At 69.8% G+C, this 56,152-nt stretch carries 54 protein-coding genes and 2 tRNA genes (1 of these 56 only partly in view); 17 read left to right on the top strand and 39 right to left on the bottom strand.

Features of this window, described 5'->3' with window-relative positions; all coding sequences use genetic code 11:
* Positions 1-177 precede the first annotated feature (177 nt).
* Positions 178-2,007: a S8 family serine peptidase gene (locus ASD84_RS19920; protein ID WP_056714246.1), complete on the top strand. Its 1,830-nt coding sequence runs from the start codon at positions 178-180 to the stop codon at positions 2,005-2,007.
* Between the two features lie 62 nt (positions 2,008-2,069).
* On the opposite strand, the gene ftsY is transcribed toward ASD84_RS19920, so the two are convergent.
* The 15 genes from ftsY to ASD84_RS19845 form a co-directional block, all read right to left on the bottom strand.
* On the bottom strand, positions 2,070-3,194 hold the full coding sequence (gene ftsY, locus ASD84_RS19915) for a signal recognition particle-docking protein FtsY (RefSeq protein WP_056714243.1): 1,125 nt from the start codon (positions 3,192-3,194) through the stop codon (positions 2,070-2,072).
* A 34-nt stretch (positions 3,195-3,228) separates the two neighbouring features.
* Positions 3,229-3,417, bottom strand: a complete 189-nt coding sequence (locus ASD84_RS19910) for a hypothetical protein (protein WP_056714239.1) — start codon at positions 3,415-3,417, stop codon at positions 3,229-3,231.
* Between the two features lie 114 nt (positions 3,418-3,531).
* Positions 3,532-3,990, bottom strand: a complete 459-nt coding sequence (locus ASD84_RS19905; protein ID WP_056714236.1) for an acyl-CoA thioesterase — start codon at positions 3,988-3,990, stop codon at positions 3,532-3,534.
* Positions 3,987-4,370, bottom strand: a complete 384-nt coding sequence (locus tag ASD84_RS19900) for a hypothetical protein (RefSeq protein WP_056714235.1) — start codon at positions 4,368-4,370, stop codon at positions 3,987-3,989. The genes ASD84_RS19905 and ASD84_RS19900 overlap by 4 nt, the downstream gene beginning before the upstream one ends.
* The gene (gene smc, locus ASD84_RS19895; protein WP_056714231.1) at positions 4,367-7,972 is read right to left on the bottom strand and encodes a chromosome segregation protein SMC; all 3,606 of its coding nucleotides are present in this window, start codon (positions 7,970-7,972) and stop codon (positions 4,367-4,369) included. The genes ASD84_RS19900 and smc overlap by 4 nt, the downstream gene beginning before the upstream one ends.
* Positions 7,973-8,086: 114 nt before the next feature.
* Positions 8,087-9,367 (bottom strand): MFS transporter, encoded by a 1,281-nt coding sequence (locus ASD84_RS19890; RefSeq protein WP_056714227.1) that lies wholly within the window; start codon positions 9,365-9,367, stop codon positions 8,087-8,089.
* A gap of 149 nt (positions 9,368-9,516) precedes the next feature.
* Complete coding sequence (locus tag ASD84_RS19885) at positions 9,517-9,705, bottom strand: hypothetical protein (protein ID WP_056714224.1); 189 nt, start codon at positions 9,703-9,705, stop codon at positions 9,517-9,519.
* 83 nt (positions 9,706-9,788) lie between these two features.
* Positions 9,789-10,673: a bifunctional DNA-formamidopyrimidine glycosylase/DNA-(apurinic or apyrimidinic site) lyase gene (gene mutM, locus ASD84_RS19880; protein WP_056714222.1), complete on the bottom strand. Its 885-nt coding sequence runs from the start codon at positions 10,671-10,673 to the stop codon at positions 9,789-9,791.
* Between the two features lie 16 nt (positions 10,674-10,689).
* The gene (rnc, locus tag ASD84_RS19875) at positions 10,690-11,418 is read right to left on the bottom strand and encodes a ribonuclease III (RefSeq protein ID WP_056714991.1); all 729 of its coding nucleotides are present in this window, start codon (positions 11,416-11,418) and stop codon (positions 10,690-10,692) included.
* Between the two features lie 10 nt (positions 11,419-11,428).
* Positions 11,429-11,614, bottom strand: coding sequence for a 50S ribosomal protein L32 (rpmF, locus tag ASD84_RS19870; RefSeq protein WP_056714219.1), 186 nt, complete (start codon positions 11,612-11,614; stop codon positions 11,429-11,431).
* A 43-nt stretch (positions 11,615-11,657) separates the two neighbouring features.
* On the bottom strand, positions 11,658-12,224 hold the full coding sequence (locus tag ASD84_RS19865; protein WP_082574134.1) for a YceD family protein: 567 nt from the start codon (positions 12,222-12,224) through the stop codon (positions 11,658-11,660).
* Between the two features lie 82 nt (positions 12,225-12,306).
* On the bottom strand, positions 12,307-12,798 hold the full coding sequence (coaD, locus tag ASD84_RS19860) for a pantetheine-phosphate adenylyltransferase (protein WP_056714210.1): 492 nt from the start codon (positions 12,796-12,798) through the stop codon (positions 12,307-12,309).
* On the bottom strand, positions 12,795-13,388 hold the full coding sequence (gene rsmD / locus ASD84_RS19855; protein WP_056714206.1) for a 16S rRNA (guanine(966)-N(2))-methyltransferase RsmD: 594 nt from the start codon (positions 13,386-13,388) through the stop codon (positions 12,795-12,797). Before rsmD ends, coaD begins: the two co-directional genes overlap by 4 nt.
* Positions 13,389-13,398: 10 nt before the next feature.
* On the bottom strand, positions 13,399-15,660 hold the full coding sequence (locus tag ASD84_RS19850) for an ATP-dependent DNA helicase RecG (RefSeq protein WP_056714203.1): 2,262 nt from the start codon (positions 15,658-15,660) through the stop codon (positions 13,399-13,401).
* 12 nt (positions 15,661-15,672) lie between these two features.
* Positions 15,673-17,364: a DAK2 domain-containing protein gene (locus tag ASD84_RS19845; RefSeq protein ID WP_056714199.1), complete on the bottom strand. Its 1,692-nt coding sequence runs from the start codon at positions 17,362-17,364 to the stop codon at positions 15,673-15,675.
* 143 nt (positions 17,365-17,507) lie between these two features.
* On the opposite strand from ASD84_RS19845, the gene rpmB reads away from it, so the two are divergent.
* Positions 17,508-17,693, top strand: a complete 186-nt coding sequence (gene rpmB, locus ASD84_RS19840) for a 50S ribosomal protein L28 (protein ID WP_056714197.1) — start codon at positions 17,508-17,510, stop codon at positions 17,691-17,693.
* Positions 17,694-17,951: 258 nt separating this feature from the next.
* Here the strand turns inward: rpmB and ASD84_RS19835 are convergent, their stop codons facing one another.
* Entirely contained in the window at positions 17,952-18,944 is a 993-nt protein-coding gene (locus ASD84_RS19835) for a thiamine-phosphate kinase (RefSeq protein WP_056714193.1), read from the bottom strand.
* Positions 18,945-19,055: 111 nt separating this feature from the next.
* Between ASD84_RS19835 and ASD84_RS19830 the strand changes: the two genes are divergently transcribed.
* Both ASD84_RS19830 and ASD84_RS19825 read left to right on the top strand, forming a co-directional pair.
* On the top strand, positions 19,056-19,289 hold the full coding sequence (locus ASD84_RS19830) for an Lrp/AsnC family transcriptional regulator (RefSeq protein WP_200954689.1): 234 nt from the start codon (positions 19,056-19,058) through the stop codon (positions 19,287-19,289).
* A gap of 3 nt (positions 19,290-19,292) precedes the next feature.
* A complete protein-coding gene (locus ASD84_RS19825) occupies positions 19,293-19,778 on the top strand; it encodes a DUF3515 domain-containing protein (protein ID WP_056714187.1) in 486 nt (161 codons plus the stop codon).
* Positions 19,779-19,866: 88 nt separating this feature from the next.
* Here the strand turns inward: ASD84_RS19825 and ASD84_RS19820 are convergent, their stop codons facing one another.
* The gene (locus ASD84_RS19820) at positions 19,867-20,991 is read right to left on the bottom strand and encodes a D-alanine--D-alanine ligase family protein (RefSeq protein WP_056714185.1); all 1,125 of its coding nucleotides are present in this window, start codon (positions 20,989-20,991) and stop codon (positions 19,867-19,869) included.
* A 24-nt stretch (positions 20,992-21,015) separates the two neighbouring features.
* Here ASD84_RS19820 and ASD84_RS19815 point away from each other — a divergent pair, with 24 nt between their 5' ends.
* Positions 21,016-22,098: a trans-sulfuration enzyme family protein gene (locus ASD84_RS19815; RefSeq protein ID WP_056714182.1), complete on the top strand. Its 1,083-nt coding sequence runs from the start codon at positions 21,016-21,018 to the stop codon at positions 22,096-22,098.
* 39 nt (positions 22,099-22,137) lie between these two features.
* Here ASD84_RS19815 and ASD84_RS19810 read toward each other — a convergent pair whose 3' ends face one another.
* Together ASD84_RS19810 and ASD84_RS19805 are read right to left on the bottom strand one after the other, a co-directional pair.
* On the bottom strand, positions 22,138-23,166 hold the full coding sequence (locus tag ASD84_RS19810; protein ID WP_235531217.1) for an NAD(P)H-dependent glycerol-3-phosphate dehydrogenase: 1,029 nt from the start codon (positions 23,164-23,166) through the stop codon (positions 22,138-22,140).
* Positions 23,163-23,912: a lysophospholipid acyltransferase family protein gene (locus ASD84_RS19805; RefSeq protein ID WP_082574135.1), complete on the bottom strand. Its 750-nt coding sequence runs from the start codon at positions 23,910-23,912 to the stop codon at positions 23,163-23,165. The genes ASD84_RS19810 and ASD84_RS19805 overlap by 4 nt, the downstream gene beginning before the upstream one ends.
* A 61-nt stretch (positions 23,913-23,973) precedes the next feature.
* Between ASD84_RS19805 and cofC the strand changes: the two genes are divergently transcribed.
* On the top strand, positions 23,974-24,633 hold the full coding sequence (gene cofC / locus ASD84_RS19800; RefSeq protein ID WP_235531218.1) for a 2-phospho-L-lactate guanylyltransferase: 660 nt from the start codon (positions 23,974-23,976) through the stop codon (positions 24,631-24,633).
* A gap of 76 nt (positions 24,634-24,709) precedes the next feature.
* Here cofC and ASD84_RS19795 read toward each other — a convergent pair whose 3' ends face one another.
* The 4 genes from ASD84_RS19795 to leuC form a co-directional block, all read right to left on the bottom strand.
* Positions 24,710-25,396 (bottom strand): HU family DNA-binding protein, encoded by a 687-nt coding sequence (locus ASD84_RS19795; protein WP_056714179.1) that lies wholly within the window; start codon positions 25,394-25,396, stop codon positions 24,710-24,712.
* Positions 25,397-25,572: 176 nt separating this feature from the next.
* On the bottom strand, positions 25,573-27,513 hold the full coding sequence (locus ASD84_RS19790; protein ID WP_156392235.1) for an LTA synthase family protein: 1,941 nt from the start codon (positions 27,511-27,513) through the stop codon (positions 25,573-25,575).
* Between the two features lie 62 nt (positions 27,514-27,575).
* Positions 27,576-28,175: a 3-isopropylmalate dehydratase small subunit gene (gene leuD / locus ASD84_RS19785; RefSeq protein ID WP_056714171.1), complete on the bottom strand. Its 600-nt coding sequence runs from the start codon at positions 28,173-28,175 to the stop codon at positions 27,576-27,578.
* Between the two features lie 3 nt (positions 28,176-28,178).
* Positions 28,179-29,591: a 3-isopropylmalate dehydratase large subunit gene (gene leuC, locus ASD84_RS19780; protein WP_056714167.1), complete on the bottom strand. Its 1,413-nt coding sequence runs from the start codon at positions 29,589-29,591 to the stop codon at positions 28,179-28,181.
* A gap of 51 nt (positions 29,592-29,642) precedes the next feature.
* Here leuC and ASD84_RS19775 point away from each other — a divergent pair, with 51 nt between their 5' ends.
* Entirely contained in the window at positions 29,643-30,365 is a 723-nt protein-coding gene (locus ASD84_RS19775) for an IclR family transcriptional regulator (RefSeq protein WP_056714163.1), read from the top strand.
* A gap of 91 nt (positions 30,366-30,456) precedes the next feature.
* On the opposite strand, the gene ASD84_RS19770 is transcribed toward ASD84_RS19775, so the two are convergent.
* Positions 30,457-30,936 (bottom strand): methylated-DNA--[protein]-cysteine S-methyltransferase, encoded by a 480-nt coding sequence (locus ASD84_RS19770; RefSeq protein ID WP_056714977.1) that lies wholly within the window; start codon positions 30,934-30,936, stop codon positions 30,457-30,459.
* 23 nt (positions 30,937-30,959) lie between these two features.
* Entirely contained in the window at positions 30,960-32,456 is a 1,497-nt protein-coding gene (locus ASD84_RS19765) for an AlkA N-terminal domain-containing protein (protein ID WP_056714160.1), read from the bottom strand.
* Between the two features lie 127 nt (positions 32,457-32,583).
* Here ASD84_RS19765 and ASD84_RS19760 point away from each other — a divergent pair, with 127 nt between their 5' ends.
* Entirely contained in the window at positions 32,584-33,057 is a 474-nt protein-coding gene (locus ASD84_RS19760) for a hypothetical protein (protein ID WP_156392236.1), read from the top strand.
* 66 nt (positions 33,058-33,123) lie between these two features.
* Here ASD84_RS19760 and ASD84_RS19755 read toward each other — a convergent pair whose 3' ends face one another.
* From ASD84_RS19755 to ASD84_RS19730, 6 genes are all read right to left on the bottom strand, one after another.
* Entirely contained in the window at positions 33,124-35,493 is a 2,370-nt protein-coding gene (locus ASD84_RS19755; RefSeq protein WP_235531219.1) for a M4 family metallopeptidase, read from the bottom strand.
* Between the two features lie 254 nt (positions 35,494-35,747).
* Positions 35,748-35,820, bottom strand: a tRNA-Glu gene (locus ASD84_RS19750).
* A 114-nt stretch (positions 35,821-35,934) separates the two neighbouring features.
* A tRNA-Gln gene (locus ASD84_RS19745) sits at positions 35,935-36,006 on the bottom strand.
* 55 nt (positions 36,007-36,061) lie between these two features.
* Positions 36,062-37,060: a CPBP family intramembrane glutamic endopeptidase gene (locus ASD84_RS19740; RefSeq protein ID WP_056714153.1), complete on the bottom strand. Its 999-nt coding sequence runs from the start codon at positions 37,058-37,060 to the stop codon at positions 36,062-36,064.
* Positions 37,047-38,528 (bottom strand): glutamate--tRNA ligase, encoded by a 1,482-nt coding sequence (gene gltX / locus ASD84_RS19735; RefSeq protein WP_056714150.1) that lies wholly within the window; start codon positions 38,526-38,528, stop codon positions 37,047-37,049. The genes ASD84_RS19740 and gltX overlap by 14 nt, the downstream gene beginning before the upstream one ends.
* The gene (locus ASD84_RS19730) at positions 38,525-39,337 is read right to left on the bottom strand and encodes a fumarylacetoacetate hydrolase family protein (RefSeq protein ID WP_056714146.1); all 813 of its coding nucleotides are present in this window, start codon (positions 39,335-39,337) and stop codon (positions 38,525-38,527) included. Before ASD84_RS19730 ends, gltX begins: the two co-directional genes overlap by 4 nt.
* 32 nt (positions 39,338-39,369) lie before the next feature.
* On the opposite strand from ASD84_RS19730, the gene ASD84_RS19725 reads away from it, so the two are divergent.
* Positions 39,370-40,239, top strand: a complete 870-nt coding sequence (locus tag ASD84_RS19725; protein ID WP_235531220.1) for a 3-methyladenine DNA glycosylase — start codon at positions 39,370-39,372, stop codon at positions 40,237-40,239.
* Positions 40,240-40,311: 72 nt separating this feature from the next.
* Here ASD84_RS19725 and ASD84_RS19720 read toward each other — a convergent pair whose 3' ends face one another.
* The 4 genes from ASD84_RS19720 to ASD84_RS19705 all read right to left on the bottom strand — a co-directional run bounded on the left by ASD84_RS19720 (position 40,312) and on the right by ASD84_RS19705 (position 43,795).
* Positions 40,312-41,244 (bottom strand): MetQ/NlpA family ABC transporter substrate-binding protein, encoded by a 933-nt coding sequence (locus tag ASD84_RS19720; protein WP_056714140.1) that lies wholly within the window; start codon positions 41,242-41,244, stop codon positions 40,312-40,314.
* An 11-nt stretch (positions 41,245-41,255) separates the two neighbouring features.
* Positions 41,256-41,927, bottom strand: coding sequence for a methionine ABC transporter permease (locus ASD84_RS19715; protein WP_056714138.1), 672 nt, complete (start codon positions 41,925-41,927; stop codon positions 41,256-41,258).
* Positions 41,924-42,943, bottom strand: a complete 1,020-nt coding sequence (locus tag ASD84_RS19710; RefSeq protein WP_082574085.1) for a methionine ABC transporter ATP-binding protein — start codon at positions 42,941-42,943, stop codon at positions 41,924-41,926. The genes ASD84_RS19715 and ASD84_RS19710 overlap by 4 nt, the downstream gene beginning before the upstream one ends.
* Before the next feature lie 186 nt (positions 42,944-43,129).
* The gene (locus ASD84_RS19705; RefSeq protein WP_056714135.1) at positions 43,130-43,795 is read right to left on the bottom strand and encodes a TetR/AcrR family transcriptional regulator; all 666 of its coding nucleotides are present in this window, start codon (positions 43,793-43,795) and stop codon (positions 43,130-43,132) included.
* An 84-nt stretch (positions 43,796-43,879) separates the two neighbouring features.
* On the opposite strand from ASD84_RS19705, the gene ASD84_RS19700 reads away from it, so the two are divergent.
* The 3 genes from ASD84_RS19700 to ASD84_RS19690 are packed head-to-tail and all read left to right on the top strand — an operon-like array spanning position 43,880 to position 47,168.
* Complete coding sequence (locus tag ASD84_RS19700) at positions 43,880-44,815, top strand: patatin-like phospholipase family protein (protein WP_056714131.1); 936 nt, start codon at positions 43,880-43,882, stop codon at positions 44,813-44,815.
* A complete protein-coding gene (locus tag ASD84_RS19695; protein WP_056714128.1) occupies positions 44,812-45,669 on the top strand; it encodes an SDR family oxidoreductase in 858 nt (285 codons plus the stop codon). Before ASD84_RS19700 ends, ASD84_RS19695 begins: the two co-directional genes overlap by 4 nt.
* Complete coding sequence (locus ASD84_RS19690) at positions 45,666-47,168, top strand: flavin-containing monooxygenase (protein ID WP_056714125.1); 1,503 nt, start codon at positions 45,666-45,668, stop codon at positions 47,166-47,168. The genes ASD84_RS19695 and ASD84_RS19690 overlap by 4 nt, the downstream gene beginning before the upstream one ends.
* Before the next feature lie 15 nt (positions 47,169-47,183).
* On the opposite strand, the gene zwf is transcribed toward ASD84_RS19690, so the two are convergent.
* Both zwf and ASD84_RS19680 read right to left on the bottom strand, forming a co-directional pair.
* The gene (gene zwf / locus ASD84_RS19685) at positions 47,184-48,623 is read right to left on the bottom strand and encodes a glucose-6-phosphate dehydrogenase (protein WP_235531221.1); all 1,440 of its coding nucleotides are present in this window, start codon (positions 48,621-48,623) and stop codon (positions 47,184-47,186) included.
* Between the two features lie 214 nt (positions 48,624-48,837).
* The gene (locus tag ASD84_RS19680) at positions 48,838-49,362 is read right to left on the bottom strand and encodes a TetR family transcriptional regulator (protein ID WP_056714123.1); all 525 of its coding nucleotides are present in this window, start codon (positions 49,360-49,362) and stop codon (positions 48,838-48,840) included.
* Between the two features lie 72 nt (positions 49,363-49,434).
* Between ASD84_RS19680 and bioB the strand changes: the two genes are divergently transcribed.
* The 4 genes from bioB to bioD are packed head-to-tail and all read left to right on the top strand — an operon-like array spanning position 49,435 to position 53,773.
* The gene (gene bioB, locus ASD84_RS19675; protein ID WP_056714120.1) at positions 49,435-50,643 is read left to right on the top strand and encodes a biotin synthase BioB; all 1,209 of its coding nucleotides are present in this window, start codon (positions 49,435-49,437) and stop codon (positions 50,641-50,643) included.
* Between the two features lie 9 nt (positions 50,644-50,652).
* A complete protein-coding gene (locus ASD84_RS19670; protein WP_056714118.1) occupies positions 50,653-51,936 on the top strand; it encodes an adenosylmethionine--8-amino-7-oxononanoate transaminase in 1,284 nt (427 codons plus the stop codon).
* Positions 51,933-53,060, top strand: coding sequence for an 8-amino-7-oxononanoate synthase (locus ASD84_RS19665; RefSeq protein WP_056714115.1), 1,128 nt, complete (start codon positions 51,933-51,935; stop codon positions 53,058-53,060). The genes ASD84_RS19670 and ASD84_RS19665 overlap by 4 nt, the downstream gene beginning before the upstream one ends.
* Positions 53,057-53,773: a dethiobiotin synthase gene (gene bioD, locus ASD84_RS19660; protein ID WP_056714111.1), complete on the top strand. Its 717-nt coding sequence runs from the start codon at positions 53,057-53,059 to the stop codon at positions 53,771-53,773. Before ASD84_RS19665 ends, bioD begins: the two co-directional genes overlap by 4 nt.
* A 103-nt stretch (positions 53,774-53,876) precedes the next feature.
* On the opposite strand, the gene ASD84_RS19655 is transcribed toward bioD, so the two are convergent.
* Entirely contained in the window at positions 53,877-55,301 is a 1,425-nt protein-coding gene (locus ASD84_RS19655) for an amidase (protein ID WP_056714110.1), read from the bottom strand.
* A 27-nt stretch (positions 55,302-55,328) separates the two neighbouring features.
* Positions 55,329-55,889: an NADPH-dependent FMN reductase gene (locus tag ASD84_RS19650; RefSeq protein ID WP_056714107.1), complete on the bottom strand. Its 561-nt coding sequence runs from the start codon at positions 55,887-55,889 to the stop codon at positions 55,329-55,331.
* A 74-nt stretch (positions 55,890-55,963) separates the two neighbouring features.
* On the opposite strand from ASD84_RS19650, the gene ASD84_RS19645 reads away from it, so the two are divergent.
* A protein-coding gene (locus ASD84_RS19645) for a TetR/AcrR family transcriptional regulator (protein ID WP_056714104.1) crosses the window boundary here: on the top strand, positions 55,964-56,152 show its beginning. 399 nt of this gene lie beyond the right edge of the window; only the first 189 of its 588 coding nucleotides appear in the window; its start codon is at positions 55,964-55,966; the stop codon falls past the right edge of the window.

Genomic DNA, 56,152 nt, shown 5'->3' with positions numbered 1-56,152 from the left:
ACGTTACGGCCGTGTAACGAGTTCTCCGGAGCGGTGACGAGCGGAGACGAGCGATGGCGTACCCGTGCTGGCACGTAGTGAAGACGTGCCATTGCACCGTGCCGGGCCCCAGTCCTACCGTCGCGAAAGGGAGGGAGCAGGGAGGGAACCTCACCCCCCATGACAGGCGGTTTGTCCATGCACGTCTCAGTTCGGGCTGCGCAACGCGCGGCCGCACCTCCACCGTCGCGCACCCGGGCCTCCGCGGTCGCGCTGCTGTTCTTCGCCGTCGTCATCGCCGCCTTCGGCGCGGACCCCGCTTCGGCGGCTCCGAAGCCCGACGACCCCACGCGCCCGGGTCCGGCCGACGGTCCGCGTGGCAAGCGCGTCCCGGGTGCCGATCACCCCGGCGACCTGCCCGACTACGACACCGAGTCCGCGCGCATCAGCAACCCGAACGCCGGCCAACCCGTGCCGAACCAGTACATCGTCGTGTTCAAGCCGGGGCTCGCCTCCGCGAAGGACACCGAGAAGGAGATGGTGGCGAAGAACAACGCCACCATGAAGTTCAGCTACGGCCACGCGTTGGAGGGCTTCGCCGCGGTCATCCCGCCGGACCGCATCGACAACGTCCGCAACCATCCGAACGTCGCATACGTCGAACAGGACTACTACGTCGGTCCGCAGGACATCGTCACGCCAGCGCCCACCTGGGGCCTGGACCGCATCGACCAGCGCGACCTCCCGCTGAACAACTCCTACAACGACATCAACGAGGGCGCCGGCGTCCACGCGTACATCGTCGACACGGGCATCCGCCGGACTCACACCGAGTTCGCCGGTCGCGTGGGCAACGGGTTCGACGCCGTCACGTCGGGCGGGACGGCCAATGACTGCAACGGTCACGGCACCCACGTCGCCAGCACCGTCGCCGGAGCGACGTACGGCGTCGCCGACAAGGCGATCGTCCACCCGGTGCGGGTCCTGGACTGCAACGGCAGCGGCAGCAACGCCGGCGTCATCGCCGGCATCGACTGGGTGCGAGCGAACGCGGTCAAGCCCGCCGTGGCGAACATGAGCCTCGGCGGCGGGGTGAGCTCGTCGCTCGACACGGCCGTCACCAACGCGATCAACAGCGGCATCAGCTTCGTCGTCGCGGGTGGCAACGAGAACCAGAGCGCTTGCAACGTCTCGCCCGCACGGACGCCCGCAGCGATCACGGTCGGGGCGACCACCAACACTGACGCACGCGCCTCGTTCTCCAACTACGGCACCTGCCTGGACATCTTCGCCCCCGGTCAGAACATCCTCGGTGCCTGGTCCACGGGAGACACGGCCACCAACACCATCAGCGGTACGTCGATGGCCTCACCCCACGTCGCCGGCGCGGTGGCGCTCTATCTCAAGGCCTACCCCACCGCGACACCCGCTGCGGTCCGGGACGCACTCGTCAACCAGAGCACGCAGGGCAAGGTGACGGCTGCCGGCACGGGTTCACCGAACCGGTTGCTCTACACCGCGTTCATCACCGGCGGCGGGACGCCGCCGCCCCCGCCCCCTCCGCCGCCTCCGCCGCCCCCGCCCAGCGGTCTGGTCAACGGCGGCTTCGAGTCCGGCACCACCGGCTGGACCCAGTACTCCGCCGCCGGGTACCCCCTCATCGGCACCTCGAAGCCGCACACGGGCAGCTATTCCGTCTGGGCGCTCGGCTACAACAGTGGCACCGAGCGGATCTCGCAGCCGGTCGTGGTCAGCGGCACCGGCACGCTGACGTACTGGTGGTGGATGAACTCGAGCGAGGGCACGACCACCGCGTTCGACTACATGTACGTCCGCGTCCGCAACACTGCCGGCACCCTGCTGGCGACGGTGCGGACCCGTTCGAACACGGCCAGCCGGAACGCATGGGTCTCGGACTCCATCAACCTGGCGGCCTACGCGGGCCAGCAGGTCGTGATCAGCTTCGAGTTCAGCAGCGACTCGTCGTTGGTCACGAGCTTCTACGTCGACGACGTGGGGCTCAGCTGACACCCGCGTGACTCAGTGGTGGCCGCGCGGCTCATGACCAGCCGCGCGGTCACCCGCGGTTCCTAGCTCAGCAACGCGTCGACGAACGCAGCGGCGTCGAACGGGGCCAGGTCATCGGGGCCCTCGCCCAGACCGACCAGCTTGACCGGGACCCCCAGCTGGCGCTGGACGGCGATCACGATGCCGCCCTTGGCGGAGCCGTCGAGCTTGGTGAGCACGATGCCGGTGACGTCGACGACCTCGGAGAACACCTTGGCCTGGATCAGGCCGTTCTGGCCGGTCGTCGCGTCGAGCACGAGGAGCACCTCGGTGACGGGCGCCTGCTTCTCGATGACGCGCTTGACCTTGCCGAGCTCGTCCATCAAGCCCTGCTTGTTCTGCAGGCGGCCGGCGGTGTCGACGACCACGGTGTCGACGCCACGGTCCATGCCCTGCTTGACCGCGTCGAACGCGACGCTGGCCGGGTCGCCGCCCTCAGGACCGCGCACGACCTCGACGCCCACCCGGTCGCCCCAGGTGGCCAGCTGCTCGGTGGCGGCGGCGCGGAAGGTGTCGGCGGCCGCGAGGAGCGCGGTGCGGTCGTCAGCGACCAGGATCCGGGCGATCTTGCCGACGGTGGTGGTCTTGCCGGTGCCGTTCACGCCCACGACGAGCACGACGCCGGGGGCGCCGTCCGCGCCGGTGACCTGCAGGGCGCGCTCCATCGTCGGGTCGACCAGGTTGATCAGCTCCTCACGCAGCACGGCGCGGGCGTCAGGCACCTGGCCGCCCTCGACGCGCAGGCGAGTGCGCAGCTTCTCCACCAGCTCCTGGGTGGGCGCGACACCGATGTCGGCGCCGATCAGGAGGTCCTCGATGGCCTCCCAGGTGTCCTCGTCGAGCTTCCCGCGGCTCAGCAGCCCGAGCAGGCCGCGCCCCAGTGCGTTGGACCCGGCGAGCCGCTGGCGCAGGCGCACCAGGCGCGAGGAGGGCTTCTCGGGGCGTTCGAGGGTGGGGGCCTCGACACTCTCGACCACCGGAGGGGTGTCGACGTCGACGGTCGGTACGTCCCGTGGCGGCGCGAGGACGTCCGTCGGCGCCTTGTCGGGCAGCTTCCCGGTACCACGGACACGGGTGCCGACGAAGCCGACGACGGCCAGCACGCCGATGACGGCGATGCCGATGATGAGGTAGAGCAGCTCGGGCATGGGCCCATCCAATCAGGCGGCCAGCCGCGGTCAGCTACTGCATGCGCAGCAGGTCACGCTCGTCGTCCGCGATCACGGGTGCGGCGTCGACGGCCTTGCCCAGGGCGTCACCGAGCCACGGGGCATAGGGAACCGGCTCGCCACGGTGCGGATACGCCACGTAGAGGACCACGACGCCCGAGATGGCCAGACTGAGCAGGATTGCCAGCACGACGAACAGCACTTTCGACTCCTCCGAGTAGGGATCGCTTCCACCCCCATCGTGCACGCAGCGATCAAGGAATCCGGCATCGGCAACGCCTGTTTTCGGCCCGGGAGGCGATCGTCACACCGCCCGTCAGACCAGCAAGGGCGCAACGGCCTCGCGGACGATGTCCGGGATCGGCGTCACGGGACGTGCGGGATCGGTGTTGTCGACGTACACGTGGACGAAACGGCCCTCGGCGCAGGCCAGTGCGCCCTCGCCGTCCGGATCGCCCTGGAACAGGCCCACGCGGTAGATCACCGACGAGGATCCGAGCCGCTCCACGGCGAGACCCATCTCGATCGGCCGCGGATAGCCCATCTCGGCGAAGTAGCGGCACGACACCTCGGCCACCACGCCGATCGCCGGCAGGTCACGGATGTCGATGCCCGTGGCGTCCGCGAGGTGCGCGTTGACCGCGGTGTCGATCAGGTCGAAGTACCGGGCGTTGTTGAGGTGCCCGTAGACGTCGTCGTCGGACCAGCGCGTGGTCGCCGTCCGCCAGGCCTTGTACGACGCCCGGTCGGGCCGGCTGCGGTCGGGCTCGCTCATGCTGTTCCTCCTGCTGCGGCGATGGCCTCGCGCAGCGTCTCGACGTCACTTGTGCGCGCGGCAACCCCGCTGAGGCTGGTGATCCGGAGATCGTCGCTGGCTCGGAGCAACGCGAGCCCGTCGATCTTCAGGTCCGCGAGCCCCTCGATCGGCACGCGCCGGGCGGTGGTCCGCAGGGCGCTCTTCACCTGGACCTCGTTGACGCCGACGATGATCGCCACTCCTGTGTACTGCAGGCCGCCGAGCACCAGGAACATCGCGCCCAGGACCGCGTTGGGGATCCGGTCGTTGAGCAGGCCCCAGACGAGGAGCAGCAGGCCGAGCGCCAGGAAGCCGATCGCGAGCCCCAGGGAGAACCGGATCCGGAGTGGCAGGGTCACGCGCTCTCGGCCTCGCGCAGGCGCTGGCTGATCACGGCCGAGACGCCGTCGCCCCGCATCGTGACGCCGTAGAGCGCATCGCCGACCTCCATGGTCCGCTTCTGGTGGGTGATCACGAGGAGCTGGGAGTTCTCACGCAGCTCTTCGTAGATCTCCAGCAGGCGACCGAGGTTGGTGTCGTCGAGCGCGGCCTCGACCTCGTCGAGGATGTAGAAGGGCGAGGGACGGGCCTTGAACAGGGCGACCAGGAACGCGACCGCGACGAGGGAACGCTCGCCACCGGAGAGCAGCGAGAGCCGCTTGACCTTCTTGCCCGGCGGGCGGGCCTCCACCTCGATGCCAGTGGTGAGCATGTTGGACGGATCGGTCAGGACCAGCTTGCCCTCGCCGCCCGGGAACAGGCGGGCGAAGGTCTGGTCGAAGGCCTTGGTGACGTCGGCGAAGGCCTCGGTGAAGACCTGCTCCACGCGCACGTCGACGTCCTTGACGATGTCGAGGAGGTCCTTGCGCGTGGCGCGCAGGTCCTCCAGCTGCTCGGAGAGGAACTGGTGGCGCTCCTCCATCGCGGTGAACTCCTCCAGCGCGAGCGGGTTCACCCGGCCGAGCATGTTCAGCGCGCGCTCGGCCGAACGCAGTCGCTTGACCTGCTCCTCGCGCACGTAGGGAACCGTCGGCGGGTCCGCGTCCGCGTCCTCGTCGGAATCGGGATCGGGAGCGGTCGCCGACGCAGCCGCAGCCTCGTCGTCCGCCACGTAGAGCACCGGCACGGGCAGGTCGGGGCCGTACTCAGCCACCAGCCCGTCGGCCTCCAGGCCGAGCTCCTCGAGCGCCTTGACCTCGATCTGCTCGATCCGCATCCGCTGCTGGGTGCGGGCCATCTCGTCGCGGTGCACGGAGCTGACGAGCTCCTCGTGCTCACGACCGAGGTCGCGCAGCGCCTGGCGGACGGTCATCAGCTCCTGCTCGCGGCCCCGACGGGAGTCCTCGACGGACTGGCGTCGCTGCGCTGCCTGCTCGACCGAGCCCTCGAGCCGGGCCAGCACGAACGTCACGGCGGTGGCGACGGCCTGGCCGGCACGCCCTTCGGCGATCAGCCTCGCGCGGCGCTCTGCAGCGCGCGCACGCTGCTGCCGCTCCGCTTGGGCGGCCTTGCGCATCTGGTCGACGCGGCCGTGCAGGGCGCGGCCGCGTTCCTCGGAGGTGCGGAGCGCCAGCCGTGCCTCCATCTCGGACTGGCGGGCGTTGCGAGTGGCCTCGACGAGCCGTTCCTGCTCGGTGGTGTCGGGCTCCTCCTCACCGTCCTCCTCAGCGCTGGCGAGGCGCTGCTCGAGCTCGGCGAGGCCGACGAGGGCCTGCTCGCGGGACGTCTCGGCCTGCGTGATCGCCTCGGCCATCCGCTCGGCCTCGGCACGAGCGGCCCGGGCCAGCGACCCGTGCTGGCCGAGCTCCTCGGCAACGGCCGCGAGAGTGGCGTCGGACTCGTGGAGCTTGGCGAGGGCGACGTCGACCCGCTGCTGAGCAGCGGCCTTCTCGTTCTCGATGCGGGCGAGGTCGAAGGACAGCCGCTCGGACGCGGCGATCGCATCGGCCAACGAGGTGGTGGCCTCGTCGACCGCGGCCTGGATCTCGATCAGGCTCTGGCTGGCGTTGGAGCCACCGGAGGCGAAGTGTGCCCCGAGCAGGTCGCCGTCACGGGTGACGGCGACGACGTCAGGGAGGTCGGCGACGAGCGAGCGCGCGGCGGCGAGGTCGTCGACGACGGCGATCTTGCGCAGCAGCCGGTTGAGGGCGGGCCGGACCTGGGCGGGACAGTCGACGACAGAGGCGGCGTACGACGCCCCGGCGGGCAGCCCGGGCCACTGTGCGGTGTCCTCGGCCTCTCCCCCACCGAGCAACAGCCCGGCGCGGCCGAGGTCATCGGCCTTCAGGTGGTCGATCGCAGCAAGGGCCGAGTCGGCGTCGGTGACGGCGACGGCGTCCGCGGCGGCGCCCAGCGCGGTCGCGACCGCGCCTTCGTACCCGGAGCGGACATTGATCAGGGCAGCGACGGAGCCGAGCAGTCCGGAGACGGTGTCGCTTGCTGCGAGGAGGGCGCCGGCGCCGTCCTTGCGCGCGAGGCCGATCTCGAGGGCTTCCTTGCGTGCGGTCAGTCCGGCCTTGTCGCGGTCGGCCTGCTGGGCCTCCTCGCGCAGCTTGCCCAGTCGTTCGGCCAGGTCGTCGAGCTCGGCCACCGCGGCCTCGTGCTCGGAGTCGAGGCCCTCCTCGCCGGCGTCGAGGCCGGCGACACGGGTCTCGAGCGCGGTGAAGTCGCGCTGGGCCTTGTCGGCACGCGTGGTCGCGTCGGCGCGAGCGGTCGACAGGCGACCGATCTCCTCTTCCGCGGCGCTGGCGCGCGAGCGGAGCGTGTTGACCTGACCGTGGAGCCGGGCGAGGCCCTCGCGACGGTCGGCGGCGGCGCGGAGCAGTCCGGCGACCCGGCGCTCCTCGGCGGCAGCCGCTTCCTCGGCGGTACGACGATGCTGGACCGCTGCCTCGAGCGCGGTCTGTTGTTCGGCGACCTGGGCGACGATCCCGGCCTCCTGCTCGGCGAGGCGAGCGGCCTCGGCCTCGAGCTCGTCGGGGTCGCGACCGTCCGGGGTGGCGTCGGCAGCCGCTCCCGACGCGTTGCGCACGCGCTCGTTCGCGAGGCTCTGGGTGCCGCGGAACCGCTCTCGCAGGGCGTTCAGCGACGAGAGGGTCTCCTGCGCAGCCGAGAGGGCCGGGAGGTCCTCACGCAGGGCTGCCTCGAGAACGGCCTCCTGCTCGCGCGCCGTGGCGACCGCGGCCTCCACCTCGGCGCGACGGGTGATCAGGACGCTCTCGTCGGCGAGCTCCTGCTCGAGCGCGGTGCGCGCGGTGACCAGGTCGTCGGCCAACAAGCGGGCCTTGGCGTCGCGGACGTCCGCCTGGACGGTGGCTGCACGGCGGGCGACCTCGGCCTGGCGGCCCAGCGGCTTGAGCTGGCGGCGGATCTCGCTGAGCAGGTCGTTGAGGCGGGTCAGGTTGCCCTCGGTGGAGTCGAGCTTGCGAAGCGCCTTCTCCTTGCGCTTGCGGTGCTTGAGGACGCCCGCTGCTTCCTCGATGAACCCGCGCCGGTCCTCCGGCGTCGCGTGCAGGATCTGGTCGAGCTGGCCCTGGCCGACGATCACGTGCATCTCGCGGCCGATGCCGGAGTCGCTGAGCAGCTCCTGCACGTCGAGCAGCCGGCACGACGTGCCGTTGATGGCGTACTCCGAGCCACCAGTGCGGAACATCGTGCGGCTGATGGTGACTTCGGAGTAGTCGATCGGGAGGGCGCCGTCGGAGTTGTCGATGGTCAGCATCACCTCGGCGCGACCGAGGGGCGGGCGGCCCGTCGTACCGGCGAAGATGACGTCGTCCATCTTGCCGCCGCGCAGGCTCTTGGCGCTGGCCTCGCCCATCACCCAGGCGAGGGCGTCCACGACGTTCGACTTGCCGGAGCCGTTGGGGCCCACGATGCACGTGATGCCCGGCTCCAGCTGCAGGGTCGTCGCGGACGCGAAGGACTTGAACCCCTTGAGGGTCAGGCTCTTCAGATACACGCAATCTCCCTAGCTTGTTCCTGTGCACACGTGTCGGTGTGCCGGACACGGGCGGTCGATCCTGTCAGGTCGCACAGGTTCGGACCGTCGCGGGGGAAGCTCGGCGGACTCAGGCTACCCCGCGAGACCCTCGGTCTCGTGCATCCGGGGGCCTCCGGTGTCCCCGGTGTCACGATCGGCATGCGCGATGTGGGCGAGCTGCCGCCACACCAGGGCGAGGGTGACGCCCGAGCCGACGAAGGCGAACCAGAACGGCGCCGTGACGCCACCGTGCTCCCCGATCACACCGCCCAGTCCGCTACCGATGACGACGCCCCCGAAGATCGCGACACTGTAGACCGAACCGACCCGTCCCTGGAACTGCGTCGGCACCGCGCGTTGGCGGATGGCCTGCGACATCGTGCCCCACACGAACGCGTACACGCCGAACCCGAACATGATCACCAGGGCCACCCACGCCACGGTGGTGACGGCGAAGGCGAGGTGCAGGGCGACCTCCGCCGCGAGGCACGTACGCATCAGCGTGGCGAGGGGGACGTGCCGTTCGAGCCAGCCGTAGAGGAACGTGCCGACGAGTCCCCCCGCCGCGGCCGCGGTGGTGAGCACGCCGTACCCGACCGGTCCCATGTCCAGCACGTCGAGCGAGTAGAGGACGAGCATCGACCACGACGCCGCCCAGGTGATGTTGAACGTGACTATCACCAACGCCAGGGTGCGGACGGGCGGATGCCCCATCAGCCACCGGAGTCCGTCCGCGATGTCGCGTACGACGTGCGTGTCCACCTCGCTGCGCACCGGTCCGGGCGGCAGCGCGATGCGCGTGACGAGTACGACGGCCAGCAACCCCAGCACCATCTGGACACCGAACGGCACCACCATGCCGACCGCGAACAGGGCCGCGCCGATGGGTGCGCCCACGAACTGGTTGAGGGTGATGTAGCCGGCCTGGAGGCGGGCATTCGCGATCCCCAGGTCCGTCTTGCCCACCATCATCGGCAAGAAGGTGCGGTACGCCGTGTCCGCGAAGACCTCGGCGGTGCCGAGCACGAACATGGCCGTGAGGACCACCGCGATGCTGACGACACCGGTCACGATCGATGCGCAGAGCACGGCCAGCACCGCGGCGCGCAGCAGGTTCGCCACGATGACGATCTGTTTGCGGTCCACCCGGTCGGCCACGGCGCCCGCGAACAGTCCGAACAGCAACCACGGCAGGCTCTGCAGCAGCATCGCCATGGAGACGAGGACCGGCGACCGGGTCTGCGAGGCCACCAGCAACGGCCCGGCAGCCATCGCGATGCCGTCCCCGAGGTTGCTCACCCAGGTCGACGCCATGAGTCGCCGGAAGCCCGGCCCGAGTCGGGCCGGAGCGACGATCTCCAGAACCCGGCTCACAAGGTCAGGACGCTATGCGGCCGATGGTCGGCGCGCCAGTCGAATTCGCAGCAGAGAAGACACGAACCACCGCCGCGTTGCGAGGGTGGTTCGGGGTGGTGCACCTGAAGTGGCAGGAACCCTGCCGTCAGGAGTCAGCTACAAGTCAGTCAGGCCGGCTGCATGTCGCCGGTCAGGATCTCGGCAGCACGCGCCGACACCAACTTGTCGTTCTCCTCGGACAGACGGAGGACGAGGGACTCCAGCTCGGCGACCCGGGTGCGCAGGCGAGAATTCTCGAGTGCGAGACGGGGGTCGCGGAGGTCGCTGTTCAGGTGTCCGATCAGCGCCTTGGCCATGAAGTTGAGCCTTCCGGTTCGGGGGTCGGCCCGCGAAGAGGGGCCGTCTCCAAGAGTCCCACTTCAGCGTGCGCGGGTCAATCTCAGGACGCTCGACGCGGGGCGGGTTGGCATCGCGGGCAGAAGTACGACGACCGGTTCATGAAGGCGACCCGGCGGATCGCCGTGCCACACCGGTCGCACGGCTCGTCCTCGCGCCCGTAGGCGTGCAGCGAGCGGTCGAAGTAGCCCGATTCGCCGTTGACGTTGACGTACAGCGCGTCGAAGGACGTCCCGCCCTGGGCGAGCGCTGCGCCCATCACCTCACGCGCGTGGCGGAGCACCTCGACGGCCTGTTTGCGGGTGAGCCGGTTGCCGGGGCGCTCGCCGTGCAGGCCGGCCCGCCACAGCGCCTCGTCGGCGTAGATGTTGCCGACCCCGGAGATCAGGCCCTGGTCGAGAAGCAGCCGCTTCACGCCGGAAGTGCGCTTGCGGAGGCGCGCGATGAACTGCTCGTCGTCGAACTCCGGGTCCATCGGGTCACGGGCGATGTGGGCGATCTCGGAGGGCAGCTCGGCGCCACCCACGGAGACCGAGAGGCCGCCGAACATCCGCTGGTCGACGAACCGGAGCTCCTGGTCTCGAGACGGTTGCTGAGCAACCTCCTCGACCTGCGGCGCGCTGAGCAGGAACCGGACCCGCAGGTGCCGTTCGGCCGGTGCGTCGACGGGCTGCACCAGCATCTGGCCGCTCATCCCGAGGTGGCCGAGGATCGCGTTGCCGTCGTCCAGCGGAAGCCAGAGGTACTTCCCGCGGCGGCGGGCGCCCTCGATCCGGCGGCCGGTCAGCGCGGCAGTGAAACCCGCTGCGCCGGACGGGTGGCGTCGTACGGGACGGTCGTGCAGGACGTCGATCGCGGTGATGGTGGCGCCGACGACGTGTCGTTCGAGTCCGGCGCGGACGACCTCGACCTCGGGCAGCTCAGGCACGGCTCAGCGGAGCAGGTCAGCTGCCGGCGACGACTGGACGGCCGTTGGCGTCGAGGCCCAGGGCGGCGGCGATCTCGCCGTACGCAGTCTCGGCGGCGCCCTGCTCGGCTTCCTTCTTCGAGCGGCCGGTGCCGTTGCCGTACAACCGGTCCCCGACGCGGACCTGTGCCGTGAAGGTCTTCAGGTGGTCCGGGCCGTCGTCCTCGATGACGTACTCGGGCACGCCCAGGGACTGCTCGGCGGCGAGCTCCTGGAGCGAGGTCTTCCAGTCCAGGCCCGCGCCGAGTGCCGAAGCGGCCTCGATGAGCGGGTCGAAGAGCCGGTGGACGACCTCCGAGGAGGTGGTGATGCCGCCTCCACTGAGGTGGATCGCGCCGATCACGGCCTCGACGGTGTCGGACAGGATCGAGGCCTTGTCGCGACCGCCGGTGGCTTCCTCGCCGCGTCCCAGCTTGATGTGCTGACCCAGGCCCATGTCGCGGGCGACACCGGCGAGCGCACGCGCGTTGACGACCGCGGCACGGAGCTTGGCGAGTCGCCCCTCGGACAGGTCCGGGTGGATCAGGTAGAGCGTTTCGGTGACGACGACGCCGAGCACCGAGTCACCGAGGAACTCCAGCCGTTCGTTGGTCGGAAGACCACCGTTCTCGTAGGCGTAGGAGCGGTGCGTCAGGGCGCGGTCGAGCAGCTCGGGGTCCAGCGTGGGGTCCCCGAGCGCTCGACGCAGCTCGACGTAGTCGGTGATGCTGCAGGCCTCAGAGGACCTGGCGACGGTCGGCGCGCGCGCCGTACTGGCCGCAGGTGCCGCACGCACGGTGCGGGAGGTGCTTGGCACCGCACGCCGGGTTGGCGCAGGTGACCAGCACCGGGGCGACGGCCTTCCACGCAGAACGACGGTGCCGCGTGTTGCTGCGCGACATCTTCCGCTTCGGAACAGCCATGTCTTCTCCTTGAGATCGGGGAACGTCGACGCTCGGGTGAGCGCTAGTCCTTGTGGTCTTCGTGGGCTTCTTCGGTCAGCGCTGTCAGCGCCGTCCAACGCGGGTCGATCGCAGCCTCGTGCGTGTGGTCCGGGTCGTCCGCCAGCCGTGCGCCACATTCGACGCACAACCCCGGACAGTCGTCCTCACACAGTGGCTGGAACGGCAGTGCAAGCACCACCGCGTCCCGCAGCAGCGGCTCCAGGTCGACCAGGTCGTCCCGCAGCATGCTGACCTCGTCGTCCTCTTCCGCGTCTGCGGAATCCCGGATGTCGTCGTAGACGAACAGTTCCTGGAAATTCACCACGAGGTCCTCGCGGATCGGTTCCAGGCACCGCGCACACTCACCCTCCAGCCCGGCTTGCGCCGTACCGGTGATGAGCACACCTTCCATGACCGCTTCCATGCGCAGGTCAAGCTCGACCGGCGCGCCTTCGGGTACGGCAAGGACTTCGATGCCCAGATCTGCCGGGGCCGGCACTGTCAGCGACGCCTCACGCTGGGACCCCGGACGGCGGCCGAGCTCGCGGGTATCGAGCACGAGCGGCGCTCTCGGGTCCAGGTCGTTCAGGTGAATCACTTCCAGGTCCGGGCACAACAGATCGGATCAATCCTAGGGTCAGCGCTCCGGCCGGGCAAAACGCGGTCGATGCTCACTGCCGGCCCGCCTGCTCAGCGAGGCGCGCGACGAGGCGCTCGTGGACGGCCGGCGGCACCAGTTCGGAGACGTTTCCGCCCAGGGCGGCGACCTCCTTGACGAGGCTGGAGGAGACATAGCCCAGCGACGCGGTCGTCGGGATGAACACCGTCTCGACGCCGGTCTGGTGAGCGTTCATCTGTGCCATCGGCAGTTCGTACTCGTAGTCGTTGCCGCCGCGCAGCCCCTTGACGATCGCCTGGGCGTCCATCTCGCGGCAGAAGTCCACGATCAGGCCGGTGAAGCCCATCACGGTGACGTTGGGGAGGTCGGCGCACGCCTCGCGCAACATCTCGAGCCGTTCGTCGGAGTCGAAGAGCCGCGACTTCGAGATGTTGGTCCCGGTGGCGACGATCAGCTCGTCGAACAGCGCAGCCGCCCGTCGGAAGATGTCGACGTGCCCGTTGGTGACGGGGTCGAAGGAGCCGGGACACACCGCGCGGGTCATGGGGCGAGGCTAGTGGGTGCCGGGTGCTCGGCGAACCAGACGGTCGTTTCGCCGTACCGCTTCTGCCCTCGTTTGCCCGAAAGGGGTACGACGCCAGAGGGCCACGTGGGTTGCGGGCTGCGCCGCGAACGCTCCACCACGACGAGCGCATCGTCGGCCAGCCAGCCCTGTGCGGCGAGCAGAGCCAGGTCGTCGGCCACCGTGTCGTCGTCGAGCGGGTACGGCGGGTCGGAGAAGACCAGGTCGAACGGCGCCGGGGCCGGCTCTGTCAGGACAGCCGTGACGGACCGAGAGATCACCTCGGCCACCTCACAGCCAACGCTGCGCGCGTTGCCACGAATCAGGTCGGCGGTGCTCCGGTCGGACTCGACGAGCGTCACCGCAGCAGCGCCACGCGACCAGGCCTCGAGCCCGATGGCTCCCGATCCGGCGTACAGGTCCAGGACGCGCAGGCCCTGCAGCGAGCCGGCCCAGGCCTCGAAGCTGGAGAACAGTGCCTCGCGGACACGGTCGCTCGTCGGCCGCGTCTGGTCGCCCTTCGGCGTCTGCAGGCGTCGTCCGCCGGCCGCTCCGGCGATGATCCTGGTCATCTGTGGCCTCTCAGGACTTGGCCACGAAGCCGGCCTGCTGCGACCGCTCCAGATCGAGTACGGCGGCCGCGAGGTCGGCTGCCTGGGAGAGATCCACGTCCTCGTCGAGCAGCCCCTCAGCGGCTTCGCGGGCGGCCACGATGGTGTCCTCGTCACGGAGGACCCGGAGGTTCTCCAGGCTGGAGCGGCGGCCGGCCTGCGAGGCGCCGAGCACGTCTCCCTCGCGTCGCTGCTCGAGGTCGAACCGGCTGAGCAGGAAGCCGTCGGTGGTCGATCCGACGACGTCCAGGCGCTCTCGGGCCGGGGTGCCGACCTCGGCGTGGCTCACCAGCAGGCACAGCCCGGGGAAGCCGCCTCGACCGACCCGGCCGCGCAGCTGGTGGAGCTGCGAGACACCGAAGCGGTCGGCGTCGAGGATCACCATCGCGGTCGCGTTGGCGACGTCGACACCGACCTCGATCACGGTCGTCGACACCAGCACGTCGAGGTCACCGGCGGCGAAGGCACGCATGGTGGCGTCCTTCTCGTCACTGGCCAGGCGACCGTGGAGGCGACCGATGCGCAAACCTGCCAGCGGGCCGTGCGCCAGCTGCTCGATGACCTCCTCGACCGCGGCTGCCGCAGGCGGAGGGGCGACCTCCACGATCTCGCCGTCCTCGTCGATCACGACGTTGGCCGCGTCGACCTGGCCGGCCTCCGCCTCGTCGCCGGAGATCCGCGGGCACACGACGTAGACCTGGTGGCCCTTCTCGACCTCCTCGCGCACCCGCGCCCAGACGCGGTCGATCCACGCCGGCTGCTGGGCCAGCGGCACGACGTTCGTCTGGATCGGCGCCCGCCCCGCGGGCAGCTCGGTCAGCGTGGACGACTCGAGGTCGCCGAACACGGTCATTGCGACGGTGCGCGGGATCGGGGTCGCGGTCATCACGAGCAGGTGGGGAGGGTTGATCGCCTTGTCGGTGAGCGCGGCGCGTTGCTCGACCCCGAAGCGGTGCTGCTCGTCGACCACGACGAGGCCGAGGTCGGCGAAGAAGACGTTGTCCTGGAGCAGGGCGTGCGTGCCGATCACGATGCCGGCCTCGCCGCTGGCGATCCGTGAGAGCGGTGCCGTGCGCTGGGTCTTGTTCATGGAGCCGGTGAGCAGCTCGACGTGCGTGCCGGCACCGGAGCCGAAGATCGTGGCGCCCATGGCGAGATCTCCGAGCATGGTGACGATCGAGCGGTAGTGCTGCTGGGCGAGCACCTCGGTCGGCGCGAGCAGAGCCGCCTGGCCGCCCGAGTCGACCACCCGCAACATCGCACGCAGGGCGACCAGCGTCTTGCCGGAGCCCACCTCGCCCTGGAGCAGACGGTTCATCGGGTGGGGCGCGGCCAGGTCCTGCTCGATCTGCGCGCCGACCTCGACCTGGCCCGCGGTGAGCGTGAACGGGAGTCGTTCGTCGAAGCCCGTCAGCAGGGCGCCGTCGCCACCGGTGCGCGCCGTCGCCCCCAGCTCGCGGGTGGCCCGGCGCCGCCGGCCGAGCACCAGCTGCGTGACCAGGGCCTCCTCGAAGCGGAATCGGTGATGGGCCTGCTCGACCTGGTCCTCGTCCTCGGGCTGGTGGACCCAGTCGTAGGCGCGCTGGATGCCCAGGACGTCGTACCGCTCACGCACGGGCGCGGGGATGACCTCGGTCGGACTGTCGACGACCGACCGGGCGAACTTCACGGCGCGGGCGACGTCCCAGGACTCCAGGCCCTTGGTGAGCGGGTAGATCGGGTAGTAGGCGCCGAGGTCGAGGACGTCCTCGGTGAGCTCGCCCTCCTCCCCTTCAGCACCGTCCCCCAGCCCGAAGATCGTCAGCTGCGGGTTGACCAGCTGCCACTGGTCGCGGAACTGGTCGGCCTTGCCGAGGAAGACGCCGCGGTTGCCGACGGCCACGCGCTTGGCGTGCCAGGCGGCGGTGCCGGCGTTGCGGGCGAAGAACGTCATCTTCAGGCTCGGTCCGCCGGTGCGCAGCAGCGCCTCGACCCGTGCGGCCGGACGGCCGGTCCGTCGATCGTTGTAGGTCAGCGTGCGGCAGTCGGTGATCTCGCCGACCACGCACAGCATCTGGCCCACCCGGAGGTCGTCGATCTTCGTCAACGAGCCGGTCTCGAGGTAGCGCCGCGGGAAGTGCCTCATCAGGTCACCGACGGTGTGCAGCCCGAGGCCGTCGCTGAACTTCTTGCGCTTCGCGGGTGTCGCCGCACCCAGGACGGTCGTCAAGGACGACTCGAACGTGATCGCCACCTGGCCCTCAGCTCATTCGACGGACATCAGGAGCGGGTATCGCTCCTGACCACCGTCGTACACCATGACGTCGACACCGGGGTGGACCTCCTCGACCCAGGCGACCGTGCGCTCGGCCAGGCCCTCACTGTCCTCGCCGCTCACGATCGTCACCAGCTCACCGCCGGCGGCGAGGAGGCGTTCGAGGACCTGGATGGCCACGGCGCCGAGCTCCTCGCCGACCACCGCGAAGTCACCCGCGACGACACCCAGCGCATCGCCCGGCTCGCACGGACCGGCCGTGGTGATGGCCTGCTTCGCCGCCACCGTCACCGCGCCGTGCCGGACGTGGCGGGCGGTGGCCGTCATCTCGGTGACGTCCTGGTCGAAGGCCCGCCCGGGTTCGTGGACAGCGACGGCCGCGAGGCCCTGGACCTGCGTGTGGGTGGGGATGACCGAGACCCGCAGGCCGCGCCCGCCGTGGTCGGCCTCCGCGGTGCTGGCCGCGGCCAGCGCCGCCCGGACGGTCGGTTCGTCGTTCGGGAGCACGACGACCTCCCGGGCCCCGCTGCCGGTGATCGCGGCGAGCAGCTCCCCGGTCGACGGGCGTCGGGTCGGGCTGCCGAGCACGACCACGGCGCCGGCTTCGGCGAACAGCTCGCCCAGCCCCGGACCAGCCGCGACGGCCACGACACAACGGCCCGTCAGGGGAACACTGGGCTCGCCCGTGGGCGCTGCCAGGGCGGCGATCTGCTCGGCGAAGTGGGTCACCCGGATCCGGTACGGACGGCCGACGTCCAGGCCAGCCTCGATCGCGCCCCCGACGTCGTCGGTGTGGACGTGCACGTTCCAGAGTCCGTCGCCGCCGACGACGACCACGGAGTCGCCGAGCTCACCGAGGCGAGTCCTGAGGCTGCCGGCTTCCGGGTCGGGCGCGTCGAGGAGGTACATGACCTCGTAGGACGGGCCGTCCTCACTGAGGTCGTGATCGGTGGCGGGGCGGTGCGGCACCGGGATGACGTGGCTGCCGAGCGGCACGGTGACGGGGATCGGGCGATGGCCCGTCAGCACGGTCACCGCCGCGTCGAGCATGACCGAGAGCCCACGGCCGCCGGCATCGACGACACCGGCCATGGCCAGCACCTCGAGCTGCTCCGGCGTGTGGCCAAGGGCCTCACGCGCCGCTGTCGCCGCGGCAGTGAGTACGTCGCCACTGCGCGCTGCCGGGTCCTTCACGCACAGCAGGGCCGCCTCGGCGGCGGCCCGCAGGACGGTGAGCATGGTGCCCTCGACCGGCTCGCCCACTGCGGCATAGCTGGCCGTGCGGGCCTGGTCGAGCGCGTCAGCAAGCACCGCGGCGCTCGATTCGCCGGGACGAGCGGCACCGATGCGGCGTGCCACCGCTCCCAGCATCTCGCTGAGGATCACTCCTGAGTTGCCGCGCGCACCGAGCAACGCACCGCGGGCCAGCGCCACCAGCGGCGGCGGGGCGTCGTCGGACGTGTCGACCATCGCGGCCTTGATCGCGTCCCGGGCAGCAACGACGGTGAGGTACATGTTCGTACCGGTGTCCCCGTCCGGGACGGGGAAGACGTTGAGGGCGTCGATCTCCTCGCGGGCCTGCGCAAGCGCGTCCACAGCGATGTCGATGAAGCGCACCACGGAGTCGAGCGAGATGCTCGTTCCGGGCGTGCCGGCCGTCTCCTGCCCCGTCCCCTCGTCCATCGCTGGTCACCCTAGTGGCTGACGCTGACCACCTGTCGATTTCGGTCCGCAGGCTCGTGTCGGCTATTCTCTTCCGGTTGTCTGGAGTGCGTTGCGCGCCCGGTCGACACCAGACTTTGAACCGCAATCATCAGGAGTTCACCATGGCCGCCGTGTGCGACATCTGCGCCAAGAAGCCTTCGTTCGGTAACAACCGGCCGTGGTCGCGAAAGATCACGAAGCGCCGCTTCGACCCGAACATCCAGCGCGTCCGCGCCACGGTCAACGGCACCCCGAAGCGCCTCAACGTGTGCACCGGCTGCCTCAAGGCCGGCAAGGTCAGCCGCTGACCCGCTGAACCAGTTTTCGCCGAAGGCCGTCACCCCCGGGTGGCGGCCTTCGGTGTTTTCGCCCGCCGTTGTGTGCGGGTCTGCTGTAACACGCTGTCCGCCGTACTGGGCGACCGGTTGCTGCTGCAACACGCTGTCCGCCCTTCTGGGCGCCCCGTGTCAGTGGTAGCCGACCCCTACAGCGCCACTTTCGCGACGTCATCGGTCGGCCAGTGGGGCGGACAGCGTGTTACAGCCGCCCGCCTGAGCCCAGACAGCTCAGAAGTGCGACCAGCCCGTCGGGCCGTCGTACGACGCCCCGTCGACCGTGACCATGGACTTCTTGCCGGGCGCGAGCACGCCGACCGTGCCGATCCGGGTCCAGCCGTCGGGGAGCGGGACGTCGGCCGGGAAGGTGGCGAGCAGGGCGTGGTCGTCTCCCCCTCCCAGGATGAACTGGAGCGGGTCCGACCCCAGCGCCGCACCGACGGCCACGAGCGGTTCGGGGATCTCGAACGCGGACGTCTCGATGTCGAGGGTGACGCCCGACCCGGTGGCCAGGTGGCCGGCCTCGGCCAGCAGACCGTCGGAGATGTCGATCATCGAGGTGGCGCCGGCGTCCGCGGCCTGCGGCCCGGCGTCGTACGGCGGCGCGGGCCGTCGGTACGACTCGACCAGCACGCGGGGTGACCGGAAGCCTCGCCCCAGCACGGCGAGGCCGCCTGCGGCCCAGCCCTGGCGCCCACAGAGCGCCACGACGTCCCCGGGGACGGCTCCCGAGCGCAGCACGGGCGAAGTGGTGCAGGCGCCGATGGCGGTCACGGAGATGACGACCTGGTCGGCGCGGCTCACGTCGCCACCCACCAGCCCGGCGCCGACGAGGGCGCACTCCTCGGCGAAGCCGCGGGTGAAGTCGAGTGCCCACGCGGCGGGCAGGTCGGCGGGCGCGGCGAGGCCGACCGTCAGCCACTGCGCGCGTCCGCCCATGGCGTTGATGTCGGAGAGGTTCTGCGCCGCGGCCCGGTGCCCGACGTCGACGGCTTCGGCCCAGTCGCGGCGGAAGTGACGGCCCTCGACCATCACATCCGTGGACACCACGACGTGCCCCTTGCGGACCCGCAGCACCGCCGCGTCGTCGCCCGGACCGACCAGGACGTCCTCTCCCGGAGCGGTGCTGGTGACGATCGTGCGGATCTGTCCGATCAGCCCGAATTCGCCGAGGTCCGCCAGTGTCGATGATTGGGTCGCGTCGCGGTCGATCCCCGAAGTCATGGGTCCATCCCACCAGACCGATCAGTCCGAGTGCTCGCCGGTTCTGCTGCGACGCCGGATGGGGGTAGGTTGAAGCGTTCTTCATCCAGTCGACGGGAGCTATGACCCATGGTGGTTCAGGCCTACATCCTCATTCAGACCGACGTGGGCAAGGCGGCAGATGTCGCTCGCGAGGTCGGCAACATCAAGGGCGTCACCCTCGCCGAGGACGTGACCGGCCCCTACGACGTGATCGTGCGCGCCGAAGCCCGCAACGTCGACGAGCTCGGCAAGCTGGTCGTCTCCAAGGTGCAGAACCTCGACGGGATCACCCGCACCCTGACCTGCCCCGTCGTCCACATCTGACGCGTGCAGCTGCGCCGACGCGGGCGAGCGACCCTCCTGGTCGCCGCCAGTGTCGTCCTCGTGGCCTGCGGCGGGCCGGTCGAGGTCGACGTACCCGACCTCTCGCGCGCCGACCGCGAGGCGTGTGACGCCTTCGCTGCCGAGCTGCCCGACTCGCTGGCCGAGCAGGATCGTGTCGACATCAGGCCGGCCGACGCGCCCGCCGCCGCGTACGGCGATCCGGCCATCGTGGTGCGTTGTGGCGTCCCCACGCCCGAGGGCTTCGACCTGACCGCGTCGTGCGAGACGGCCAACGGCGTCGGCTACTTCATCCCCGATGAGCAGTACGACGACCAGGGCCTCGATCTCACGCTGACGGCTGCCGGCTACGTGCCGCGCGTGGAGATCATCATCCCCGCGGAGTACCGGCCCAACGCCGCACCTGCGGTGATGTCGGTGCTCGCGCCCTTGATCAAGGATCACTTCACCTTGGTCGACGATTGCGCATAGCGGTCTCGAGACGGTCGCTGCGCGACCTCCTCGACCAGCGGTCGGCGGAGTCCGGTGCCCCGCTGCCCGACCTCCTCGACCAGCGGGCCTAACGCAGGCCTGTGTCGCGCTGGAGGGCGAGCGTCAGCAGTCGGTCGACGAGTGCGCCGTACTCCAGGCCGGAAGCGGCCCACATCTGCGGGAACATCGACAGCGGCGTGAAGCCCGGCATCGTGTTGAGCTCGTTGATGACCAGCGAACCGTCGGGCATCAGGAAGAAGTCGACGCGGGCCAGGCCCTCGCAGCCAACGGCGAGGAAGGCCTCCGCGGCCATCGTGCGCATCCGGTCCTCGACACCGTCGGGCAGGATCGCCGGCACGTCGAGCTCGGTGGCCTCCTCGGGGAGGTACTTGGCCTCGAAGTCGTAGAACTCGTGGTCACCGGTGATCCGGATCTCGGCGGGCAGGCTGGTGTCGACCCCGCCGCCGAGCGCTTCGAGCACGCCGCACTCGACCTCACGGGCACCCTCGGCCGACACCTCGACCAGGACCTTCGGGTCGTGCGCCAGCGCCGTCTCGATGGCTGCGTCGAGGTCTTCAGGCGCGTGCGCCTTCGCGATGCCGATGCTGGAACCCCCACGGGCCGGCTTCACGAACAGCGGGTATCCGAGGCCGGCGACACGCTCACGCACCCCGGCCGGGTCGGCCGCCCACTCGCGGGCGGTGACCACGTGGCTCGGCATGACCGGGAGCCCGGCAGCGGCGAGCACGACCTTCATGAAGGCCTTGTCCATGCTCACTGCGGACGCGAGGACGCCCGAACCGACGTAGCGCACGTCGGACATCTCGAAGAGTCCCTGGATGGTGCCGTCCTCGCCCCACGGGCCGTGCAGCAGCGGGAATACGACGTCGACGTCGCCGAGGGCGCGCGGCGGCGCCGAGGCGTCGCTGACGACGAGGCCGGTGCCCGCAGCGGTGCGCGCCAGGGCGACCGCGGAGCGCTCGGCATCGACCGATGGCAGCTGTCCGGGGCCGGTGATCCGATGGCGCTGCGGGTCGTCGTCCTCCAGCACCCAACGGCCGTCCGTCGCGATGCCGATGGGGACGACGTCGTACTTCTCGCGATCGATCGCCTGCAGCACGCTGCCGGCTGTGACACACGAAATGGCGTGCTCGGTGGAGCGACCGCCGAAGACGAGGGCGACGCGGACACGGCGGCCGGTGGGAGCATTCATCGCGGCTGACCCTACCTTTGAGGCATGTCGTCTCCCACGTCACGGCTCCACCCGGCGACCATCGCGGTGACCGCGGGCCGTCCGCCCCACGACCCTGACCAGCCGCTGAACGTCCCGATCACGATGACGTCGACGTACGTCGCGACCGGCGACCTGGAATACGGCAGGTACGGCAATCCGACGTGGTCGGCGTTCGAGGAGGCCCTCGGCGCACTGGAGGGCGGCCGGGCGCTGGCCTTCGCGTCCGGCATGGCGGCAGCCACCACGCTCCTCGACCTGGTCGGACAGGACGGCGGCGTGATCGCACCACGCCACTCCTACAGCGGGACCATCGCGGCGCTGGCCGACTTCGAGTCACGCGGACGTCTGCACGCCACGCTGCTCGACATCACCGACACCGCTGCCGTGATCGACGCCATGGAGGCGGACGAGGACTGCGCGATGCTCTGGCTGGAGTCGCCCACGAACCCTGCCCTCGAGGTCGCCGACATCGCCACCCTCGCCGCCGCGGCACACGAGCTCGGGATCCGGGTGATCGTCGACAACACCTTCGCCACTCCCCTGCTCCAGCAGCCGCTCTCCCTCGGCGCCGACATCGTGGTGCACTCCGCGACGAAGTACATCTCCGGCCACAGCGACGTGCTGATGGGTGCGATCGTGACCGCCGACGACGACGTGTACGCCGCCCTGAAGGGCCGCCGCGACCTCATGGGGGCCGTACCCGGGCCGTTCGAGGCCTGGCTGGCACTCCGGGGCCTGCGCACCCTGCACGTCCGTCTGGAGCGCGCCCAGGCCAATGCGATGGAGCTCGCCCGACGTCTCGCGGAGCATCCCGCGATCGAGGAGGTCCGCTACCCGGGCTTCGGCGCGATCATCGCGCCCGTCATCGCTGGCGGGGCCGATGCCGCAGACTTCGTGGTCCGCGCGACGTCGCTCTGGGTCCATGCGACGTCACTGGGTGGCGTGGAGTCGACGTTCGAGCGGCGCCGGCGCTGGAAGCTCGAGGCCACGACGATCCCCGAGGGCCTGGTCCGGCTCTCGGTGGGCATCGAGGACGTCGATGACCTCTGGGAGGACCTGCGTCAGGCCCTGGACCGCATCAACTAGGTCTCGAGACGGTTGCAGCGCAACCTCCTCGACCAACGACTAGGACAGCTCGGACTTGGTGTCCCGCGCGATGAAGGCCTCCATCAGGCCCGACGTCGTGAGGTTGCCGGCCACCACGTCGTCGACGGCGTCCACGATCGGCGCGTCGACACCCAGCTGGGCGGCCAGTGCACGCAGGGACGAGCAGGACTTGGCGCCCTCGGCGACTTGGCGGGTGGAGGCGTAGATGTCCTCGACCGACATCCCCTGCCCCATCTTCTCGCCGAAGGTGCGGTTGCGCGACAGCGGCGAGGAGCAGGTGGCGACGAGGTCACCGAGCCCGGCAAGGCCCATCAGGGTCAGCGGGTTGGCTCCGAGGTTCATCGCCAGCCGGGCCGTCTCCGCGAGGCCGCGCGTGATGAGGGAGGCCGTGGTGTTGTCCCCGAAGCCGAGACCGACGGCCATGCCCACGCACAGCGCGACGACGTTCTTGTAGGCGCCACCGAACTCGCAGCCGAGGACGTCGACACTCGTGTAGGGACGGAACGCCGGCGAGTGCATGCGCTTCTGCAGCAGGGTCGCGACGTTCTCGTCGGCGCACGCGACGACGGACGCCGCCGGCTCGCGACGGGCGATCTCGCGGGCGAGGTTCGGGCCGCTCACGACCGAGATCCGGTGCGCGCCGATGTCGCCCACCTCGGCGATCACCTCCGACATGCGCTTCAGGGTGCCGAGCTCGACGCCCTTCATCAAGGAGACGAAGACGGCGTCGTTGTCGACGTACGGCAAGAAGGTGGGGAGGTTCTCCCGCAACGACTGAGAAGGGACCGCGAGCACGACGATGTCGGCGCCGGCGAGGGCCTCCTCCGGGTCGTGCGTCGAGGTGATGGTGCGCGGCAGCTCGATCCCGGGCAGGTAGTCGACGTTCTCGTGTCCGTCGTTGATCGCTGCCGAGACCTCCTCGCGGCGGGCCCAGATGCTCACGTCGTTGCCGGCGTCGGCCAGCACGATCGAGAACGCCGTCCCCCACGAACCAGCACCCAGCACGGCAACCTTGTTGCCCGACAGATTCCCCACGATGCCGCTCACTTGTCCTTCTTCTGCTTCTTGAAGCGGTCGCCGTGCACCGCCATGTCATAGCGCTCCGCAGGGGCTTTCTCCCCACGGACCAGCTCGAGCTGGTGGGTGATGGCGGCCATCACCCGGGCGGTGGCCTCAGCGACGACGGCCGTGGTGCGCGGCTGCGCCCGCAGGTCCTCGAGGTCGACTGGCGGCCCGACCCGCATCACGACCTTCTTGCGTGGGAAGAAATGCGGTCGCTTGGCGTAGGGAGCCAGCATGTCCTGTGCCCCCCACTGGCCGACCGGGATCACGGGACAGCCGGTCTCGAGCGCGATCCGCGCTGCACCGGACTTGCCCTTCATCGGCCACATCGCGGGGTCGCGGGTGATGGTGGCCTCCGGATAGATGACCACGCACTGGCCGGCATTGACCGCATCCACCGCGGCGGCAAAGGCACCCACGGCGTCACGGGTGTCGCGCTTCACGGGGATCTGGCCGGCGTCACGGAGGAACTTGCCCAGCATCGGATTGTCGAAGAGCCCGGCCTTGGCGAGGTAGCGGGGCTTGCGGCCGTACTCGTAGACCAGGTGCGCCGCAGTGAGCGGATCGACGTGGGAGATGTGGTTGAGGACGATGAGGTAGCCACCCGTCTCCGGGATGTTCTCGCCGCCGATCCACTCCTGACGCGTCGTCGAGAGCAGGAACGGTTTGACGATCATCACGCCCAACCCGAACGCCCAGCCACGCTTCTCCTGGAACTTGCGCACCTTCACGAGACGCAGGCTACCGGTCAGTGACCCCGACCACTCCAGGGCGCGACACGCGTCGCTCGGCATGCCTGCGAAGATGGGCGTCGTGGTCTCGCGTCCGGGTGGTTTCGTCATCCTGCTGCCGGTGAAGTCGCCGGGCACCGCGAAGTCCCGGATGACCACGCTGGACGACGCAGACCGCGGTCGGCTCGCCGGCGCCTTCGCCGCCGACGCGGTCGATGCCTGCCTGCAGACACCCGGTGTCGCGGGCGTCCTGGTGGTCAGCGACGACGACGCCTTCGCTGCCACGCTGGCCGCTCGAGGCGCGACCACGTGCACCGATCCCGGTGGCGGCCTCAACGCCGCGCTGCGTCACGCGGCCGCCGTGGTCCGCGACGAACGCCCCGACCTGCGACCGGTCGCGTTGTGCGCAGACCTGCCTGCCCTTGCACCGATCGACCTCGCTGCTGCCCTGGAGTTCGCCGCGACGACGACGGCCTGCTTCGTGCGGGACGCCGACGGCACGGGCACCACGTTCTACAGCGCCGGGTACGACGACTTCGACCCGCGGTTCGGTCCGGACTCCGCGCAGCGTCACAGCGAGGACGCGCTCGAGGTCCCCGGCCCCATGGTCACGCTGAGGCGTGACGTCGACGACCTCGACGGCCTGCGCGAGGCCATCACGCTCGGCGTCGGCGTTGCGACGACGCAGGCACTGGCCGTCGTACGCCTGACCCAGGACTGAGGCCAGGACCGAGGCAGGAAAGGCAATCGGGCCGCCCTCCCGAAGGAGGACGGCCCGATCAAGGAACTGCGCGAGGTCAGGCCTTCTTGGCAGCAGCCTTCTTCGCGGGAGCCTTCTTGGCAGCCGGCGCCTTCTTGGCGGCGGGTGCCTTCTTGGCCGGTGCGGCCTTCTTGGCGGGAGCCGCGGCCTTCTTCGCCGGAGCAGCAGCCTTCTTGACCGCGGTGGTCGCGGCCTTCTTGGCGGGAGCCGCGGCCTTCTTCGCCGGAGCAGCAGCCTTCTTGACCGCGGTGGTCGCGGCCTTCTTGGCCGGAGCAGCAGCCTTCTTCGCCGGAGCAGCCGCCTTCTTCGCCGGGGCAGCAGCCTTCTTGACCGCAGCGGTGGCGGCCTTCTTGGCGGGAGCCGCGGCCTTCTTCGCCGGAGCAGCCTGCTTGGTCGCAGCAGCCTTGGTCGCGACAGCGGCCTTCTTCGGAAGCGGTGCGAGCTTCTTCGCACCGGAGACGACGTTCTTCAGGTCAGCGCCAGCGCTGAACTTCGGAACAGACTTCTTCTTGGTCTTGACGCGCTCGCCGGTCTGCGGGTTGCGGACCCAACGGGCGTTGCGCACGGCCTTCTCGAAGGAGCCGAAGCCGGTGATGGCGACCTTCTCGCCCTTGGCCACCTGGCGAGTGATGGTGTCGAGGACCGCGTCGAGCGCGTGTGACGCGTCCTTGCGGCTGCCCTCGAATCGGTCGGCCAGCGCGTCGATCAACTGAGACTTGTTCACTACTTGTCCTTCCGAAACGCGCCTGCATCGGGCGTCCCTTGGGCTGTTGCAGCCGAGCCCTCGCCCAGCCGTCCTATCAGGGCACGCTAGGCACTAGTGGCCACAGTCACAATCACCACGCCGCGTTTGGAGCGATTTTTTCCCTGAAAGCACGGTATTTCGGCCGATTTGGCCCTTCAGGAGGCCGAACCGGGCCACATCCGGTCCAGTGCGAAACGGCCGCCGATCGAGAAGTCGAACTGCACGAGACGCAGATCTGCCAGTAGTTGCGCGGTTTCGGGGTCCAATTCGGACTCCTTGATCGGCTCTCCGCTGGTGCCGAGAAGTCGACCCTGCTGGATGGCCGGGACGTGCTGATGGACCTGGTCGAGCAAGGTGAGGTACGGCGGCATCGGTGCGTTCGCGACGTCGTACAACAGTGGCAGGAAGAAAGCGGGACTCGTGGTCGCAACGGTGCGCGGCACGTTGTGTCCGGGCTCGCTGCTCCAGATGAGGAAGGGCGTGCGGTAGAGCGACAGACCGGCATTGTCGTTCTTGACCTTCGAACTGTAGATGCCGGGCAGGTGGTCGCCGTAGAACAGCACGATCGTCTTCTCCGGACCGGCCTTGAGCTTCTCGAGGAACGGCGCGAGGGCTTCATCGGTGTGCTCGAGACCGCGTGCGTACTGGCCGATCTTCTTCCCGTTGCCGCCGGCGCCGGTCACCTTGATCGGGTCGTCGTAGTTGTCCTCGACCGGGATGTGGTTCTGCATGGTCACGAGGTTCACGAGCAGCGGCTTGTCGTGCTCGCCGATCTGGGTGAGCACCTCGTCGAACGCCGACTTGTCCGAGATGTAGGGGTTGTCGTCGATCGTCTCGGTCTCACCGATCGTCGTGTCATGGATGAAGGACTGGAAGCCGAAGCGTTCGTAGACCTGCTCGCGCTTGTACATGCCGACCCGGTAGGGATGGACCGCGATCGCGTCGTGGCCGTGGCTCTTGAACCAGCCGACGGCCGACGGGTAGTCCGCATGGTCCGGCACGAGCATCTGGTACGGCGAGAGCATCTGTGGCCGGAACAGCCCCAGGGACTGCCCGGTCAGCGTCTCGAACTCCATGTTGGCCGTGCCGCCGCCGTACATCTGGGCGAGCATGTGGCCCGAGGTCGTCTGCTTCATCAGTGCCCGGGTGCGCGGAATCGGGTCGCGCTCGAGGTCGAAGCCCTTGAGCTCGGTGGGGTCGGTGAACGACTCGCTGAGCACCAGGACCACGTTGACGTCGTCGAGGCTCCCGGTGCGTTCGGCGTTCAGGTCACCAGCCAGGGCGTCGTACCGGTCAGCGATCCTCGCCATCTCGGCCTCGTCGTAGCCCTGCGGCTTCGCCATGGCACTCACCGGCATGTTGAACAGGAAGCCACCCACGAAGCCGTTGGAGCGGTAGTTCGTCTTCTGGCTCCAGTAGCGCCAGTCATTGCCGCGCAGCTCGTAGAGACCGCGCCACACGTTGCCCGGCTGGTTGAAGTGGGTGGTCTGCATCAGCAGCAGCGTCGTGATGACACCGACGCCCAGCCGCAGGCCGAGCACTGCGAGCGCCTGTTCGCGAGGCAACGACCGGAGTCGCGGCCGCGGGTAGCGCGAGCTCATCCGGCGACCGATCCGGACCGCCGCGACGACGACTCCGACGATCATCGCGAGGGCCACGACGAGGAAGACCGGCGAGACCATGGACGTGAGGAAGCCGGGCTCGCGCACGAAGTCCAGGTCGCTCGGATAGACCGGCTCCTCGCGGAGCTGGATCTTCACCAGGTTCCCGATGCCGACGGTCAGGGCCAGCGCCATGACCAGTCCGATCGACCACCACAGGCGGCCGAGCACGGCCCAGAGGAAGCCGACCAGGACCCAGATCACCAAGGTGTCGACGTAGAACGCGCCGCCGTCGAAGAGCTGATCCTTCAACCAGCGCGGGTAGAACAGGCCGAGGGTCGAGGCCTCCAGGACGACCGCCGTGGCCAGCGCGGCCTGGAGGCTGCCGATGACTCCGCGCCGAAGCACCGTCGACAGTGGAGCGGGCCCGGGGGCCACCTGCTCGTCGCCGGGCACGGACTCCTCGGTCGCAGGGGATTCAACGACAGAGGACACGAGGTGAACTTTACGTGTTCACCCCGTGCCCTCAGGTATTGCTGGGCGTATCGGCGGCCCGGTCAGACGCGCTGCGTGACCGGCTTCCAGGCCGGACGTCCGGCTTCGTACGCCGCGATGTCGTCCTTGTTGCCCAGCGTGATGCCGATGTCGTCGAGGCCGTTGAGCAGGCGCCAGCGGGTGTAGTCGTCGATGTCGAAGGAGTCCTCGACCTCGCCCCCGGGCGTGGTGACCGTCTTGCTCTCGAGGTCCACCGTGATCTCGGCACCCGGGTTGTCGTCCAGGTAGTCCCAGAGGCGCTGGATGACCTTCTCGTCGACCTGGGCGGCGACGAGGCCGGCCTTGCCGGAGTTGCCGCGGAAGATGTCGGCGAAGCGAGCCGACAGGACCACCTTGAAGCCGTAGTTCTGCAGCGCCCACACGGCATGCTCACGCGAGGAGCCGGTGCCGAAGTCGGGGCCGGCGACGAGCACCGAACCCGCAGCGTACGTCTCGTTGTTCAGCACGAAGTCGGGGTCGTTGCGCCAGGCCGCGAAGAGGCCGTCCTCGAAACCGGTGCGCGTGACGCGCTTGAGGTAGACCGCGGGGATGATCTGGTCGGTGTCGACGTTGCTGCGCTTGAGCGGCACGCCGATGCCGGTGTGACTGGTGAACTTCTCCATGACTCAGACCTCCACGCTGACAAGGTCAGCAGGTGACGACAGGGTGCCGCGCACAGCAGTGGCGGCAGCGACGGGAATGGACACCAGGTGGGTACGACCACCCTTGCCCTGACGGCCTTCGAAGTTGCGGTTGGACGTCGACGCGCTGCGCTCGCCCGGCGTGAGCTGGTCGGGGTTCATGCCCAGGCACATCGAGCAGCCGGCGCCGCGCCATTCCGCACCTGCGGCGATGAAGATCTCGTGCAGTCCTTCGGCCTCGGCCTGCATCCGCACCCGGACCGAGCCCGGGACGACCAGCAGGCGGGTGTTCGGGTCGACCTTGTGACCCTTGAGGATGTCGGCGGCGAGCCGCAGGTCCTCGATCCGGCCGTTGGTGCAGGAGCCGACGAAGACGGTGTCGACCTTGACCTCGCGCATCGGGGTGCCGGCGACGAGACCCATGTAGGTCAGGGCGTTCTCGGCCGCGACGCGGTCCTGCTCGTCCTCGAAGTCGGACGGGGTAGGTACGACGCCACCCAGGGGCACGCCCTGGCCCGGGTTGGTGCCCCAGGTGACGAACGGCGTCATGGTGGAGGCGTCGAGGACGATCTCCGCATCGAACACGGCGTCCTCGTCGGTGACGAGGGTCTTCCAGTGCGCGACGGCGGCGTCCCAGTCAGCGCCCTTGGGCGCCTCGGGCTTGCCCTCGATGTAGTCGAAGGTGGTCTGGTCGGGAGCGATCAGGCCAGCCTTGGCACCCCACTCGATGCTCATGTTGCAGACGGTCATCCGGCCCTCCATGGAGAGCTCCTCGATGGCCTGGCCGCGGTACTCGACGATGTAGCCCTGGCCGCCACCGGTGCCGGTGTGCGTGATCAGGGTGAGCACCATGTCCTTGGCGGTGACGCCCTCGGGCAGGCTGCCGTTGATCGTGACGGCCATGGTCTTGGGCTTGGCCTGCATCAGCGTCTGGGTCGCGAGCACGTGCTCGACCTCGGAGGTGCCGATGCCGAAGGCGATCGCGCCGAACGCACCGTGGGTGCTGGTGTGCGAGTCGCCGCAGACGATGGTCATGCCGGGCTGGGTCAGGCCGAGCTGCGGGCCGACCACGTGCACGATGCCCTGCTCGATGTCACCGAGGGGGTGCAGCCGGACGCCGAACTCCGCGGCGTTCTTGCGCAGCGTGTCGACCTGGGTCTTGCTGACCGGGTCGGCGATCGGCTTGTCCCAGTCGAGCGTCGGGACGTTGTGGTCCTCGGTCGCAAGCGTCAGGTCAGGACGACGGACCGGACGGCCCGCGAGTCGCAGGCCGTCGAAGGCCTGCGGGCTGGTGACCTCGTGGATGAGGTGGAGGTCGATGTAGAGGAGGTCGGGCTCGCCTGCCGTCGATCGGACGACATGCTCATCCCAGACCTTTTCACTGAGCGTCTTTGCCATGGATCCACTGTACAACTTGCATCCCATCATCCGAGACGGCAGTATTGCCATATGGACAACTCGAGCGGCGTCGGCGTACTCGACAAGGCGGCCCTGGTGCTCACCGCACTGGAGTCCGGCCCGGCGACCCTGGCCGGCCTGGTGGCCGGCACGGGCCTGGCCCGGCCGACGGCCCACCGTCTGGCCGTGGCGCTCGAGCACCACCGGCTGGTGGCCCGCGACATGCAGGGCCGCTTCGTGCTCGGTCCGCGGCTCGCAGAGCTCTCCGCCGCAGCCGGCGAGGACCGCCTGCTCGCGACCGCCGGCCCCGTGCTGGCGCGGCTACGCGACATCACCGGCGAGTCCGCCCAGCTCTGGCGCCGCCAGGGCGACCACCGCGTCTGCGTCGCAGCGGCTGAGCGTCCGTCCGGCCTGCGCGACACGATCCCGGTCGGTTCGCAGCTGACCATGCGTGCCGGCTCCGCCGCCCAGGTGCTGCTCGCGTGGGACGACCCCGAGCGCATCCACCGCGGCCTGCAGAACGCGGCCTACTCCGCTGCCGAGCTGTCGGCGATCCGTCGCCGCGGCTGGGCGCAGTCGGTCGGCGAGCGCGAACAGGGCGTGGCCTCCGTCTCCGCCCCGGTCCGCTCCCCCGGCGGCAAGGTCATCGCCGCCGTGTCGGTGTCCGGTCCGCTCGAGCGCCTCTCGCGCCAGCCCGGCCGGATGCACGCACCTGCTGTCCTCGCGGCCGCGGAGCGGCTGTCCGAGTCGCTGCGCCGCGCTGCTGCGGAATAGCCGACTTGGGGTTTGTCACCGTCGAGTTGTGACTTGTCACCGTCGACCCGCGCGACGACGTACAACTCGACGGCGACAAACCCCAAGTCGGCTAAAAGAGAGCGGGCTGCTCGAGCTGGAGCAGCGCCTGCTTGCGGTCGATGCCACCGGCATAACCGGTCAACGTGCCGTCAGCGCCGATGACGCGGTGGCACGGGATCACGATCGGGATCGGGTTGGACCCGTTGGCGGTGCCGACGGCACGGGACGCGGCATTCGTCTTGCCAAGTCGGTGGGCGATCTCGCCGTACGACGCCGTCTCGCCGTAGTCGATCTTCTGCAGCTGCTCCCAGACCGCTCGCTGCCACGCGCTGCCCACCGGGCTGAGTGGCAGGTCGAAGACCGTGCGCTCACCGGCGAAGTACTCCTCCAGCTGAGTGACCGCGGTCCTCAGGACGGGCGCGTCGTCAGCCTGCGGGCCGCGCGGCCGGCCGTCGTTGTCGCGGAACGGCGAGAACTCGATGGCCGTGATGGCGCCCCCCTGCTCCACGATGCGCAGCGGCCCGATGGGCGATTCGACGACAGTCCACATGATTTCCTCATTCTTCCGGTCGGTCACGGGTTCGGGGTGGTCGGGACGTCGGAGAGGGACGTCCAGAGGTGGAGGAGGGCGTACGAGCGCCAGGGAGCCCAGCGGTCGGGGTCGACCGTTCCCCGGCCGGCCAGCGCGTTGCGCACGCCGACGTCGGTCGGCAACCAGACGTCGGGGTGGCCAAGGGCACGCAACGCGATGTAGTCGGCGGTCCACGGTCCGATTCCGGGCAGCGCGACCAGGTCGCGGCGGACGTCGTTGCGATCCGGACCCCGGTCGAGGACGAGGTCACCCTCCGCCAGCGCGGCGGCCATCCCGATCAGCGCGCGGGCGCGGGCCCGTGGCATCCGGAGCTCCTCCGGCTCGATCGCGGCCACGGCCGCGGCGTCAGGGAACCGATGGGTGAGCCCGTCGACCTGGGTGCTGACCGGTCTCCCGTGAGCGGCGACCAGGCGGGCCGCAGCGGTGCGTGCGGCGATCACCGTCACCTGCTGGCCCAGGACGGCCCGGACGGCGAGCTCGACTCCGTCGACGTGGCCGGGCACCCGCAACCCGGGACGTCGCGCGACGAGCGGCGCGAGCACCGGGTCAGCGCCGAGGTGGGCATCGATGGCCACCGGATCGGCGTCCGCGTCGAGGAGCGCACGCATCCTCGCGACGGCCGCCGTCGTGTCACGCAGGTCGTCGAGCCACAGCACCATCGCGACGTACGACGACCCGACTCCGTCGACGTCGGTCAGCTCCACGCGGGCGGTACCCGGGCCGTGCGGCAGGTCCAGCGTGCGGGCGTACCAGCCGGTGCCGTCGGCGCGGACCTCCGCCGTCTCGATGCCGGGCACGGCCCGGTCGGCGAGGAAGCGCAACAGCGCCCGGCCCGCGAACGGCGTGCGGACCGCGATCCGGAGCTCGATCGCACCGGTCGTCGTACGAGCAGTCGAGGCCCGCCGGCCACGCAGCTCGCTCGGCGTCGCGGCATAGACCTCCTGCATCGTCTCGTTGAACTGCCTGACGCTGGAGAATCCGGCAGCGAAGGCCACGTCAGTCAGGCTCAGTACGGTGCTCTCGACGAGCGCGCGTGCCGTCTGCGCGCGCTGGGTGCGGGCCAGGGCGAGCGGCCCGGCGCCGAGCTCGGTGGTGAGCAGCCGCGAGAGGTGGCGCGAGGTGTAGCCGAGTCGTGCGGCCAGTCCCCCGACGCCCTCCCTGTCGACGACCCCGTCGGCGATCAGGCGCATGGCCCGTCCCGCGACGGTGGCCGCGAGGTCCCAGTCCGGGCTGCCGGGCGTCGCGTCGGGCAGGCACCGCTTGCAGGCGCGGTAGCCCGCCGTCTGCGCCGCGGCGGCCGTGGGGTGGAAGGACACATTTCGGGATGCGGGCGTGCGCGCCGGACAGGACGGTCGGCAGTAGATCCCGGTGGTGCGGACCGCGGTGTAGAAGACGCCGTCGAACCGCCGATCCCGCGACTGGACGGCGACATAGCACCGCTCGAAGTCGAGGCGCTCGGTCCCGGTCGTGATCTCCATGCGTCCATCCTGCCTCGCACCACCGACATCGACTCGCGGAAATCGGACACGGCGGTGGGCAGGCCCTCCGCGGCGCGGCGCAACGGATTCATGGCCCGGTCGGCCCTCGGTCTGCCACCCTGTCGCCATGGCTGACTCCCCGATCAACCCGCTGGACCTGCTGATCAAGTCGCAGCACCTCGCCCTGAAGATCGCCTCCGACACCCTGCGCACGGTCCGGGACACCGCCATCACCGGCGTGACCCAGCCCGACGAGCTCGCCCGCCAGGTCGGCGACCTCGCTGGTGTGGTGGCCGGCATGGCGACCGCCGTGACCGGCCTGGCCGGGTCGACGGCGCAGCCGCTCCAGGACTTCATCGTCCGCCAGCGCGAGCTCGCCGACACCGTAGCGACCCTTGCCGAGGCGCAGGAGGACCTCGCGGGCGTCGTACGGGCGCTGGCCGAGCGGCATGCCGAAGCCGTCAGCGCGCTCGAGAAGGTGACCGCCCCGGTGTTCGCCCTCGTCGGCACCGACCCGACGCCCCCGAAGACCCGAGCCTCGAGGGCCAACCCCACCAAGGCGACGACTCCCCGGGCGAAGAAGGCCAGCGACGAGGCCTGACGGCAACCCGTACGACGACGGGCGGCCACCGGTGTCCGGTGACCGCCCGCCTGGTGGTGTGTCCGACTAGCCGACGCTGATCGCGGTGTCGTCGATCACGAAGCTCGTCTGCAGGGACGAGTCCTCGTTCATCAGGAACTTCAAGGTGACCGTCTTGCCCTTGTACGCCGACAGGTCGAACGTCTTCTGGACGTAGCTGCTCGACTTGTTGAGGTTGGAGTACGTCGCGAGCGTGCTGGTCGTCGTACCGCTGACGATCTGCACCTTCGCCGTGTCGTACGCCGTCGAGGTCGTCGTCTCCGCCGTGTCGATGCGGACCCAGAAGGTCAGCGTCGCCGTGGTCGCCGTCGCGGGGATCGAGACCGACTGGTTCTCGTTCTCCGTCGACGTGGAGCCATTGCCACCGAGCCACATCTTCCAGGTGCCGGTACGTGCGGGACGACCGGTGTTGTTGGTGATCGGCCCACTGGTGCCCGTCCAGTCAACTGCTCCGGACTCGAAGCCGGGGTTCTTCAGCAGGTTCCCCGACGATGTGCCGCCCCCACTGATCGTCCATGTGAAGCTGGTCGAGCCCGTCGCACCGGTGGTGTCCCGTGCCGTGGCCGTGACGCTGGACGTGGCGGCCGTGGTCGGCGTACCCGAGATCAACCCGGTGCTGGCGTTGATCGACAGTCCTGCCGGCAGGCTGGTGGCCGACCAGGTCAGGGTCTGGCCGGCGCCCGAGGACGATCCGGTCAGCTGCAACGAGGTGGCGGTGCCGACAGTGCCGGTGCGGCTGCCCGGGTTGGTGACGGTGACCGTGTTCCCGGCCGTGGTGCAGGTCGGGTCAGCGGTCTGTGCGGGGACGGAGACGGCGTTCCATGCCGCCTTGACCGCGTTGAACTCCGCGCAGGAACCCGGGTAGAGGTTCTTCGCGGCGGTGAGCGTCCAGGTGCGGTACTTGAGGTAGTTCGAGCTGCTCGTCTTCATCAGCATCGCGTTGTAGAAGATCTTTCCGGCCTTCTGGATGCCGATGCCGGTCAGCGTTCCTCCGCTGTTGCACGTGGTGCTGGACGGCTTGCCGACCGGGTTCGTACCTTCGGCGAGCAGGTAGAACCAGTGGTTGCCGGGACCTGCGGCCGCGTGCACCTCCGTGCTCGGGATCGAGCTGGAGTAGCAGTTCGGGTCGCCCTTGGCCGAGGGGTTGTACATGTTGCGGATCTCGCCGTCGCCGACGAGGTTGACCTCCTCGCCCACGAGGTAGTCCGGCTCGTCGTAGGTCGTGGTCTCGTTGGCGTAGTGCTCGGTCAGTGCCCCGAAGACGTCTCCGACGAACTCCTGGGTGCCGCTGCCCGAGATGCCACCCGGCGTGTTCTGGTCGATGCCGTGGCCGTACTCGTGCGCCACCACGTCGAGGTTGGTGACCCACTCCGTGTTGGCCTGGTTGTGGCCGATTCGAACCCACTCGGTGCCGGTGCAGTAGCCCGGCTCGACCAGACCCGGCGAGCAGTAGAACGCGTTGGTGTCGTCGAGACCGACCCGTGTCTGCCAACCTCCGCCCGTGCCGTTGAAGCCGTCGCGGCCCAGCCACTGGCTGAGCATCTTGTCCTGCGTCTGCAACGCGAAGAGCGCGTCGACGCAGCCGGTCTCCTTGCTGGTGCCGATGCCGTCACCCCAGGCGTTGTCCGGGCCGGCAAGGGCAGGAACGGTGGCGGTGCTGTTGTTCTCGACGCCGCAGCTCACACCCGGGTTGTTCGGGTCCGTCAGGTTGTACGACGTCGAGGACACCTGGGTGGTCTCCAGCGACACCGGGCCGTTGTGGTGGCCGTTGCCCGTGCCCGAGGCGGCGTGGAGGAGCTCGGCGGACTCGATGACCGATGCCTGCTTCGCGTCGACGTACACATCGCGCACCGAGCGGTCGCCGTCGGTCGCGAGACCGCTGATCGTCACCTTCCACGCCAGTCGAGGCGTCGACTGCGCGTGGACCACGAGCTCCGGCGTCCCGCGCAGCTCGGCCTTGCCGAGCGTCGCCTTCGCCGTCGTGGTGGCTGCCTTCGCCGTCACCGTCGGCGTCACCGACAGGTTGCCGATCGCGCTCTTCTGCGCGACGGTCGTGTCGAGGATCTGCCCGTCACGGTTGGTGACGACGACGAAGTCACCGCCACGCACCGCGAGGCCGTCGTAGGTCCGCGTGTAGGACGCGAACTGCAGGCCGGATCCGCCGCTGACCACGGGTTCGGCGACGAACTTCTCGCCGCCGCTCACCTTGAGCTGCGGAGCCCGGCTGTTGACCAGCGCCTGGGCAGAACGGTGCGCCCGCTGGTGCGGATCGTCCTTGCCCGGGGCGGAGGCGACGGTGGCATCCGCGTGCGCGGACTGCACTGCGAGGGGTGCCACGGCGAGTGCCGAGGCGGCGACAAGGGTGGCGACGAGGCCACCCATCAGGTTGCGTTTCACTTCTTGACCCACACTCCTCTTGAGAGTTGGGCTCGTCTCTCCCCGGATTGGGGAGTCGGGCGAGCCGGCTGGAGGCCGACCCGGCGAGGATGGATGCAGGACCGACCAGAGGTAAACCTGTTGCCCGGCCGATTCGCCGTCAATGGAGCGGGACCTGCGAGTTGAAGCAATGCAAGAAGATGAGCCAAGACACAAAAGCAAGCAGGGCCCGGTCCTGGTGGACCGGGCCCTGCTTGTCTGTACTGCTTGTTCTGTACCCCCGACCGGATTCGAACCGGCGCTAACGCCGTGAGAGGGCGCCGTGCTAGGCCGCTACACAACGGGGGCATCCTTGTCGCTCGCGATCCCTTGCGGGGCCGCTGACAACGACGTGAACTCTAGCGATCACGCTTCGACCGAGCCAAATTCAGGCCCTGCTTCAGCGGTTCTCGGAAGAACTCGCTGGCCTACTAGGACTCGAACCTAGAATAACTGGACCAGAACCAGTCGTGTTGCCAATTACACCATAGGCCAATGGTTGCTGCTTGTTTTCAGCCCTGTTCCCGAGGGAGCGAGCCGAGGGGGAACATTACACGCGGCCCTGCCGGGCCTCCAAAATGGCCCCACCCGTCGCTGTTTCCGTGCGGGTCGCGAGGCCCATCCGGCGCGCTGCCCACAGGGCCAGTCCGAGGTAGACGAAGGACTGCGTCAGGGTCACCGGGATCGACCACCAGGAGCCGCCCGACGGGTTCAGCGCCTCGGTCATGTCGCCGAACGACAGCGCCAGCCCGAAGGCCAGGAAGTTGTTGAGCACGTGCATCGCGATGCCTGCCTCCAGCCCACCCGTCAGCAGCACCAGCACGCCGGCCACGAGGCCGAACGCGAACCGGTCGAAGAAGGTCGGCACGTCCTGCCCGAGGCCGTGGGCCACCGCGAACAACAATGCGGGTACGACGACGGCGACCGTCGCTCCGACCCGCGGGCCGAAGAGGTTGGCGACGCCGCCGAAGGCCTGCACGAGGTAACCGCGGAACACGTACTCCTCCCCTGCTGCCTGCAGCGGGGTGAGCAGCAACGTGATCAGCACGAAGTCACGCGCCTTCGACGTCCACGGGTTGAGGTCTCCGCTCATCTCGACACCGGAAGCCCCTTGGTCGGGCAGCACGCTCGCCATGAGGACCGTCGCCGCCAGCGCGACCACCGAGAGGGCCAGACAGGTCAGCAACCAGCGCCAGCGCAGCCGGCCGACGACCGAGGCGACCAGCCCCGGACGCTGGTGGTGCAGGAGCAGGGCGACCACCAGGACGCCCGGGATCGCCAGCGCCCAGCCGAGGTTGACGAAGGCGAGGAAGGCCGGCGTGACCGGGTCGCTGCTGAGCCGGTCAGCGATCTCGTAGGTGTCACGCGAGACCAGCAGGAAGTAGACGGTGAAGAGCGCGGTGAGCAGGAACTGGACGGCGACGAAGAGCACCGCGACGAGCGGCACGCCGACGAAGGGCCGCCACGCGCCGGCAAGACCGCCACGGTGGAGCTCGTCGTAGCGCAGGCCCTTCGGTTCGACCGGCGGCGCCTCTTCAGCCGAGGGCACGCTGCAGTCTCCCGAGGCTCCGCTCGCGGCCCAGCAGCTCCATCGACTCGAACAGCGGCGGCGAGATCCGGCGGCCCGTGATCGCCACGCGCACCGGCCCGAAGGCGTTGCGCGGCTTGAGGCCCAGGCCGTCGACCAGGGCGGCCTGGAGCGCGGTCTGGATCGCGTCGGTCGACCAGGTCGGGAGCTCCTTCACGGCGTCGTACGACGCCTGGATGACGGGGAGCCCGGCCTCGCCAAGCAGCTTCTCGGCGTCCTCGGGGTCCAGCGCGAAGTCGGCCTCGTCGACGAACAGAAAGTCCAGCATCGTGGGGGCCTCGGACAGCTTGTTGATCCGCTCGGCGACGAGGGGCATCGCGAGCTCGAGGAGCTGTGCGTCGGCGTCGGAGACGGGATCGGACACCACGCCCTCGGCCTTGAGGAACGGCAGCGCACGGTGGGTGATCTCGTCGGTCGACAGCAGGCGCATGTGCGCGGAGTTGATCGCGTCGGCCTTCTTCAGGTCGAAGCGGGCCGGGTTCGGGACGACGTCGGCGATGTCGAACGCCTCGACCATCTCCTCGAGGCTGAAGATGTCGCGGTCCGCGGCGATCGACCACCCGAGCAGGGCGAGGTAGTTGAGCAGGCCCTCGGGCAGGTAGCCCTTCTCGCGGTAGGACAGCGCGTCCGCCTCGGGGTCGCGCTTGGAGAGCTTCTTGTTGCCCTCGCCCATGACGTACGGCAGGTGGCCGAACTCCGGCGTCACCTGGGCGATGCCAACCTCCTTGAGCGCCTCGTAGAGGGCGATCTGACGCGGCGTGGAGGACAGCAGGTCCTCACCACGCAGCACGTGGGTGATCTCCATCAGCGCGTCGTCGACCGGGTTGACCAGCGTGTAGAGCGGGTCGCCGTTGGCACGGCAGAGCGCGAAGTCCGGCACGAACTCGGTCTCGAAGGTCACCTCGCCGCGAACCAGGTCGGTCCAGGTGATCGCACCGTCGGGCATCCGGAACCGGACGACGGGCAAGCGGCCCTCGGCGAGGAACGCATCGGTCTGGGCCTGCGTCAGCTCGCGGCAGAAGCCGTCGTACCCCTGCACCTTGGAGCCGGCGGCCTTCCGGCGCGCGGTGGCTTCCTCGGTGGTGCAGTAGCAGTCGTAGGTGAAGCTGCTTCCCTTCAACTTGACCAACGCGTCGGCGTACAGGTCGCTGCGCTCGCTCTGCTTGTACGGCGCGTGCGGGCCGCCGACCCCGGGACCCTCGTCCCAGTCGAGCCCGAGCCAGCGGAACAGCTCGATGATCGACGTGAGCGACTCGTCCGTGCTGCGCTCCTTGTCGGTGTCCTCGATGCGGAACACGAAGGTGCCGCCGTGGTGGCGCGCGAAGGCCCAGTTGAACAGGGCCGTGCGGACCAGGCCGACGTGGGGACTGCCCGTGGGCGAAGGGGCCATCCGGACCCGTACGGGGGTCGAGCCTGTCGAGACCGTCATGCGCGTGTTTCCACCTTGTTCGTGAGAGTGCCGAGGCCCTCGATCGAGATCTCGATCTCGTCGCCGACCTGCATGGGGCCGACACCCTCGGGGGTGCCGGTGAGGATGACGTCGCCGGGCAGCAGGGTCATCACGCTGGAGACGTGGGCGATGAGCGCCGGGATGTCGTGGATCATGTCAGCGGTCGAGCCGTCCTGCTTGAGGTCGCCGTTGAGGTACGTCTGGATCCGCCGGCCGTCGATGAAGTCCTGCGGGTCGAGGTCCGTCTCGATCCACGGCCCGAGCGGACAGAACGAGTCGAAGCCCTTGGCGCGGGTGAACTGGCCGTCGGTCTTCTGCAGGTCGCGGGCCGTGACGTCGTTGGCGATCGTGTAGCCGTGGATGACGTCGGTGGCCTGCTCGGCCGGGACGTCGCGGCAGATCCGCCCGATGACGACGGCCACCTCGCCCTCGTAGCTGATGAACTTCGACTGGCGGGGGTACTGGATCGCGTCGCCCGGGCCGACCACGCTGGTGTTCGGCTTGAGGAACATCAGCGGCTCGTCCGGCACGGGGCCACCCATCTCGGCGGCATGCGCGGCGTAGTTCTTGCCGATGCCGACGACCTTGCTGCGCGGCAGGACCGGCGCCAGCAGGCGCACGTCCGCGAGGCGGTGCTGCTGCTCGAGCAGCTTGATGCCGACGTAGAGCGGGTCACCGGCGAGGGCGACGACAACCGCGTCCTCGTCAGGCTGGCCGTACTCGTCGAGGTCTCCGGTCAGGACTCCGTAGGTCGGGTCCTCGCCTGTGGTGAATCTGACGATGCGCACTGGTCGAGACTATCGACCTAGGCTTGCTCGTCGTGAATGCGGAGGATTGGCGAGAGCGGGCCCGGGCCCACGCTGCCCGCATCGATGCGTACGTCGCCCCGCACCTGGTCCGCCGCGACACCGGCACCAAGCACCCGGTCTTCGACTTCCTGTTCACCTACTACTCCCACCGGCCCGCGCAGCTGCGCCGCTGGCACCCGGGGTACGGCGTCGTACTGGACGACGGGGACGAGTACGCCGGCCTCAAGGGCTACACGTTGGTCGAGGAGGTTGCGCAGCAACCGTCTCGAGACCAGGTGACCGTCTCCCCCGAGTACGTCGCTTCGCAGCGGCCGCTGATCGAGACCCTGCACCGGCTGCTGTCCGCCACCTCCGGCCGCGCCCCGCACTTCGGCTGCTTCGGGCTCCACGAATGGGCGATGGTCTACCGCCTGGCCGAGGACGAGACACGGCACGCCGACTGGCCGCTGCGCCTCGGCCCTGCCGGGACCGACGCGGTCGTCGCGGAGCACCGCATTGCCTGCTCCCACTTCGACGCGTTCCGCTTCTTCACGCCGCCGGCGAGACCGTTGAACACGCTCTCCCCCGGCCCGGACGACCGGCCGCTGTTCGAACAGCCGGGCTGCCTGCACGCCGGGATGGACCTCTACAAGCACGCCTTCCGGCTCTCGCCGATGATCTCCTCGGACCTGGTGGCCGACTGCTTCGAGCTCGCCTGGGACATCCGCACCCTCGACATGCGCGCCGCCCCGTACGACCTCGCCGACCTCGGCTTCGAGTCCGTCCGGATCGAGACGGTCGAGGGCAAGGCCGAGTACGTCGACGCGCAGCGCGGGTTCGCGGAGCGGGGTGCGCCGCTGCGGGCGCGGCTGGTTGCCGAGTGCGAGCGGTTGCTCGCCTGACCGGACCACGCACCAACCGGATTTGTCGCGGATCAGGTGCGATCGCGACAAATCCGGTTGGTACGTCGAGCCTCAGTCAGCCGAGACCGGGGCCAGCTGGCCCGACAGGTTCGGGTCCGTGTTCTCGGCGAGGTAGGGCTGCACACGCTCGTCGTGGAAGACCTTCTTCAGCTTCTCGACCTGCGGGTCGTCGGCGTACTCGCTGCCGATGACGAGCTGGCCGGCGAACTCCTTGGGGGCGTCCGGCTCGAAGATGCGGTACTTCTCCGGGGTGCCGGCGTCGACGAAGGACATGTTGTAGTCGATGACGGCGTCGACCGAGTCGAGGGTGCGCGGGCCGGCGCCGTACTCGATGTAGGTGAACTTGTAGCCACCGATGTTCTTGTCGATGTCCTGCTCGGTCGCGGCCCACGGGTCGACGCCGTCCTTGAAGGTCAGCTTGCCCGCACGCTCGAGGATCCACAGCGCCTGCGCGGTGTTCGCGGGGTCGTTGAGGAGCGCGACCTCGGCGCCGTCGGGCAGCTCGTCGAGCGAGGCGTACTTGCTGGAGTAGACGGAGTACGACCACTGGAACACCGGCCCGAGCGCCGTCAGCTTCATGCCCGTCGCATCGGTGACCTGCTTGAGCCAGTGCTTGTGCTGGTAGATGTTGGCGATGTACTTGCCGTCGGCGGTCGCCTGGTCGAGCTGGTTGCCGTCCTCGATGCCGACGCCCTTGATGGTCACGCCGTAGTCGGGCGCGATCTCGTCGTTCAGGTAGTCGAGGAACGCCTTCTCGCTGGCACTGCTCGCCTGGTACGCGATCTCGAAGTCGTTTCCGAAGTGACTGCCGGCCACGGCCTTCTCGTCGTCGCCGGTGAACTTGAGGACGAGGAACACGGCCAGGGCGAGGACGACGACCGCGCCGGCGGCGGGCCAGAGCCACTTCCTGCGGTTGCTGCCGAGGTCGATGAGGTCACCGACCTCGTCGGCGATCCTCTTTCCGGGCTGCTGGGTGGTGGACATGCTGCTTCCTTTCAGTGGGTGAGAGCCCGGACGATCCGGTCACCGGAGAACTGGATGAGCTGGACGATCGCGATCAGCAGCACGATGCAGGCGATCATGATGTTGTCGTCGAAGCGGCGGTAGCCGTAGTTGACGGCGAGGTAGCCGATGCCGCCCGAGCCGATGGCGCCTGCGATGGCGGAGTACTCGATCATCGCGACGACGTTGAGGGTCAGGCCGCCAGCCAGTCCGGGCAGCGCTTCGCGCAGCTGGATCGACGTGATGATCTGGCGCTTGCTGCTGCCTGCTGCGAGTCCGACGTCGAGGAGCTCGCGCGGTACGTCGCGCACGGCACTCTCGGTGAGTCGTGCGAAGAACGCGATGCCGGCGATCGACATCGGGATCAGCGCCGCCTTGAAACCGATGGTGGTCCCGAACACCAGCTTGGTCACCGGGATGACCGCGGCCATCAGCACGAGGAACGGCAACGACCGCCCCAGGTTCGCGATCCAGCTGATCGACACGTGCACGGCTCGGTTGGGGGCGAGCCCGAGCGGCGAGGTGTTGAAGATGAGCAGGCCGAGCGGCCCGCCGAGGAGGACGACCACCGACATCACGACGAGGACCATGCGCAACGTCTCCCCCAGGGCCGGCAGCAGCAGGTCGGGTACGTCGGGCCACGGGGTGCCGAGCAGGACGGTCATGCCACGCCCTCCTGGTCAGCGGCGGCGGGCACCGGACGCAGCACCGCACGATCGACGGGCTCGGCGACGACACCGTGCCTGCCCAGCACCTCGACGACTCGGCGGTCGTCTAGGCGCGGTTCGAGCCCGAGCGTGAGCCGCCCGACGCGGGTCTCCCCCGCGGCCTCGACCAGCGCGGCGAGGACGGCGATGTCGGTGTCGAGCTCGCGACCAGCCTGCGCCAGCCACACCGGCGAGACCTGCTCGTGCTGGTACCGCACGCTCCAGGGGCGTAGACCACTGTCGGCAGGGACGGGAGGCATCGGCAGGAGTGCCCTCGAGAGCGGCGAGTCGCTTCGTCGTACGACGTCGGCGACTGCGCCCTGTTCGACGATCCGTCCGTGGTCGAGCTGGGCGACCACGTCCGCGATCGCGCGGACCACGTCCATCTCGTGGGTGATGACCAGGATCGTGACGCCGAGGTCGTCGCGGAGCTCGGTGAGCAGGTCGAGGATCGATCGGGTGGTGTCGGGGTCCAGCCCTGACGTCGCTTCGTCGGAGAGCAGCACCGCCGGTTGGAGTGCGAGCCCGCGGGCGATGCCGATCCGCTGGCGCTGGCCGCCGGAGAGCTGTGACGGGAAGTGGTTGGCGCGGTGCAGCATCCCGACGCGGTCGAGCAGGTCGGCCACGCGCCGGCGGACCTCGGCATCGGGCACCCCCGCGTGGCGCATCGGCAGCGCGACGTTCTGGGCAGCGGTCAGCCGGCGGAGCAGGTTCGCGGACTGGAAGACCGTCCCGATCTGACGACGTGCCTGGCGCAGGTCACGCCGCGACAACCGCGTCAGGTCCTGCCCGTTGACGGCGATCGTGCCGCTGGTCGGCCGTTCCAGGAGGTTGATGCAGCGGGCGAGGGTGCTCTTGCCGGCACCACTCGGCCCGACCACGGCGGCGATCTGCGCCTCACCGACCGTCAGGTCGATGCCGTCCAGCACGGTGGTCGCGCCATAGGACTTCGTCAGTCCGGCGATTTCGATCATCCGGAGCTTCCCCCAGTCGAGTTACCAATGTTTCTCGACTGACTTTATTGACTTATCGTGCGGTGAGGAGCGATGCACGTCACAAATCGAGGTCGGCAACACCGATGCCCCGATCAGGGCGACCTGTCACCGCACCCGGGGTTTCGAGGCTCGCTTCGCCCGCACCTCAACCACCGGGCGACTGCGTCAGTCGGCCGCGATGCCGTCGTACATGACCGCCCGGATGGCGGCGCTCAACCGGGCCTGGCGTTGCGGCGTCGGGTCACGCAAGGCAGCGAGGACAGAGCCGAGGATCATGCCGTTGATCGCTTGCGCCGTGGGCTCGACGTCGAGGTCGCTGCGCAGGTAGCCGACCTCGACCCCGTGCTCGAGATAGGCCGCAGTCAACGGGGTGGTGAGCTCGAACAGGTCGAGCATCTTCTCGCGCATGGCGTCGTCGATGCCTGCCGCCGACAGGAGCAGCTGGGGCACGCGGGGATCCTGACTGAAGATCCGCGCCAGCCCCTCGCCGATGCGGGCCGACTGCGCGCGGTAGTCCTCCAGGGTGTCGACGGCGTCGGGCGCGTTCTCCGCTCCGAGCGTCTCGACGATCCGCTCGATCAGCTCGTTGATCACGTGCTCGACGATGTCGCGCTTGTTCTCGAAGTACCGGTAGAAGGTGCCGTGGCCGATGCCGAGCCGCGCAGCGATGTCCGCGATCCCGGTGGAGTGGTAACCCTGCTCGGCGAAGCAGGTGAAGGCCGCGTCGATGATCTCGCGGCGGGTCTGCGCCTTCCGCTTCTCGAGCCGCGACGGGGCGCGCACCGAAGCAGGGCCGCTCGCTCCCGATCCCGTCTCCACGCTCGCCGTCATGACAACCACCCTATTGCCTCGAAGCGTATCTGACGATACGTTCCGTAACTGACATTCCATTCCGTTTCTAGATCAGGGGGCCCGATGGGGCGCGCATTGGTCATTGGCTGTGGTGGCACCCTGGGGTTCGCCTGGACCGCGGAGGTGCTGGCCGAGCTGGAGCGTCAGGGCTGGGACCCCACCACCGCCGACGTCCTCGTCGGTACGTCGGCGGGTGCCGAGCTCGTGGCGCTGCTGGGCACGGGCATCCGTGCCGCGGCCATCGCCAGCGAGTCCGATCCACGGGTCCGTGCACACCTCCACTCCCCCGCTTCCCCCGGTTCGCTGCCCGGGCTTCCGCGGCCAGGGCTGCCCGGTCTGGGACTCGTCCGCGCTGCCCTGACCGGGAAGGTGGATCCGCTCGCCGGCGTGGCCGGTCTCCTGCCTCGCGGCGGCGGCAACGCCGACTGGCTCGTCTCCCTCGGTGACACGCTGGCGCCCGGCGGCTGGGTCGACCACCCGGACACCTGGCTGGTCGCCGCCGATGCACGCACCGGCGTCCGGATCCCCCTCGGTCGCACCGATGCGCCGCGTACCACCCTCGGGCGGGCCATCGCCGCGTCCTGGGCGATCCCGGGCTGGTTCCCACCCGTCGTGGTCGACGGTCGCCCGCTCCTCGACGGCGGCACGGTCTCCCCGACCTCGGCCGACCTGCTCCTGCCGGCCGTCGAGGACGGCCGGATCCAGGAGGTCGTCATCGTTGCTCCGATGTCGAGCCACGGTGGCGCCCCGGCCCGGGGGCTGGAGCGCGTCGAGCGCGCCCTCCGCCGTCCGATGACGCGCCGCGTCGACGCCGAGGTCGAGGCACTGATCCGTGCCGGAGCCCGGGTCACGCGCATCGAGCCCACGGCGGCGGACCTCGCCGCGATGGGCCCCAACTTCATGGACGGTTCGCGCCGCGAACACGTCCGCGACGTCGCCCGCGCCCAGGCGCCCGGCCTCGTCACCCAGCGCTTGAGCACCCCGGAGGTGGCCCGATGACCCGACCGACCCGCATCGACCTGGACGGCGCCCACGTCGTCATCACCGGCGGTGCCCGCGGCATCGGCCGCGCCACCGCGGAGGCATTCCGCGCCCGCGGCGCCAAGGTGTCCATCGGCGACCTCGACCTCGACCTCGCCCGGGCCACCGCCGCCGAGATCGGTGCCTCGGCCCACCACCTGGACGTGGCCGACGTGGCGTCGTACGACGCCTTCGTGACGGCCGCGGAGGCCGAGCACGGCCCCGTCGACGTGCTCGTCAACAACGCCGGCGTGATGCCGACCGGTGCCTTCCTCGACCAGGACCCGGCCGTCGACCGGCTGACCATGGAGGTCAACGTCCACGGTGTCCTCAACGGCATGCACCGGGTGCTGCCGGGCATGGCCGAGCGCCGGCGTGGTCACGTCGTGAACGTGGCGTCACTCGCGGGCAAGTTCCCGGTCCCGGGACTCGCGGTCTACAACGCCAGCAAGTACGCCGTCGTCGGCCTCACCGCCGCGACCCGCCTGGAGCTGGCGCCGTACGGCGTCACCATCACCGCCGTCCTGCCGTCGGCCGTCGACACCGATCTCGCCTCGGGCTTCGACATGAAGCCGATCCCGAAGGTCACCCCCCAGCGGATCGCCGACGCCGTCGTCGGGTCGGTGCGCAGCCACGCGGCCGAGATCGCCGTCCCCTCCTACGTCGGGATGATCTCCGCCGGTTCACAGCTGCTCCCCGCCGGCGTGCTCGACCGGGTCCGCAAGGTGATCCGCGACGACCGCGCCCTGCGCCCCGACGAAGCCGCTCGCGCGGCCTACACAGCACGACTCGACGCCGCCACCGGCACCACCACCGAACGGAGCTCACGATGAGCAAGCGAACCGCACCCCACATCCACGACGCCGTCATCGTCGGAGCCGGCTTCGGCGGCATGGGCGCAGCGATCGAGCTGCGCCGTCAGGGGTACGACGACCTGGTGATCCTCGAGCGCGAGGACGACCTGGGCGGCACCTGGCACGTCAACCACTACCCCGGGCTCGCCGTCGACATCCCGTCCTCGACGTACTCCTACTCCTTCGAGCCCAACCCGCACTGGTCGCGGCTGTTCGCGCCCGGAGCAGAGCTCAAGCGCTACGCCGGGACGGTCGCCGACAAGTACGGACTGCGCGAGCTGATGCGGTTCGGCACGGTCGTGGAGGGCGCCCGCTGGGACGAGGACAGAGCGGCGTGGTCGGTGACGCTCGAAGGTGGCGAGACCGTGCACGGGCGTTTCCTGTTGACGGCGACCGGGTTCCTGTCGCAGCCGAAGATGCCCGACATCGCGGGCATCGACGACTTCGCGGGCACCGTCGTCCACACCACGCGCTGGGACGACGACATCGACCTTGCGGGCAAGCGGATCGGCATCATCGGCACCGGCGCGACCGCCGTACAGCTCATCCCCGAGCTCGCGAAGGTCGCTGACCACCTCACCGTCTACCAGCGCACGCCGATCTACGTGAGCCCCAAGATGGACGGGCCAGTGCCCGGGATCGTGCGGCGCGCGTTCGCCACGGTCCCCCTGACCCAGAAGGCCACCCGCCTGGTCAGCTCCTCGATCCTCGAGCTGCTGATGGTCGCCGGTGTCCTGCACTTCAAGGACCTGCCGTGGGCCAACCGGGTCGGCAAGCAGGTCTGCGAACGCCACCTGAAGAGCCAGGTCAAGGACCGCGAGCTCCGCGCGAAGCTCACCCCCGACTACGACTTCGGCTGCAAGCGCCCGACGTTCAGCAACACCTACTTCCCGACGTTCACCCGGCCCCACGTCGACCTCGAGACCACGACGATCGACCACGTCGACGCCAACGGGATCGTGACGACCGACGGCAACCGCGTCGACCTCGACGTCCTCGTGCTCGCGACCGGCTTCAACCTGTGGGACGTGAACTTCCCCGCGATCGAGATCATCGGGCGTGAGGGCCGCAACCTCGGCAAGTGGTGGCGTGACAACCGGTTCTCGGCGTACGAGGGCATCACCGTGCCGAGCTTCCCGAACTTCTTCTCGCTCAACAGCCCCTACTCCTACTCGGGGCTGTCGTACTTCACGACGATCGAGACGCAGATGGCGCACATGGCGCGACTGCTGACGGCGATGAAGAAGCGGGATGCCGACGTGTTCGAGGTGTCCGAGGAGGCCAACGACGAGTTCCTCGACCGGATGACCGGGCTGATGGGCAACTCGGTCTTCAACGCCGGGGACTGCTCGACCTCGCGCAGCTACTACTTCAACCCGCACGGCGAGGCCGTGCTGCTGCGGCCGACCTCGACGGTGTCCGCCCACCGCGAGGCGGTGCGGTTCCCGTTGGAGGACTACGCGTTCAGCACGACCTGAGGGCCGTGCAGTCAGTCAGCTGCCCAGGGTGTTGGGGTCGCGCCACTCGCGCTCGAACGGAAGCCGCCAGGCGTACGGCGCGATGAGCTGGTGGATCTGGTTGGGTCCCCAGCTGCCCTGGCGGTAGGGGCGGACGATGGGCGGGCTGTCGAGCAGCGGCTCGGAGACCTCCCACAGTCTTTCGATGCCCTCCGCAGAGGTGAACAGCGTCTGGTCGCCGCGGGCGGCGTCGTAGATCAGTCGCTCGTAGGCCTCCAGCACCGAGCCTGCCCACGTGGTGTCACCCATGGCGAACTGCATCGACAGCTTGTCGAGCTTCATGCCCGGACCAGGCCGCTTGCCGTAGAAGGACAGCGACATCTTCGCCTTGTCGGCGAGGTCGAACGTCAGGTGGTCGGGGCCGTGCTCACCGACGCCGGAGTTCTTCGGGAACATCGACTTCGGCGGCTCCTTGAAGGCGATGGAGATGATCCGCGCCCCCTCGGCCAGCCGCTTGCCGGTGCGGAGGTAGAACGGCACGCCGGCCCAGCGCCAGTTGTCGATGTAGCACTTGAGCGCGATGAAGGTCTCGGTCTCCGACTCGGACGCGACGCCCTCGATGTCGCGGTACCCCTGATACTGCCCGCGTACGACGTCCGCCGGGTCGATGGGCAGCATCGACCGGAAGACCTTGTTCTTCTCCTCGTTGATCGCGTGCGGTGTCAGCGCCGTCGGCGGCTCCAGCGCGATGAACGCCAGCACCTGGAACAGGTGGGTGACCACCATGTCCTTGTAGGCGCCGGTCGACTCGTAGAAGTTGGCGCGCTGGTCGAGACCGAGCTCCTCGGGGATGTCGATCTGGATGTGGTCGATGTTGTTGCGGTGCCAGATCGGTTCGAAGAGTCCGTTGGCGAACCGGAACGCGAGGATGTTCTGCGCCGCTTCCTTCCCGAGGAAGTGGTCGATCCGGTAGATCTGCGACTCGTCGAAGGTCTTGTGCAGCTCGCCGTTGAGCTTCTTCGCGCTCGCCAGGTCGACCCCGAACGGCTTCTCCATGATGATCCGGCTGCCCCGCACGAGGTCGGCGTCCTCGAGGGTCTTCACCACCGACAGCGCGGCCTTCGGCGGCACGCTGAGGTAGTGCAGCCGGGTGCGGTCACCCTTCGCACCGGCCTCGGCCTTGTCGACGGCAGCGCGCAGTCCCGCGGGACCCTCGGCGCCGGGCGCCCAGTGCAGCCGCTTGGAGAACTCCGGCCACGCGGCCATGTCGCCGTCGGTGCCGGAAAACTCCGTCGATGCCTCGTGGGCGAAGTCCACGAACGTCTCGGTGGTGTGGTCGTCGAGGGAGGTGCCGACGATCTGCAGGTCCGGGATGAGCCCGGTCTCGAAGAGATGGAGGAGTCCGGGCAGGAGCTTGCGTCGCGCCAGGTCGCCCGTCGCGCCGAACAGCACGACCGTCACCGGATTCATCGCCATGTCGTCCATAGTGCCTCCCGGATGTTTCGTGGACCTTAGCCTGCAGCCGCCGATTTCCGGCGTAGCGAGCGCCTCCAGGCGGGTGTCCCGGCAAGGCGGAGTGCCGAAGGCGGGCCGGAGGCCCGTCGAGGTGCGACAACGCCGTCCGGGGCGCCCGAATGGGGGCGCGTAGTAGCCGGAAATCGGTGGCTGCAGGCTCTACGCCATCGAACCATCAGGCTGGTGGCCCAGCTGGCAACCCAACCGGTGTCCTCAGCCGGTGGCGCAGCCCGTCGAGGACCAGCCCCAGTCCGAGGCTGAAGTCGTCGGCGTCGTCGTCCTCGTGGGAGAGCACGAAACGCACCAGGCTCCGGGCACCCACCCGGGCGAGGTGCTCGTCCGCACCACCACGCTCCAGCGCTGATCGCAGCGGACGTTCGAGCACCTCGGCGTCGTACCGGTGGACCTGGGCGATGAGTGAGGCGCCGTCCCGGTGCCGGCGCATCGCGTCACGGAGCTCGGCACACAGCAGGCTCAGCTCGGCGTCCCACGCGACGATCTCGGCCGGTCGGCGACCACGGCGCAGGATCTCGTCGGAGACCGCCGCGAGCAGGGCCGCCTTGTTCTCGAAGTGGTGGTAGAGCGCGCCCACCTGGACCCCGAGGTCCCCAGCGAGCTTGCGCATGGAGAGTCCGTCGAGCCCGACGTCGTCGAGGACGGTGATCGCACGGCCGACGATTTCTCCGCGTCGATAGCCCATCTGGCGCCTTCCTGCCCTCGTCGCTTACCCTTGTCACCTGAACACTGTTCAACTTACCTGCCGGGAGCAACCATGACCACCAACTTCGACGCGCTCGCCACCCGCATCCTCGAGGGCGGCCCCGACACCGGAGCCACCGCGGCCGACGCGCTCGCCGTGCTCCAGGCACCCGACTTCGAGCTGATGTCGATCGTCGCCGCCGCTGGCCGCCTGCGCCGCGAGCACTTCGGCAACAAGGTCAAGGTCAACTACCTGGTCAACCTGAAGTCCGGCCTGTGTCCCGAGAACTGCAACTACTGTTCGCAGGCGATCGGCTCGGAAGCGCCGATCCTCAAGTACTCCTGGCTCTCCAAGGACGACGCGATCCGGCAGGCGGGCGCCGGCCTCAAGGGCGGCGCCTCGCGGGTGTGCATGGTGTCGTCGGGTCGCGGCCCCTCGAACCGCGACATCGACAAGGTCGTCGAGATGACCGAGGCGCTCAAGGACGAGTACGACGGCGTGGAGGTCTGCGCGTGCCTCGGGCTCCTCAAGGACGGCCAGGCCGAGCGCCTCAAGGCCGCCGGTGTCGATGCCTACAACCACAACATCAACACGGCCGAGTCGAACCACGACAACATCGTCCAGACGCACACCTACGAGGACCGCGTCGACACCATCGGCAAGGCGAAGTCCGCCGGACTGTCGCCGTGCTCGGGCCTGATCGCCGGACTGGGCGAGACCGACGAGCAGCTCGTCGAGGCGCTCTTCGCACTCAAGGAGCTCGGCTCGGACTCGATCCCGGTCAACTTCCTGATGCCGTTCGACGGCACCCCGTACGAGAACACCTGGGAGCTCTCCCCCACCCGCTGCGTGAAGATCCTCGCCATGGCGCGCTTCGTGTGCCCGGACAAGGAGATCCGCATCGCCGGTGGCCGCGAGATGCACCTGCGCACCCTCCAGGCCACCGCTCTGCACGTCGCGAACTCCATCTTCCTCGGCGACTACCTGACCTCCGAGGGCCAGGACGCGAAGTCGGACCTGGAGATGATGCGCGACAACGGCTTCGTGATCCTGGGCCAGGAGAACGCGTTCAACGACGGCACCTTCGACGACGTGTTCAACGCGCCTGCGGCCGGTGCGGCCCACACGCCCGCGGCGACGTCGCCGTGCGGATCGGCCAGCACCGGGTGCGGCACGAGCTGCGGCGGCTGCGCCGCCGGCCTCTCGGGCGAGCCGGCGGACGACCACAAGCCGGTGATCCGCCAGCGTGGCGCGGGCACCGAGGTCCCCGCGAACGCCTGAGCCTCCGCAATGACAGTCCTGGCCGCCACCGACGCCCTCGCGTTCGACCGCGAGCACCTGTGGCATCCCTACACCTCGATGACCGAGCCGACTCCGGTGCGGCTGGTGACGGGCGCGTCGGGCTCGAAGCTCACGGTCGACGACCGCGAGGTCGTGGACGGGATGTCGTCGTGGTGGTCGGCGATCCACGGCTACCGGCACCCGGTGCTCGATGCAGCGGTCGTCGGCCAGATCGGCTCGTTCTCGCACGTGATGTTCGGCGGCCTCACCCACGAGCCGGCCGTCGAGCTCGGGAAGCGCCTGGTGTCGATCACCCCCGAGCCGCTCGAGCGGGTGTTCCTCGCCGACTCCGGCTCGGTGTCGGTCGAGGTCGCGATCAAGATGGTGCTGCAGTACCAGCGCGGGCTCGGCCACCCCGAACGCACCCGGATGCTGACCGTCCTCGGCGGCTACCACGGCGACACGTTCGACTGCATGAGCGTCACCGACCCGGTCGGTGGCATGCACTCGATGTGGCGTGACCTGCTGCCGTCGCAGCTGTTCGGGCCGCAGCCGCCTGCGCACGACGCGACGGACGCCGACATCGAGGCCTGGGCGGTGAGCTTCCGTTCGCTGGCTGCGGCGCACGCCCACCAGCTCGCCGGGATCATCGTCGAGCCGCTCCTCCAGGGCGCCGGCGGCATGCACCCCTACCCCGCCGCCTGCCTGCAGGTGTTCCGCGACGTGGCCGACGAGCACGGCCTGGTACTGGTGTTCGACGAGATCGCGACGGGCTTCGGCCGCACCGGCCACCTGTTCGTCAGCGAACTGGTCACCCCCGACGTCCTCTGCGTCGGCAAGGCCCTGACCGGCGGCTACCTCTCGCTCGCCGCGGTGCTCACCACCGACGAGGTCGCGCGCGGCATCTCCGCCAGCGAGTCCGGCGTCGTCATGCACGGCCCCACGTTCATGGGCAACCCGCTGGGTTGCGCGGTCGCCAGCGCCTCGATCGACCTGCTGCTGTCCCAGGACTGGGCCGGCACCGTCGAGCGGATCGGAGCACGGCTCGCGTCCGGGCTCGAGCCGTTGCGTGAGCTGCCGGGCGTGGTCGACGTGCGCACCATCGGCGCGGTCGGAGTGGTCCAGCTCGATCACCCGGTCGACGTCGTGGCGGCGACCGACGCCGCGATCGAGGCAGGCGTGTGGCTGCGGCCGTTCCGCGACCTCGTCTACGCCATGCCGCCGTACGTCATCAGCGACGAGGAGCTCGACGTGCTCGTCGCAGGAATCGGAGCGGCGGTGCGTGCGGGATGAGTCGCTGGAGTGAGTGGCTGGACGCCGAAGCGGCGGGCCGGGAAGCCGCTGGACTGACCCGCCGGCTGCGGGCACGCGCCTCCGACGACGCGACGATCGATCTCGCCGGCAACGACTACCTCGGCCTCGCTCGCGACCCCGCGGTCTGCCGCGCAGCGGCCGACGCCGCCCTGACCTGGGGCTCGGGAGCGAGCGCCTCGCGTCTGGTCACCGGCACCCTGGCGGTGCACGCCGAGCTCGAGGCCGAGCTGGCGGCGTACCTCCAGCAGCCCGCTGCACTCGTGTTCTCCACCGGCTACCACGCCAACCTGGCCGTCGTCACCGCACTCGCCGACCGGACGACGAGGGTCATCTCGGACGCCCACATCCACGCCTCTCTGGTGGACGCAGTCCGCCTGTCGCGAGCCCAGCTGACCGTCGTGCCGCACAGCGACGTCGACGCCGTGCGCGCCGGCCTGGTCGAGGCCGAGGCCGCCGGCGAGCGGGCGATGGTCCTCGTCGAGTCGGTCTACTCCGTCCTCGGCGACGCCGCGCCGCTGGTCGAGCTCGCCACCCTCTGCGAGGAGTACGACGCCCTCCTGATCGCCGACGAGGCCCATGGCGTCGGGGTCCACGGACCCGGGCTCGTGACCACGCTCGGACTCGCCGGACTCCCCCACGTCGTCGTCACCGCGACCCTGTCGAAGTCGCTCGGCAGCCAGGGCGGTGCGGTCCTCGGCTCCGCCGCAGTTCGCGAGCACCTGGTCAACCGGGCCCGCCCGTTCATCTTCGACACCGGGCTGGCGCCCGCCCCGACCGCCGGTGCTCTCGCGGCACTGCGCGAGATCGTCGCGCGGCCCGAGCTGGCACAGACCGTACGCCGACGCGTCAGCGACCTGGCTGACGCACTCGGCATCGTGGCGCCCGCTGGTGCGGTGCTGTCGGTCCCGATGTCCTCGCCGCAGGCCGCGGTCGCAGCTCAGGCAGCCGCCCTCGAGGCGGGCCTTCGGGTCGGGTGCTTCCGGCCGCCCTCGGTGCCGGACGGCATCTCGCGCCTGCGCATCACGGCCAGCGCCGGCGTCCCCGAGGACGACTGGGCGCGTGCCGTCGCGACCCTGGTCGCCCTCGTGAAGGAACACCAGTGACCCGAGTCGTCGTGGTCACCGGCACCGACACCGGGGTCGGCAAGACGATCGCGACGGCGGCGCTGGCTGCTCGCGAGGCCGCCGCCGGGCACCGGGTGCTGGTCGTCAAGCCCGTCCAGACCGGCGTCGGTGGAGCCGACCCGGACGTGCCCGACGTCGACACGGTCCGCTTGCTCACCGGGGTCGACACGGTCCAGTTCGTGGCGCTCGACGAGCCGCTCGCGCCGGACACCGCCGCGCGCCGACAGGGGGTGGCGATCCCCACCGTGCGCGAGCACGTCTCCCGGATCCGTGGCCTGCTGACCGACGACGCGTACGACGTCGTGCTGGTCGAGGGCGCCGGCGGACTGCTCGTCCGGTTGGACGCCGAGGGCGGCACCCTGCTCGACCTCGCGCGCGACCTGACCTTCGCGTTGCGGCGCCGTACCGGCGACATGGTGAGCTCGCCCGTCGACGTCGTGGTAGTCACCCGGGCCGGCCTCGGCACTCTCAACCACACCGAGCTGACCGTCACCGCCCTGCGCGCGGTCCAGGTCGAGCCCGCCGGCCTGGTCATCGGTTCCTGGCCCGACTCGCCTGGTCTCGCCGAGTCGTGCAACCGCGACGACCTGCCCCGCATCACCGGCGTCCCCGTGGTCGCGGTCATCCCCGAGGGTGCCGGCAGCCTCTCTCGCTCGCATTTCCTCGAGGACGCCCCCGCCTGGTTCGCCTGATCTCCACGAAGTGCGTGGGTTTCGCGCTCGAGGTGCGTGGGTTGCGCGCACCTCGACCGCGAAACCCACGCACCTCGAGCGCGAAACCCACGCACCTCGCGTGTCACCAGAGCGGCGGGCGGCGGTCCTTCCACGGGGCGGCGGCCTCGACCTGGGCGGCGAGGGAGAGCAACAGCTCCTCCTCGGCAGGACGGGCGGCGAGCATGATGCCGACCGGGAGGCCGTCGGGGGTGTGGTGCAGCGGGAGCGAGATGGCCGGCATCCCGGTGACGTTCCACGCGGACGTCCACGGCGTGAACCGCTTCTGCGCCTCGAAGTCCGCAGCCGGGTCGTCGTCGTCGCGCAGCGCGCCGACGGGCAGCGGCGGGGTGGCCAGGGTCGGCGTGAGCACGATGTCGTACGGCGCCAGCGCGACCAGCGCTTCGGCCGCGTACCGCCGCAGCTGGCCGAGCGCCAGCCCGAACTCCGGCGCGGAGATCGCCGCTCCCCGATCGCCGAGCCAGCGCGTCAGCGGTCGCAGCGTCCCGCGCTGACCAGCGGACAGCGGCACCGTCGACAGCGCGGTGAGCACCGCCCAACAGGTCTCGAAGACGGGGACCGCCTCGCGCGGCATCGGCACGTGCACGCCCTCGACGGAGTGCCCGAGGGACGTCAGCAGGGCGATGGCGGACTGGTAGGCGCGGCGCACGTCCGGGTGCACCTCGATGTCGGCGATCACCGGTTCGTCGAAGCAGGCGATCCGCAGCCGACCGGGCTCGCGCCCCACCGCGGACAGGAAGGTGCCGGACGGCTCGGGCGCCCACGACGGGTCACCCGCTCGACGTCCTGCGAGCACGTCGAGCATCGCGGCCGCGTCACCGACGGTGCGCGCGATCGGCCCGGAGACGGCGAGGCCCACCGGGTCGCCGTACATCGGGAACCCGCTGATCCGGCCCCGGGTCGGCTTGAGGCCCACCAATCCGCAGCAGGAGGCCGGGATCCGGATCGAGCCGCCACCGTCCGACCCCTGGGCGACGGGCACCAGGCCGGCCGCGACGGCAGAGGCAGCGCCACCCGACGATCCACCGGCCATCCGGGTCACGTCCCACGGCGTCACCGCAGGTGGGCGCCCCTCGGGCTCGGTGTAGCAGGGCGACCCGAACTCGGGGGTGCTCGTCTTGCCGAGGCTGACCATGCCGGCCGCCTCGATCGCCAGGGTCACCGCGTCCGAGACCTCGGGCACGTAGCCCGCGAAGGCCGGCGACCCGAAGGCGGTCGGCACCCCCGCCGTCAGGTTGAGGTCCTTGATCGCAGTCGGTACGCCGGCGAGCGGTGACGCCCCGTCGCCCACCGGCCCCACGGCGGCGACCTCGCGGGCGCGCAGCCGCGCGGCATCCGGGTCGCGATGCACGAACGCGCCGTCGACGTACTCCCGAGGGAGACGCGCGGCGCGTTCGAGGTAGTGCTCGGTGAGCTCGACGGGGCTGATCTCGCCGGAGCGGATCAGCTCCCCCTGCTCGAGGGCGGTCAGGTCGTGCAGTTCGGCCACGCCCCGACCGTAGTCCTCAGGGGGAGGTCAGGCTGCGGTGACCTCGGGGGTGAAGCCGGCGAGGTCGCCGAGGGCGGCGACGAACTTCGCGATCGTCTCCTCGTCGCTCGACGGGTCGGTGCCCCAGGCGTACGCGTGGGCCAGGTCGACGTCCTCGACGACGACGGCGCCGGCCACCCCGGCGGAGCGACGGGTGTCGTCGTGGGCCCACTTGCCGCCGAACTGGCCGACCGAGGTGCCGACGACGGCGAACGGCTTGCCCTTGATGGCACCCTCGCCGAACGGGCGCGACGCCCAGTCGATCGCGTTGTTCAGGACGGCGGGCATGGTGCCGTTGTACTCGGGGGTGATGACCAGGACGCGGTCAGCGGCGCCGATGGCGTCACGCAGCGCGGTGACAGCAGCGGGGGCGTTCTCGCCGTCCACGTCCTCGTTGTAGAAGGGGATCTGGCCAAGACCGTCGACGATGTCGATGGTCACGCCGGCAGGCGCCTGGTCACGGAGGACCTCGGCGAGCTTGCGGTTGAGCGAGTCGGCACGGAGGCTGCCGACGAGGACGGCGACGCGGGTGGTCTCAGAAGTAGTCATGCCGGTCGAAACGGACCGCGGTCCGTTTCTATTCCGGGTCCCGGAAAACTTTCGCCAACTAGGCTGGGTGAGCCATGTCGAAACCCATCTCCCTGCTCACCACGCCGCCGACCGAGCGACGTGATGCCGCGCGCAACCGCGAGGCCCTGCTGGTCGCGGCCAGCGACCTGATCGAGGGCTGCAGCGTCGAGGCCGTGACGATGGAGGCGGTGGCGGCGAAGGCCGGCGTCGGCAAGGGCACGGTGTTCCGGCGCTTCGGCAGT

It is taken from the genome of Nocardioides sp. Root682 (genome assembly GCF_001427795.1).
GTDB lineage: Bacteria > Actinomycetota > Actinomycetes > Propionibacteriales > Nocardioidaceae > Nocardioides.
The sequence above is the reverse complement of the archived record's forward strand: the minus strand, read 5'-3'. Positions and strand labels throughout refer to the sequence as shown.

Excerpts from the sequence above, each read along its gene's own strand:
- ASD84_RS19705 (WP_056714135.1), bottom strand. The coding sequence starts at position 43,795 with ATGACGGCGAGCGTGGAGACGGGATCGGGAGCGAGCGGCCCTGCTTCG.
- ASD84_RS19690 (WP_056714125.1), top strand. The coding sequence starts at position 45,666 with ATGAGCAAGCGAACCGCACCCCACATCCACGACGCCGTCATCGTCGGA.
- leuD (WP_056714171.1), bottom strand. The coding sequence starts at position 28,175 with ATGGAGAAGTTCACCAGTCACACCGGCATCGGCGTGCCGCTCAAGCGC.
- bioB (WP_056714120.1), top strand. The coding sequence starts at position 49,435 with ATGACCACCAACTTCGACGCGCTCGCCACCCGCATCCTCGAGGGCGGC.
- coaD (WP_056714210.1), bottom strand. The coding sequence starts at position 12,798 with ATGACCCGCGCGGTGTGTCCCGGCTCCTTCGACCCCGTCACCAACGGG.
- ASD84_RS19665 (WP_056714115.1), top strand. The coding sequence starts at position 51,933 with ATGAGTCGCTGGAGTGAGTGGCTGGACGCCGAAGCGGCGGGCCGGGAA.
- ASD84_RS19920 (WP_056714246.1), top strand. The coding sequence starts at position 178 with ATGCACGTCTCAGTTCGGGCTGCGCAACGCGCGGCCGCACCTCCACCG.
- ASD84_RS19710 (WP_082574085.1), bottom strand. The coding sequence starts at position 42,943 with ATGATCGAAATCGCCGGACTGACGAAGTCCTATGGCGCGACCACCGTG.
- ASD84_RS19885 (WP_056714224.1), bottom strand. The coding sequence starts at position 9,705 with ATGGCCAAGGCGCTGATCGGACACCTGAACAGCGACCTCCGCGACCCC.
- ASD84_RS19715 (WP_056714138.1), bottom strand. The coding sequence starts at position 41,927 with ATGACCGTCCTGCTCGGCACCCCGTGGCCCGACGTACCCGACCTGCTG.
- ASD84_RS19820 (WP_056714185.1), bottom strand. The coding sequence starts at position 20,991 with ATGAATGCTCCCACCGGCCGCCGTGTCCGCGTCGCCCTCGTCTTCGGC.
- ASD84_RS19695 (WP_056714128.1), top strand. The coding sequence starts at position 44,812 with ATGACCCGACCGACCCGCATCGACCTGGACGGCGCCCACGTCGTCATC.
- leuC (WP_056714167.1), bottom strand. The coding sequence starts at position 29,591 with ATGGCAAAGACGCTCAGTGAAAAGGTCTGGGATGAGCATGTCGTCCGA.
- ASD84_RS19650 (WP_056714107.1), bottom strand. The coding sequence starts at position 55,889 with ATGACTACTTCTGAGACCACCCGCGTCGCCGTCCTCGTCGGCAGCCTC.
- ftsY (WP_056714243.1), bottom strand. The coding sequence starts at position 3,194 with ATGCCCGAGCTGCTCTACCTCATCATCGGCATCGCCGTCATCGGCGTG.
- ASD84_RS19670 (WP_056714118.1), top strand. The coding sequence starts at position 50,653 with ATGACAGTCCTGGCCGCCACCGACGCCCTCGCGTTCGACCGCGAGCAC.
- cofC (WP_235531218.1), top strand. The coding sequence starts at position 23,974 with ATGCCTGCGAAGATGGGCGTCGTGGTCTCGCGTCCGGGTGGTTTCGTC.
- ASD84_RS19815 (WP_056714182.1), top strand. The coding sequence starts at position 21,016 with ATGTCGTCTCCCACGTCACGGCTCCACCCGGCGACCATCGCGGTGACC.
- ASD84_RS19720 (WP_056714140.1), bottom strand. The coding sequence starts at position 41,244 with ATGTCCACCACCCAGCAGCCCGGAAAGAGGATCGCCGACGAGGTCGGT.
- ASD84_RS19835 (WP_056714193.1), bottom strand. The coding sequence starts at position 18,944 with ATGACTTCGGGGATCGACCGCGACGCGACCCAATCATCGACACTGGCG.
- ASD84_RS19765 (WP_056714160.1), bottom strand. The coding sequence starts at position 32,456 with ATGGAGATCACGACCGGGACCGAGCGCCTCGACTTCGAGCGGTGCTAT.
- rpmF (WP_056714219.1), bottom strand. The coding sequence starts at position 11,614 with ATGGCTGTTCCGAAGCGGAAGATGTCGCGCAGCAACACGCGGCACCGT.
- ASD84_RS19680 (WP_056714123.1), bottom strand. The coding sequence starts at position 49,362 with ATGGGCTATCGACGCGGAGAAATCGTCGGCCGTGCGATCACCGTCCTC.
- ASD84_RS19770 (WP_056714977.1), bottom strand. The coding sequence starts at position 30,936 with ATGTGGACTGTCGTCGAATCGCCCATCGGGCCGCTGCGCATCGTGGAG.
- ASD84_RS19845 (WP_056714199.1), bottom strand. The coding sequence starts at position 17,364 with ATGGACGAGGGGACGGGGCAGGAGACGGCCGGCACGCCCGGAACGAGC.
- rpmB (WP_056714197.1), top strand. The coding sequence starts at position 17,508 with ATGGCCGCCGTGTGCGACATCTGCGCCAAGAAGCCTTCGTTCGGTAAC.
- gltX (WP_056714150.1), bottom strand. The coding sequence starts at position 38,528 with ATGACGGTCTCGACAGGCTCGACCCCCGTACGGGTCCGGATGGCCCCT.
- ASD84_RS19700 (WP_056714131.1), top strand. The coding sequence starts at position 43,880 with ATGGGGCGCGCATTGGTCATTGGCTGTGGTGGCACCCTGGGGTTCGCC.
- rsmD (WP_056714206.1), bottom strand. The coding sequence starts at position 13,388 with ATGACCAGGATCATCGCCGGAGCGGCCGGCGGACGACGCCTGCAGACG.
- zwf (WP_235531221.1), bottom strand. The coding sequence starts at position 48,623 with ATGGCGATGAATCCGGTGACGGTCGTGCTGTTCGGCGCGACGGGCGAC.
- ASD84_RS19760 (WP_156392236.1), top strand. The coding sequence starts at position 32,584 with ATGGCTGACTCCCCGATCAACCCGCTGGACCTGCTGATCAAGTCGCAG.
- ASD84_RS19775 (WP_056714163.1), top strand. The coding sequence starts at position 29,643 with ATGGACAACTCGAGCGGCGTCGGCGTACTCGACAAGGCGGCCCTGGTG.
- ASD84_RS19905 (WP_056714236.1), bottom strand. The coding sequence starts at position 3,990 with ATGAGCGAGCCCGACCGCAGCCGGCCCGACCGGGCGTCGTACAAGGCC.